The sequence below is a fragment of the Streptomyces turgidiscabies Car8 genome (genome assembly GCF_000331005.1).
GTDB lineage: Bacteria > Actinomycetota > Actinomycetes > Streptomycetales > Streptomycetaceae > Streptomyces > Streptomyces turgidiscabies.
Window position 1 is genome coordinate 573,070 of sequence record NZ_AEJB01000361.1, and the last position, 55,657, is coordinate 628,726.

General features: G+C 69.0%; 59 protein-coding genes (2 of these 59 running past the window's edge). 43 read left to right on the forward strand and 16 right to left on the reverse strand.

What is annotated here, in order from left to right; all coding sequences use genetic code 11:
• Together STRTUCAR8_RS26565 and STRTUCAR8_RS26570 are read left to right on the forward strand one after the other, a co-directional pair.
• Window positions 1-522 carry the final stretch of an NsdA family TPR-like regulatory protein gene (locus STRTUCAR8_RS26565; protein WP_006378694.1) on the forward strand. It extends 828 nt beyond the left edge of the window, so the window shows 522 of its 1,350 coding nt (coding positions 829-1,350); the start codon falls outside the window, past its left edge; its stop codon occupies window positions 520-522.
• Window positions 523-538: 16 nt separating this feature from the next.
• Window positions 539-1,276, forward strand: coding sequence for a 2'-5' RNA ligase family protein (locus STRTUCAR8_RS26570; protein ID WP_006379247.1), 738 nt, complete (start codon window positions 539-541; stop codon window positions 1,274-1,276).
• Window positions 1,277-1,322: 46 nt separating this feature from the next.
• On the opposite strand, the gene STRTUCAR8_RS26575 is transcribed toward STRTUCAR8_RS26570, so the two are convergent.
• Together STRTUCAR8_RS26575 and STRTUCAR8_RS26580 are read right to left on the reverse strand one after the other, a co-directional pair.
• Window positions 1,323-2,327 carry an aldo/keto reductase gene (locus STRTUCAR8_RS26575; RefSeq protein ID WP_006379101.1) on the reverse strand — a complete coding sequence of 335 codons (1,005 nt, stop codon included), beginning with the start codon at window positions 2,325-2,327 and terminating at the stop codon, window positions 1,323-1,325.
• Window positions 2,327-2,779, reverse strand: a complete 453-nt coding sequence (locus STRTUCAR8_RS26580; protein WP_006378691.1) for an ATP-binding protein — start codon at window positions 2,777-2,779, stop codon at window positions 2,327-2,329. Before STRTUCAR8_RS26580 ends, STRTUCAR8_RS26575 begins: the two co-directional genes overlap by 1 nt.
• 574 nt (window positions 2,780-3,353) lie before the next feature.
• Between STRTUCAR8_RS26580 and STRTUCAR8_RS26585 the strand changes: the two genes are divergently transcribed.
• The 24 genes from STRTUCAR8_RS26585 (at window position 3,354) to STRTUCAR8_RS26700 (ending at window position 22,486) form a co-directional block, all read left to right on the forward strand.
• Window positions 3,354-3,707 carry a hypothetical protein gene (locus STRTUCAR8_RS26585; protein WP_229878022.1) on the forward strand — a complete coding sequence of 118 codons (354 nt, stop codon included), beginning with the start codon at window positions 3,354-3,356 and terminating at the stop codon, window positions 3,705-3,707.
• Window positions 3,708-3,992: 285 nt separating this feature from the next.
• A complete protein-coding gene (locus STRTUCAR8_RS26590; protein WP_006378966.1) occupies window positions 3,993-4,292 on the forward strand; it encodes a helix-turn-helix domain-containing protein in 300 nt (99 codons plus the stop codon).
• Between the two features lie 206 nt (window positions 4,293-4,498).
• On the forward strand, window positions 4,499-4,825 hold the full coding sequence (locus STRTUCAR8_RS52810) for a hypothetical protein (protein WP_006378644.1): 327 nt from the start codon (window positions 4,499-4,501) through the stop codon (window positions 4,823-4,825).
• A gap of 108 nt (window positions 4,826-4,933) precedes the next feature.
• Window positions 4,934-5,125, forward strand: a complete 192-nt coding sequence (locus tag STRTUCAR8_RS26600; RefSeq protein ID WP_006378574.1) for a DUF5999 family protein — start codon at window positions 4,934-4,936, stop codon at window positions 5,123-5,125.
• Complete coding sequence (locus tag STRTUCAR8_RS26605; RefSeq protein WP_044472859.1) at window positions 5,122-5,760, forward strand: hypothetical protein; 639 nt, start codon at window positions 5,122-5,124, stop codon at window positions 5,758-5,760. Before STRTUCAR8_RS26600 ends, STRTUCAR8_RS26605 begins: the two co-directional genes overlap by 4 nt.
• Before the next feature lie 171 nt (window positions 5,761-5,931).
• Entirely contained in the window at window positions 5,932-7,755 is a 1,824-nt protein-coding gene (locus STRTUCAR8_RS26610) for a glycoside hydrolase family 15 protein (RefSeq protein ID WP_006378642.1), read from the forward strand.
• Window positions 7,752-8,246, forward strand: coding sequence for a hypothetical protein (locus tag STRTUCAR8_RS26615; protein WP_006378953.1), 495 nt, complete (start codon window positions 7,752-7,754; stop codon window positions 8,244-8,246). Before STRTUCAR8_RS26610 ends, STRTUCAR8_RS26615 begins: the two co-directional genes overlap by 4 nt.
• Window positions 8,228-9,562: a histidine kinase gene (locus tag STRTUCAR8_RS26620; RefSeq protein WP_006379028.1), complete on the forward strand. Its 1,335-nt coding sequence runs from the start codon at window positions 8,228-8,230 to the stop codon at window positions 9,560-9,562. The genes STRTUCAR8_RS26615 and STRTUCAR8_RS26620 overlap by 19 nt, the downstream gene beginning before the upstream one ends.
• The gene (locus tag STRTUCAR8_RS26625; protein ID WP_006379036.1) at window positions 9,555-9,992 is read left to right on the forward strand and encodes a roadblock/LC7 domain-containing protein; all 438 of its coding nucleotides are present in this window, start codon (window positions 9,555-9,557) and stop codon (window positions 9,990-9,992) included. The genes STRTUCAR8_RS26620 and STRTUCAR8_RS26625 overlap by 8 nt, the downstream gene beginning before the upstream one ends.
• A 26-nt stretch (window positions 9,993-10,018) precedes the next feature.
• Window positions 10,019-10,345, forward strand: a complete 327-nt coding sequence (locus tag STRTUCAR8_RS26630; protein ID WP_006378932.1) for a DUF742 domain-containing protein — start codon at window positions 10,019-10,021, stop codon at window positions 10,343-10,345.
• The gene (locus STRTUCAR8_RS26635) at window positions 10,326-10,925 is read left to right on the forward strand and encodes a GTP-binding protein (RefSeq protein WP_006378630.1); all 600 of its coding nucleotides are present in this window, start codon (window positions 10,326-10,328) and stop codon (window positions 10,923-10,925) included. Before STRTUCAR8_RS26630 ends, STRTUCAR8_RS26635 begins: the two co-directional genes overlap by 20 nt.
• On the forward strand, window positions 10,922-12,172 hold the full coding sequence (locus tag STRTUCAR8_RS26640) for a cytochrome P450 family protein (protein WP_006379265.1): 1,251 nt from the start codon (window positions 10,922-10,924) through the stop codon (window positions 12,170-12,172). Before STRTUCAR8_RS26635 ends, STRTUCAR8_RS26640 begins: the two co-directional genes overlap by 4 nt.
• Complete coding sequence (locus tag STRTUCAR8_RS26645) at window positions 12,169-13,404, forward strand: cytochrome P450 family protein (RefSeq protein ID WP_006378757.1); 1,236 nt, start codon at window positions 12,169-12,171, stop codon at window positions 13,402-13,404. The genes STRTUCAR8_RS26640 and STRTUCAR8_RS26645 overlap by 4 nt, the downstream gene beginning before the upstream one ends.
• 105 nt (window positions 13,405-13,509) lie before the next feature.
• Window positions 13,510-14,001, forward strand: a complete 492-nt coding sequence (locus tag STRTUCAR8_RS26650) for a LuxR C-terminal-related transcriptional regulator (protein WP_006378671.1) — start codon at window positions 13,510-13,512, stop codon at window positions 13,999-14,001.
• 77 nt (window positions 14,002-14,078) lie between these two features.
• Window positions 14,079-14,636 carry a hypothetical protein gene (locus tag STRTUCAR8_RS26655; RefSeq protein WP_234372661.1) on the forward strand — a complete coding sequence of 186 codons (558 nt, stop codon included), beginning with the start codon at window positions 14,079-14,081 and terminating at the stop codon, window positions 14,634-14,636.
• Window positions 14,637-14,731: 95 nt separating this feature from the next.
• Window positions 14,732-15,187, forward strand: a complete 456-nt coding sequence (locus STRTUCAR8_RS26660) for a hypothetical protein (protein WP_006379196.1) — start codon at window positions 14,732-14,734, stop codon at window positions 15,185-15,187.
• Window positions 15,188-15,261: 74 nt separating this feature from the next.
• On the forward strand, window positions 15,262-15,864 hold the full coding sequence (locus tag STRTUCAR8_RS26665) for a hypothetical protein (RefSeq protein WP_006378936.1): 603 nt from the start codon (window positions 15,262-15,264) through the stop codon (window positions 15,862-15,864).
• 295 nt (window positions 15,865-16,159) lie between these two features.
• Window positions 16,160-16,810: a DUF6624 domain-containing protein gene (locus STRTUCAR8_RS48795; RefSeq protein WP_006379180.1), complete on the forward strand. Its 651-nt coding sequence runs from the start codon at window positions 16,160-16,162 to the stop codon at window positions 16,808-16,810.
• On the forward strand, window positions 16,807-17,736 hold the full coding sequence (locus tag STRTUCAR8_RS26675; protein ID WP_006378717.1) for an endonuclease/exonuclease/phosphatase family protein: 930 nt from the start codon (window positions 16,807-16,809) through the stop codon (window positions 17,734-17,736). The genes STRTUCAR8_RS48795 and STRTUCAR8_RS26675 overlap by 4 nt, the downstream gene beginning before the upstream one ends.
• Entirely contained in the window at window positions 17,733-18,569 is an 837-nt protein-coding gene (locus tag STRTUCAR8_RS26680) for an endonuclease/exonuclease/phosphatase family protein (protein ID WP_006378895.1), read from the forward strand. The genes STRTUCAR8_RS26675 and STRTUCAR8_RS26680 overlap by 4 nt, the downstream gene beginning before the upstream one ends.
• A 54-nt stretch (window positions 18,570-18,623) precedes the next feature.
• Window positions 18,624-19,517, forward strand: a complete 894-nt coding sequence (locus STRTUCAR8_RS26685) for an endonuclease/exonuclease/phosphatase family protein (RefSeq protein ID WP_006378615.1) — start codon at window positions 18,624-18,626, stop codon at window positions 19,515-19,517.
• A gap of 26 nt (window positions 19,518-19,543) precedes the next feature.
• A complete protein-coding gene (locus STRTUCAR8_RS26690; RefSeq protein WP_006378720.1) occupies window positions 19,544-20,437 on the forward strand; it encodes an exonuclease/endonuclease/phosphatase family protein in 894 nt (297 codons plus the stop codon).
• A 32-nt stretch (window positions 20,438-20,469) separates the two neighbouring features.
• A complete protein-coding gene (locus tag STRTUCAR8_RS26695; RefSeq protein WP_006379235.1) occupies window positions 20,470-21,036 on the forward strand; it encodes a DUF6302 family protein in 567 nt (188 codons plus the stop codon).
• A 145-nt stretch (window positions 21,037-21,181) separates the two neighbouring features.
• Entirely contained in the window at window positions 21,182-22,486 is a 1,305-nt protein-coding gene (locus tag STRTUCAR8_RS26700; protein ID WP_024127148.1) for an NsdA family TPR-like regulatory protein, read from the forward strand.
• A gap of 82 nt (window positions 22,487-22,568) precedes the next feature.
• Here STRTUCAR8_RS26700 and STRTUCAR8_RS48450 read toward each other — a convergent pair whose 3' ends face one another.
• The 10 genes from STRTUCAR8_RS48450 to STRTUCAR8_RS26750 all read right to left on the reverse strand — a co-directional run bounded on the left by STRTUCAR8_RS48450 (window position 22,569) and on the right by STRTUCAR8_RS26750 (window position 32,035).
• Complete coding sequence (locus STRTUCAR8_RS48450; protein WP_006378582.1) at window positions 22,569-23,672, reverse strand: SAM-dependent methyltransferase; 1,104 nt, start codon at window positions 23,670-23,672, stop codon at window positions 22,569-22,571.
• A 94-nt stretch (window positions 23,673-23,766) separates the two neighbouring features.
• Entirely contained in the window at window positions 23,767-24,339 is a 573-nt protein-coding gene (locus STRTUCAR8_RS26710) for a nitroreductase family protein (protein ID WP_006378663.1), read from the reverse strand.
• The gene (locus STRTUCAR8_RS26715) at window positions 24,336-25,610 is read right to left on the reverse strand and encodes a cation:proton antiporter (protein ID WP_006378769.1); all 1,275 of its coding nucleotides are present in this window, start codon (window positions 25,608-25,610) and stop codon (window positions 24,336-24,338) included. Before STRTUCAR8_RS26715 ends, STRTUCAR8_RS26710 begins: the two co-directional genes overlap by 4 nt.
• Before the next feature lie 74 nt (window positions 25,611-25,684).
• Window positions 25,685-26,551, reverse strand: a complete 867-nt coding sequence (locus STRTUCAR8_RS26720; protein WP_006378929.1) for a dimethylarginine dimethylaminohydrolase family protein — start codon at window positions 26,549-26,551, stop codon at window positions 25,685-25,687.
• A 129-nt stretch (window positions 26,552-26,680) separates the two neighbouring features.
• A complete protein-coding gene (locus tag STRTUCAR8_RS26725) occupies window positions 26,681-27,115 on the reverse strand; it encodes a GFA family protein (protein ID WP_006378701.1) in 435 nt (144 codons plus the stop codon).
• Complete coding sequence (locus STRTUCAR8_RS26730) at window positions 27,115-27,945, reverse strand: DUF3865 domain-containing protein (protein WP_006378897.1); 831 nt, start codon at window positions 27,943-27,945, stop codon at window positions 27,115-27,117. Before STRTUCAR8_RS26730 ends, STRTUCAR8_RS26725 begins: the two co-directional genes overlap by 1 nt.
• Window positions 27,942-29,264 (reverse strand): JmjC domain-containing protein, encoded by a 1,323-nt coding sequence (locus STRTUCAR8_RS26735; RefSeq protein WP_006378816.1) that lies wholly within the window; start codon window positions 29,262-29,264, stop codon window positions 27,942-27,944. Before STRTUCAR8_RS26735 ends, STRTUCAR8_RS26730 begins: the two co-directional genes overlap by 4 nt.
• 61 nt (window positions 29,265-29,325) lie before the next feature.
• On the reverse strand, window positions 29,326-30,471 hold the full coding sequence (locus STRTUCAR8_RS26740) for a hypothetical protein (RefSeq protein ID WP_006379086.1): 1,146 nt from the start codon (window positions 30,469-30,471) through the stop codon (window positions 29,326-29,328).
• Window positions 30,472-30,584: 113 nt separating this feature from the next.
• The gene (locus STRTUCAR8_RS26745; protein WP_006378956.1) at window positions 30,585-31,625 is read right to left on the reverse strand and encodes a fatty acid desaturase family protein; all 1,041 of its coding nucleotides are present in this window, start codon (window positions 31,623-31,625) and stop codon (window positions 30,585-30,587) included.
• Between the two features lie 131 nt (window positions 31,626-31,756).
• Complete coding sequence (locus STRTUCAR8_RS26750; RefSeq protein ID WP_006378718.1) at window positions 31,757-32,035, reverse strand: hypothetical protein; 279 nt, start codon at window positions 32,033-32,035, stop codon at window positions 31,757-31,759.
• Window positions 32,036-32,539: 504 nt separating this feature from the next.
• Between STRTUCAR8_RS26750 and STRTUCAR8_RS26755 the strand changes: the two genes are divergently transcribed.
• The 14 genes from STRTUCAR8_RS26755 (at window position 32,540) to STRTUCAR8_RS26820 (ending at window position 50,792) form a co-directional block, all read left to right on the forward strand.
• Window positions 32,540-33,418, forward strand: coding sequence for an amino acid--tRNA ligase-related protein (locus STRTUCAR8_RS26755; protein WP_006379091.1), 879 nt, complete (start codon window positions 32,540-32,542; stop codon window positions 33,416-33,418).
• A gap of 26 nt (window positions 33,419-33,444) precedes the next feature.
• A complete protein-coding gene (locus tag STRTUCAR8_RS26760) occupies window positions 33,445-34,317 on the forward strand; it encodes a TauD/TfdA dioxygenase family protein (RefSeq protein ID WP_006378998.1) in 873 nt (290 codons plus the stop codon).
• A 52-nt stretch (window positions 34,318-34,369) separates the two neighbouring features.
• Entirely contained in the window at window positions 34,370-35,506 is a 1,137-nt protein-coding gene (locus STRTUCAR8_RS26765; protein ID WP_006378866.1) for a hypothetical protein, read from the forward strand.
• A 541-nt stretch (window positions 35,507-36,047) separates the two neighbouring features.
• Entirely contained in the window at window positions 36,048-37,913 is a 1,866-nt protein-coding gene (locus tag STRTUCAR8_RS26770) for an ABC transporter ATP-binding protein (protein ID WP_044472955.1), read from the forward strand.
• 107 nt (window positions 37,914-38,020) lie between these two features.
• Window positions 38,021-39,496, forward strand: coding sequence for an NUDIX domain-containing protein (locus tag STRTUCAR8_RS26775; protein ID WP_044472861.1), 1,476 nt, complete (start codon window positions 38,021-38,023; stop codon window positions 39,494-39,496).
• An 81-nt stretch (window positions 39,497-39,577) separates the two neighbouring features.
• Window positions 39,578-40,024: an HIT family protein gene (locus STRTUCAR8_RS48455; RefSeq protein ID WP_006378580.1), complete on the forward strand. Its 447-nt coding sequence runs from the start codon at window positions 39,578-39,580 to the stop codon at window positions 40,022-40,024.
• Window positions 40,021-41,055 (forward strand): phosphotransferase enzyme family protein, encoded by a 1,035-nt coding sequence (locus tag STRTUCAR8_RS26785; protein WP_006378669.1) that lies wholly within the window; start codon window positions 40,021-40,023, stop codon window positions 41,053-41,055. Before STRTUCAR8_RS48455 ends, STRTUCAR8_RS26785 begins: the two co-directional genes overlap by 4 nt.
• On the forward strand, window positions 41,039-41,821 hold the full coding sequence (locus STRTUCAR8_RS26790) for an MFS transporter (RefSeq protein WP_006378606.1): 783 nt from the start codon (window positions 41,039-41,041) through the stop codon (window positions 41,819-41,821). Before STRTUCAR8_RS26785 ends, STRTUCAR8_RS26790 begins: the two co-directional genes overlap by 17 nt.
• A gap of 162 nt (window positions 41,822-41,983) precedes the next feature.
• The gene (locus STRTUCAR8_RS26795) at window positions 41,984-43,363 is read left to right on the forward strand and encodes a site-specific integrase (RefSeq protein WP_006379137.1); all 1,380 of its coding nucleotides are present in this window, start codon (window positions 41,984-41,986) and stop codon (window positions 43,361-43,363) included.
• The gene (locus tag STRTUCAR8_RS26800) at window positions 43,363-45,141 is read left to right on the forward strand and encodes a hypothetical protein (protein ID WP_006379297.1); all 1,779 of its coding nucleotides are present in this window, start codon (window positions 43,363-43,365) and stop codon (window positions 45,139-45,141) included. Before STRTUCAR8_RS26795 ends, STRTUCAR8_RS26800 begins: the two co-directional genes overlap by 1 nt.
• A gap of 65 nt (window positions 45,142-45,206) precedes the next feature.
• A complete protein-coding gene (locus tag STRTUCAR8_RS26805) occupies window positions 45,207-46,856 on the forward strand; it encodes a site-specific integrase (RefSeq protein WP_234372664.1) in 1,650 nt (549 codons plus the stop codon).
• 107 nt (window positions 46,857-46,963) lie between these two features.
• Window positions 46,964-48,025: a tyrosine-type recombinase/integrase gene (locus tag STRTUCAR8_RS26810; RefSeq protein WP_044472862.1), complete on the forward strand. Its 1,062-nt coding sequence runs from the start codon at window positions 46,964-46,966 to the stop codon at window positions 48,023-48,025.
• A gap of 14 nt (window positions 48,026-48,039) precedes the next feature.
• The gene (locus STRTUCAR8_RS26815) at window positions 48,040-48,387 is read left to right on the forward strand and encodes a helix-turn-helix domain-containing protein (RefSeq protein ID WP_006378788.1); all 348 of its coding nucleotides are present in this window, start codon (window positions 48,040-48,042) and stop codon (window positions 48,385-48,387) included.
• Complete coding sequence (locus STRTUCAR8_RS26820) at window positions 48,384-50,792, forward strand: site-specific integrase (RefSeq protein ID WP_006378878.1); 2,409 nt, start codon at window positions 48,384-48,386, stop codon at window positions 50,790-50,792. Before STRTUCAR8_RS26815 ends, STRTUCAR8_RS26820 begins: the two co-directional genes overlap by 4 nt.
• A 125-nt stretch (window positions 50,793-50,917) precedes the next feature.
• Here the strand turns inward: STRTUCAR8_RS26820 and STRTUCAR8_RS52815 are convergent, their stop codons facing one another.
• Complete coding sequence (locus STRTUCAR8_RS52815) at window positions 50,918-51,076, reverse strand: hypothetical protein (protein WP_006378570.1); 159 nt, start codon at window positions 51,074-51,076, stop codon at window positions 50,918-50,920.
• A gap of 248 nt (window positions 51,077-51,324) precedes the next feature.
• On the opposite strand from STRTUCAR8_RS52815, the gene STRTUCAR8_RS50235 reads away from it, so the two are divergent.
• From STRTUCAR8_RS50235 to STRTUCAR8_RS26830, 3 genes are all read left to right on the forward strand, one after another.
• The gene (locus STRTUCAR8_RS50235; protein WP_158697473.1) at window positions 51,325-52,476 is read left to right on the forward strand and encodes a caspase family protein; all 1,152 of its coding nucleotides are present in this window, start codon (window positions 51,325-51,327) and stop codon (window positions 52,474-52,476) included.
• 186 nt (window positions 52,477-52,662) lie between these two features.
• Window positions 52,663-53,157 (forward strand): hypothetical protein, encoded by a 495-nt coding sequence (locus STRTUCAR8_RS26825; RefSeq protein ID WP_234372665.1) that lies wholly within the window; start codon window positions 52,663-52,665, stop codon window positions 53,155-53,157.
• A gap of 1 nt (window position 53,158) precedes the next feature.
• Window positions 53,159-53,656, forward strand: a complete 498-nt coding sequence (locus STRTUCAR8_RS26830) for a coiled-coil domain-containing protein (protein ID WP_006378622.1) — start codon at window positions 53,159-53,161, stop codon at window positions 53,654-53,656.
• Window positions 53,657-53,780: 124 nt separating this feature from the next.
• On the opposite strand, the gene STRTUCAR8_RS26835 is transcribed toward STRTUCAR8_RS26830, so the two are convergent.
• From STRTUCAR8_RS26835 to STRTUCAR8_RS26845, 3 genes are all read right to left on the reverse strand, one after another.
• A complete protein-coding gene (locus tag STRTUCAR8_RS26835) occupies window positions 53,781-54,581 on the reverse strand; it encodes a COG4705 family protein (RefSeq protein WP_044472863.1) in 801 nt (266 codons plus the stop codon).
• A gap of 221 nt (window positions 54,582-54,802) precedes the next feature.
• Window positions 54,803-55,471, reverse strand: coding sequence for a response regulator (locus STRTUCAR8_RS26840; protein WP_006378867.1), 669 nt, complete (start codon window positions 55,469-55,471; stop codon window positions 54,803-54,805).
• On the reverse strand, window positions 55,468-55,657 hold the final stretch of the coding sequence (locus STRTUCAR8_RS26845) for a sensor histidine kinase (protein WP_044472864.1). It continues 1,091 nt past the right edge of the window; the window shows 190 of its 1,281 coding nt (coding positions 1,092-1,281); its start codon lies beyond the right edge, outside the window — the gene reads right to left on this strand; the stop codon is at window positions 55,468-55,470. Before STRTUCAR8_RS26845 ends, STRTUCAR8_RS26840 begins: the two co-directional genes overlap by 4 nt.

The window sequence follows — 55,657 nt, forward strand, 5'->3', positions numbered from 1 at the left end:
GCGCTCGCGCGCATCGGCGATCGCGCAGGAGCTGAAGCAGCCATCGGGCACGCCCTCGAACTCTCAGACCGCCAGACGTCACTCCCCGACGGCCTCACCTCGTGCATCAGCTTCGAGCCCTACTCCATGGCGCGCTCCCTCGCCAACGCCATCACCACACGGCTGTCCCTCGGGGACACCGCGGAGGTCCTGGCCCACGCCGACCAGATCGAAGAGCTGATCGAGCATTCACAGTCAGAGTGGAGCCGTGCCCTGGTCGGACTGGATGTGGCATCCGCGCTGCTGAAGCAGGGCTCGCCCGAGATCGAGCACGCCATGGCGCGGGGCCGCCGCGCCTTGAGATCAGGCACCGGTCGGCCAATCAAATCCGTCTGGGAGAGGGCGGTCGAGCTCTACCAGAACGCCGAGCGGTGGCACGACGAAGCTGAGGTAGGGGACTATGCCGAGGAACTGCGGACTTGGCAGTCACAACCGCAGGTCGGTCTGATCGCCGTCGGCTGGGCGTCGCAGATCGCACCCTGACCCTCCGAGGAGCTACGTGTCGCCCGAGCTGGACACCGATCCCAGCGCCTTTCCCAGCGCGCCGCCTGCCAGCCTCGACGATCCCGAAGTGATCGTCGAGCACGACTGGCGGGCGTTCCAGCGGGTCGAGCGCATGGCCGATCACTGGGACCGGCCCGGGTGGTCGGATCGGCAGCGCAAGTACTACTGGATGCACACGTTCCCGGACCCCGGCCAGTTGCTGCAGCGGACGGAACACTGCCAACGGGCTCTGCAGCACCTGGGCATGGATCCTGTCCCCGCCGACGGTCTGCACGTGACCCTGCTGCGCGTGGGCGCAGTCGACCAGGTATCGACCGCGCAGGTGGAGCACCTGCTCGACTTGACGCAGGAGCTGCCCGTCAGCGCTTTCCACGGCCTCGCTCACCCTCTGGCCGGCTCACGGGGCGCCGTCCGTTTCAGCCTCACGCCCTGGAAACCGCTGGTCCGCCTCCACGCCGCCCTTCACGCTGTGGGAAAGCAGGCCGGCGTCCCCGGCGGCGCTCCGACGACGGCGTTCCGCCCGCATCTGGGTATCGCCTACAGCAACCAGGAGCGATCCGCGCCCGCGGTCATCGACGCCGTCGAACCTCTGCGGTCTCTCCCGCCGGTGCCGCTGCACTTCACGACCGTGGATCTCGTGGAACTGCGGCGCCAGGACAGAACCTACCGCTGGAGGACCATCCGCTCGGTTCCCCTGCCCTCCTCCGCAACCTCGCGGACTACGCTCGCCTAGAAGGTGATCGCACAATGGACGGCAACGGCCCGGCAGCGCTGGCCCATCACAGGCCGGTGCCGGCCGCCAGCCTCTCCTTCGGCTTCGGGTGCATCTGCGCGCGGACTCGGGCGTACGCGTCGTCGAGCAGCCGCAGCTCGACGGCCGTGAGGACGGGTCCGGAAAGAGACCCGAAGCTCTCTTCGAGCTGAGCCTCACTGGTGAAGCCGACGACCGTGGCACAGTGGCCGGCGCGCTGAACGCCAGACAGCAACGCGAGCCGGGTTAGCGTTCCCGGAGTGTCACCGAATCTGGCGTACAGCGACTCAAGCCCACAGGGTGCCTTCTCGGCGCCGGCCGGAGCGAGAGCGTTCCGGAGACCCAGGGCCTTCGGCGCCGCGAGGATCACGCCGACCCCGTGGCGTGCCGTGAAGGCGAAGAGGTCTTCGCCTTCCAGCGTGATGGTCGGCGTCAGGGCGTTGCATCGAGTCCAGATGACGTTCGGTCTGATGAGCCGGAAGAGGTGGAGGAATCGCTCGGCGCAGGCGGCGCGTTCGGCGGGAGTCGCTTCGGCAGGCGTGTATGGCCCCCGCATTCCGATGGCCTTGATGGCGCCGACTTCCCGCAGGGTGTGCATCTGATCGATTGCGGTGCCCAGGTAGCGGTCTTGAGGGCCGAAGTCCCACGAGTCCAGGGTGTAGAGGTCCAGCTCCTCGGCGTAGAGGTTCTCCAGTGTCTGCTGCAGCTGGTGGTGGATGTGCCGGTCGGCGTAGGCGTGCGGCGCGGAGCCTCGGATCTTCCCGACCTTGCTGCTGATCAGGAAAGTCTGATCCGGATACTCCCTCAGCAGGCGCCCCAGCATTCGTTCGGCCCGCCCGGCTCCGTAGGAGTCCGCTGCGTCGAAGAGGTTGGCGCCGAGCTCCACGGCGCGGCGCAGGCCGTCGAGGAAGGGACCATCGTCCTCGCCGCGGGTGGGGCTCCCCGCCAGTCCGACGGCGCCGAGGTTGACGCCCAGGGGATGAGCTAAGAGGCCCTGTCCCAGATGACGACTCATGGTGTCCAAGTCGGTCATCAGCGAGATCCTTCCCGCGTCAGCACAGCGATGACGATCTTTCCGTTCGCGGTTTCCTCGACCGACCAGGTGTTGGCGAGGTTCTGGACGATGAACAATCCGCGTCCGCATGTGGCCGCGGTGTCCGGCTCCACGGACGAGTTGCGCGGGTGTGAGGGGAGGACGCCGGTGTCATGACCCAGGTCGACGACGCCCAGCGCCGTGCCAAGTTCGTAGACCTCGATCCTTATGAGGACCGCGCCGCGGCCGTGCTTGACGGCGTTGGCAATGAGTTCACTTGCGACCAGCTTGGCGTCATCGAGCTGTCCCTCGTCGACATCGTCCAGGAAGCTGGTGAGCGCAACGCGTGCGGTGCGTTGCGGGGCCAGAAGTCCTGCAAGCTCGACATCGCAGTGGTCTAGCAGATTTCCGAGGCTCTGGTCATGGACCAGCTCGGCGGTAGTCGGAGGCAACCTCGTCTCCTCGTGATCGAGACGCCCTGCGGCGCGGCCGGAATCGACCCACCTCCACCGTGACGGAACACGGCAGGCATCGGTACGCCAAACCGCGGCCACTTCTGTGTCACTTCGCCCGCCGCCCGTCGCTGCGCCGCACCCATGACGATGGATAAAGCAGACCAAAACACCCTCAGTCTGTGCTCGTGCCGCGGGTGAAGTGGCCCACAAGTGGCCGCGGTTTGGCGTACCGCTGTCCCGCCGGTTCCGTCACCGTGGAGTGACGCCAGCGACCGCGGTCCCGGAGCCATCGGATCACGGGCCGCTGTCTGGGCGGTCAGCTCCTTCCCGGGCCGTCCAGATCGGTTCCGCGCACGCCTGACAGTCGTGGGACCTGTCCCTGTTCTGGTGCCGCGCCGGCCTCCCCCGCTACGGCACGGCACCAGAACCCCCTCTCACGATTCACCCGAGCGGTCTTCTCGTCTGGAGAGCAGTTCACATGAACTTACGGAGTCACCACCTGTGGCATGTCGCGATCGGTGAACCGCCGCCGGGTGCGCTCCCGCGAGCCCACGACACTGTGCGTGTGGGAATGGCTCTGGGGCTGCCCGCAATCGACGCCCTCGTGGCCGACGGCACGGGGGTTGGCCCGCTGAAGTACTGCCTCGGCCACCAAAGCCTTCTGGTGCCGGTGGAGGCCGGCACATTCCACCGGTGGGGGGCCGCCCACTCCGACTGCGTGCCCGGTACCAGGACCGGGCGGTGGGTCTGCGACGGGTACGGCGGCCGCGGCTGCACGGGCCTGTGGGTGACCCGGCCGGAGCCGGTAGCTGTGTCCACCACCCCGGCGGCTGCGCTGCACGAGGCGCTCAGCCGTACCAGGGACCGCATGCGGGCGCCGCGCGGAACGCCCGTCCCGCAGCGCCGGGAAGTCTGCCGTGCCTAGTCCTTGGCGGCCACGCCGACGGGCCTGGTGCCCCAACTGCCAATGCCTGCGCGCGCTCACCTTCGCCCTCGTGCTGGTCACGATCGCCTACGCCGGATCCACGCCGAGGCTGCGGTGACCAGCACCGGACTGATCATCATCAGTCTGATCGTCGGAGCCATGGCCGTCCTCGTCGTCCGAGGACAGAGAACGAGCCGGCAGCCCCGGCCGGGGCCTACCGACACCCGGTCATCTGTGCCACGCGACCAGTCCTGAACCGCTCGGCCACACCACGCAAGGACGATCATGTTTGACCTCCTCTCGCCGCCCACCGAAGTGCCCCAGGCACCTGCCGGGATCGTGTTGGGCGTGTACCTGCGCGGTCTGCGTGAGGCGAAGGGCACCACGCTGCAGGACGCGGCCCGCGTAGCGGGGGCGTCGGTCTCGGCGGTCAGCCGGTGGGAGCGCGCCGAGTACCCCATCCCACTCGGCGCATTGAGGACGCTGCTGCGCCACTTCGGCGTGACGGGGAAGCACGCCGACTACCTGGCGGTCCCCTCCCGCAACGGTCGCCTTGGTGCTTGGCCCACGGGGAGGTTGTCGTGATCACTCTCGTCCCGCCGATTCTCGGCGCCCTGTTCGGTGGCGACGTTCGCGCAGCCAGCTCGAACGGCCGACGGCCTGCGTCTCGGCTGTTTCGCCTCGGGCGGCCCCTACGTAGCGGCGGCGACATCGTTGTACCCCTGATCGACCAGGTGCTGGGAGATCCCTCCCAACCTCTTCCCCGTTGCCAGGGCGAGGTCGACCAGATAGTGGCCGTATTCCGTGAGCATCTGCCGGCGCTGGCGCTGGCAGCGGGCGGGCCGCGTCGGCTCGCGCTCCTCGCCAGCGCCGCCCCGACCGACTACATGGGCTCGCGGGTGCACCTGATCCTGCTGGCCGAAACCGCACAACACCTCATAGCGCAGTCCGCAGTCGACCACCCCACGAGCGGGGCGCGCGCCGCCGCACGGCAGTACACCCCCGTGAACGCCGTACGCCAGCGCCCGCCCTCGGGCTCCGAGTCCTATCCCGAAGGCACCCGGTGCCACCTCGTCACCGCAGCCTCCGGAAGACCGGAGCGAGGCGCAGGGCCGTAGTGCTGCTGCCTCCCGGCTGCCGTGGTGAGTGCTCCCCCACGGCAGCCGGTCCCTCTGCCGGATAGTCAATCGCTCCTCCCCCAATGCCGATTCTTCCGAGGACTCACCATGTGCCAGCACAAGCCCACCTGTCCCTCCGCCGAGGCCGCGGACCGCGAGGCCGCCGTCGTGGTCGCGGCCCACCCGGAACAGGGCTGGAGCCGGTTGTGCAACGGTGTCCTCCTCTTCGAAGACACCGGCGAGATCCTTCCCAACGGCAAGATCGTCGCTCCGCACCGGTTGACGAGCGCCGCAGCATGAACAGGACCCAGCACGAACAAGGGGGTCTTCCGGTGCCGTACATCGCCGCGTGGAGCGGGGAAAATCACCGGACTCCCGCCGTGGTACGTCACCCGAGCGGGCGAGGTATCGGCTTCGCGGACGAGATGCCTTACGACCGCGACGCGGACGGGGTGCTGTGGGTCAGGCAGTCCATCGCCCCCGGATCGGGCCGAGCGCTGTTCCCGAAGGTCCACGTGCTTCGCCAACGGCGTGCGGTGAGCCGGATGCTGTGCCAAGTCTGCGGCGCCGACACCCTGGAGCAGGATCCGGAGCGGCAACTCTTCGTTCTCAAGCAAGTCGGTCAGCCGGTGGCTGAGGGGGAGCTGACCACCGCTGCCCCAGTCTGCCCACCGTGTGCGCTCATCGCGGTCAAGCACTGCCCGCACCTGCGCGAACACGTGGCCGCCTGGGTCGAACGGCCGCTGGCCTGGGGTGTCGCCGGCATCCTCTACAACCCGCGGACACTGCTCATGGTCCCTGGCAAGGACCTCGTCAACGTCTCCTACGAAGACCCCGCACTCCCCTGGCTGCTGGCGAGCCGTCAAGTGCTGTCGCTCCAGGGCTGCACCGCCGTCGATCTGAACGACCTTCGAGCGAAGGCTGTGGCTCGATGAACTCAGTGCTGCCGGCCGCGGCCGCTCGAAGCCGGCCCCGCCCTCCGCGCCTTCAGGTTTGTCGTTCGCGCGGTTCGTGGCACTGAGCGAGCCGCTCCCGTACCCGCCCCTGTTCCCCACCTTGCCTCGCAAGACCTCGGGAGCACCCGCACCTATCGAGACGGATATTCCATGGCTGGGCGTATCGAGGACTACGCACTCATCGGAGACATGCAGACGGCCGCCCTGATCTGCCGGGACGGCAGCATCGACTGGCTCTGCTTGCCGCGCTTCGACTCCTCCTCTGTTTTCACCCGCCTCCTGGGAACCGGGGATCACGGCTACTGGCAGATCGGCCCCGCCCGCCCCGACGGCGCCCCGGCCCCGAATGCGGACCGACGCGGCTACCGCGGCGACTCACTCATCCTCGAATCCGAGTGGGACACCCCGACCGGCACCATCCGTGTCGTTGACCTCATGCCTCCCCGTGACGGCCACAGCCCGCAGCTCATCCGGATCGTCGAAGGGATCAGCGGCACGGTTGAAGTCGCATCCGCCTGGTGCCCCCGCTTCGGATACGGAAAGCACCGGCCCTGGATCTACGAACATCAGGGCCGCACCGTTGCCATCGACGGGCCGGACGCCCTCTGGCTGGACGCCACGGTGGACACTGTCCAAAAGGAAGACGCCTTGGTCAGCCACTTCACCGTCAGCGCCGGCGATACGGTGAATTTCGCCCTCAGCTGGCACTCCTCCCACCACCTCACGACACCGGAAATCCCGGACACCTGGGCTGCGTTGGAGGCCACCGAAGAGTTCTGGCGGGAGTGGGTGGCGCGGTGCACCTACGACGGCCCGTACCGTGATGCGGTCGTCCGCTCCTTGATCACGCTGAAGGCCATGACGTACGCGCCGACCGGCGCGATCGTCGCCGCCGTGACCACCTCTCTCCCCGAGACGATCGGCGGCGTACGCAACTGGGACTACCGCTACACCTGGCTCCGCGACGCTTCGATCACCCTGTCCGCCCTGCTGCGTACCGGCTACCGCGAGGAGGCCGAGGCGTGGCGGCAGTGGCTCCGGCGGGCCGTGGCCGGCAACCCTGACGACATTCAGATCATGTACTCGATTCTGGGCGAGCGGAATTTGCCCGAGCGGGAGCTGGCCTGGCTGCCCGGGTACGAGGGCTCCACGCCGGTTCGAGTAGGCAACGACGCTGCCGACCAACTCCAGCTCGATGTTCCCGGCGAAGTCATCGACACGCTGTATCTGGCCCATGTGCACGGCATCGCTCGGTGCGAGCGCACCGCGACCCTGCACCTCGGGCTCGTCGACTACCTCAAGCGGCGCTGGCAGGAGCCGGACGACGGCATCTGGGAAGTGCGCGGCGGACGACGCCACTTCGTGCACTCCAAGATCATGGCCTGGGTCGCGGTCGACCGCACGGTGCGCCTGGTGGAGGCTGGCGTCCTCGACGCTGACCTGGCCGAACTGGCCGAGCTCCGCGACGCCATCCACGCCGAGGTGTGCCAGAAGGGCTACGACTCCGAGCGGAACACGTTCACCCAGTCCTATGGATCCACCGAATTGGACGCGGCCCTGCTGCTGCTCCCGCGCACCGGGTTCCTCCCGCCGGACGACCCGCGGGTTATCGGCACGGTCGCCGCAGTACGCGGCGAGCTCTCGACGGACGATGGCCTGGTCCACCGCTATCCGACCGACGGCAACCAGGTGGGAGTCGACGGCCTTGCCGGTGACGAGGGGAGCTTCCTGCTCTGCTCCTTCTGGATGGTCGACGCCCTCGCGCTCACCGGCCAGCTGGAGGAAGCCCGGGCCCTGTTCGAGCAGCTGCTCGCACTGTGCAATGACGTCGGTCTGCTCGCCGAGGAGTACGACGTGGCGTCAGGCCGCCAGCTGGGGAATTTCCCCCAGGCCTTCTCGATGATCGGCCTGATCGAGAGTGCCGTCCTGATGAACGAGCTGGAGCGGACGGCTAGGCCGGTGATCGCCGCATGAACACGGTGCCCGCGATCGCGGACCTCTTCCCGGACACGATCACCGCCGACGCCCCGGTCGCTGTCGAGATCGGCCGCGACTGTGACACCGCGGCGATGCCCGAGCTGGCGGCACGCCGGATTCTCTCCCTGCTGGGTCACATCAACCCGCACCCGGTGGGCGCCGCGATGGCCCGCGGGAACGAGTGGGTACTGATCCTGCCGCCCCATTCCGGCCGCGGTATGTGCTGGCCCTGGCCGGTGCACCACCGCGACAGCGGAGTTCTGGCCGTGCCCCCGCTGAGCTCCGGCCCGGCCGAGGATCTCCACTGGGCCCGACTCGGCAACAACGAGGGCCGCGTCTACTCCGCGCCCCTGCCGCTGTATGCGTCCCTACCGCTGCTCACGGCTCTTCGCCCGCAGCCTGAAGCGGGCCGCTTCGGCCTTGCCCCCGCCCGTTCACAGTCGACCCCCACTTCGCGCGAGGACCTCTCATGCTCGATTCGCTGGTGACCGCGACCGCACTGCTCGGTGGCGGATTCGCCACCACATCGGTGGGCCTCATAGTGCAGGCCCGCAGAAAGCGGGCCCTGGCCGCCCGGGTCACACCCCTGGAAGCCCAGCGGGATTCCGCGCTCGCATACGCCGGCGCGATGGAGGCGGAGTCGAAGCATTTCGCTGAGGTGCGGATGCCCGCGTTGGTGGACGCCCTCGCCCGCGGACACCGTGGCGTGCCGGTGCCCGGACTCAGCCAGGAGCGTCTCGCCGGCAGTCCCATCGACCACGGCCATCAGACCGTGATGGGGCTGCTCCAGGAGGCCCTCACGGTCACCCGCGATCAGATCGGGCTCTCCGCGCGGTCCTCAGTGCGGGACATCATCGACGAGGCGCAGACGCACCTGCACCGCTGCCAGCTGAACGTCGTCGAAGAGATGGACCGCTACCCCCAAGGCACGACGTACCACCAGAGCCTGATGGGCTTCGACCACCTGGTCACCCAGGCCCTGCACACCCTCCAGCGCACGCGCATCCTGGCCGGCTCGTGGCCCGGTCTGCAGCGTGCGGACTGCACCTTCGGCGAGGTCGTCGAATCCGCGCGGGGACGGATCAACGCCTATCTGCGGGTGAGTTACACCTACGAGCCCGGCAGCGGCGAGACCTGGCTCGAAGGCCGTGTCGTCGAGCCGGTCACGGTGGCGCTCACCGAGCTGCTGTCCAACGCCACCGCGTACTCCGACGGCAAGGTCTTCGTCGAAGTGCAGGCGTTCCAGACGGGATTCTGCATCGTCGTCGACGACGGCGGCCTGAACATGAACGCCTATCAGCGTGAGGAGGCCGCCCGGAAGTTGTCGCGGCACACCGTGCTGGACGTGACGACTCTGCAGGACACACGCCAGCTCGGATTCGCCGTCATCGGCCGCCTCGCCGGCGAGTACGGCTTCGCCGCCGATGTCACCAGTACGTCCCCGTACGGCGGCGTGCGGGCCGTCCTTCGCATCCCGCGGGAACTCTTCGGACACGGTCCGACCGCAGAGGAAACCCAGGCGGAGCGCCGAGCAGCGGCCTCTCGGACCCCAGGGCACGCCTCGGCCTCACCGACCGAGGCTCCCCCGCAAGGGGACCAGGCCGACCGACGGGGCGAGCCGTCGGACGGCAGTGTCCTGCCGCAGCGGCGCAGGCGCTCGCCCCGTCCCACGGCCCCCGTAGCCACCGGCGCGCCAGCGCCTGCCGAGGACCCCGAGACGTTCACGCAGGGCTTTGCCCACCTGGCGGAAACCATCCGCGACCACGAGTCCAGCCCCACCGAAGGAGAGCAGTTCCGTGCCTGACCAGCAGCCCACCGCCGACACCCACGACATGTCCTGGGTCCTCAACCGACTCGCGGAGGAGAAGGGCGTTCTGCACGCCGTCCTCTTCAGCTCCGACGGCATGGTCCTGGCCCACTCGGACGGCGTCCACCGCGATGTGGCCGACCGCGCCGGGGCCAGCTCCTCGAGCATCTTCTCCCTCGGCCGCTCCATCGCCGAGCTCGCCGAAGCGAACGAGGACGAGGACACCCCCCGCAAGGTCATCATCGACCTGCCGAACCGCTGCATCCTCGTCTTCGGAGCCGGGCACAACACCGCGCTGGCCGTATCCGTCGCCGCGGAGATGACCGCGCCCGAAGTGGCCGTCGCCTCCGGGGCGACGATCAAGGCCATCAAGGGCCTGGCTCCCGCGCTGTCCGCCCGGGAGCGGACAGCGTACGGAACGTCGTGACCCCCCGCGGCCGGCGGCGCGCCGGGATGGTGCGGCCCTACACCCCGACCGGGGGAAGGGCCGCGCCCACCCGCCGCACCCTGGACCTGGCCACTCTGCTGATCGCCGACCCGGACAAGCCGCTGCACGGCCTGGACGCCCACTCCCGCCGGCTGATGCAGCACTGCCTGCCCGGAGTGCTGTCGCTGGCCGAGGTCAGCGCCGACCTGCAACTCCCGGCCGCTGTGACGAAGGTGCTGGTCTCCTCCCTCGTCGACAGCAGCCACCTCGTCAGCCGTGACCCCGTACCCGCCGCTCAGCAGCACGACAGACAGCTGCTGGAGAGGATCCGCGATGCGCTCATCAACCTCTGAGGGCAACTACCTGGCGCCCGGTGTCAGCCACTCGGTGAAGATCGTCGTGCTCGGCCCCTTCGCCGTCGGCAAGACCACGTTCGTCGGTGCGGTCTCCGAGATCAGGCCCACGTCAACCGAGGAACGGATGACGAAGGCCGGCGAGATCGTCGACACACTGCGGGGGTTGTCGGACAAGAACACCACCACGGTCGCGCTCGACTTCGGCCGCCTGACCCTGACCGACGACATCGTGCTCTACATGTTCGGCGGCCCCGGTCAGCCGCGGTTCGACTACATGATCGACGAGCTGATGCAGGGCGCCCTCGGCGGCGTCGTCCTGGTCGACACGGCGCGTATCACCGAGTCCTGGGACGCCATGGGGCGCATGGAAGAAGCCGATCTGCCCTACGTGGTCGCGGTCAACACCTTCGCGGCCTCCCCCCGCTACAGCGAATCCGAACTGCGCAAGGCCCTGGACCTCCACCCGTCCACGCCCCTCGTCGAGTGCGACGTACGGGAAAAGAGCTCGGCGAAGTCTCCGCTGATAGCACTCGTCTCCCACCTGCTGTCCCGTCGCAGCCTGGAGCCCGCCTCATGACCACGCCGCCCCCGCTCTCCGCGAGCGGCTGCCCCATGCTGCACGGGGCCGCTTTCGCCGCCCATCCCCAAGCCACCTACGACCAACTGCGCAGCCAGGGACCCGTCGGCTGGGCCGAAATCGCCCCCACCGTCCACGCCCTGGTCGTCACACAGCACCGTGCCGCCGTCACCCTCCTGAACGACACGCGCACGTACTCCAAGGACTCTCGCCGCTGGGCAGCCCTGGCCAACGGCGAAGTTCCGGGCGACAGCCCCGTGCTGGGCATGATGGCCTGGCGTCCCTCGGTCCTCTACACCGACGACCAGGAGCACGCCCGCCTGCGCTGGGCGATGGACGACTGCATCGCCCGCATCAGCCCCCACTGGCTCAGGGAGATCACTCAACGCAGCGCCCTGACGCTGATCGCCCGGATCATCGGGGACGGCCAGGCCGACATCATGAGCGACTTCGCCGACATCCTCCCCATGCTGGTGTTCGCCGAACTCCTCGGATGCCCGCCCGAGAAGTCCACCCGCATGGTGCGCGCGTGCCAGGACCTCATCAGCGCCGGCCCCGAAGCGGCCCAGGGCGCAGCCGACTTCGCAGGACTCCTGTACGAGCTCATCCAGATTCGCCGCGCCCAGCCCGGCCAGGACCTCACCTCCTGGATGATCAACCACGCCGCCGCCCTGACGGACGAGGAAGCACTCAACCAGCTGTTCTGCGCCGTCGGCGCCGGCATCATCCCCGCCGCCGCGTGCACCGCCTGGACCCTTCACCTGCTCCTGCGCGACGACGACTACGCCGGCAACCTCGCCGCCGGAACTCTCACCGTGCGCCGCGCCCTGGAGAAGGCACTGTGGCAGCGCCCGCCGATGGCGAACTTCTCCGTCCACTTCGCCCGCCACGACACCTACCTCCACGGGGCGTACGTGCCAGCGGGGTCTCCGGTTCTCATCTCCCACGCGGCAGCGAACACCGACCCGGCGCTCCCCGACGGCCTCGGGTACGACAACCGCAGCCACCTCGCCTGGTCGGCGGGCCCGCACCGCTGCCCCGCGATCTCCCAGGCGACCACGATTGTCCAGACCGGTGTCGAGACCGTTCTGGACCAGCTCTGGGACATGGAGCTGATCTCCACCGACCCGGAACCCCTTCTGCGGCACGGCCCTTTCCACCAGTGCCCGCAGACGATGCCCGTCAGGTTCCGGCCCAAGTCGCAAGACCGTCTTCCCACCGCCGCTCTCGCAGGAGGTTCCTCGTGACCAGCACCCCCGCCCGGACCGCGACCGTGACACTCGACAGCAGCGGCGGCCGCCGTCTGTTCGCCCAGGCCGACGAGCTTCGGGCGGCCGGCCCGGCCGTCCGGGTCCGTATGCCGGAAGATGTCCCCGCCTGGTCGGTCACCCGCGGAGACGTCGCCAAGCGGCTCCTGACCCATCCCGATGTCTCCAAGGACGCCCGCAAGTCCTGGCCCTCCCACACCCCGGGTTCCATACCGTGGCTCTACGCCTGGGTCGACGTGGTCAGCATGTTCACCGCCGACGGCGACGACCACAAACGCCTGCGCCAACTGGTCAGCCGCGCCTTCACCCCCGGGCGGGTCGAAGCGATGCGCCCGGTCCTCCAGGCCATCGTCACCGACCTCCTCGACACCCTGGCCCACCAGGACCAGACCGCGCCCGTCGATCTGCGCACCCACTTCTCCTACCGGGTGCCCACGCGCCTGATCTGCGACCTCTTCGGAGTTCCCGCCGATCAGCGCCCCGAGATGCTCCGCGTCATCGACTCCGTCCTCGCCACCGACGTCACTGCGGAGCAGGCCGAAGCGACCAAGCACGACCTCTACCAGGCCATGCAGACACTCATCGACGTCAAACGGGCCACCCCCGGCGAGGACATGACCAGCCTGCTGCTGGCCGCCCATGAGGAAGACGGTGACCGGCTCAGCCACATCGAGCTGATCTCGACCCTGATCCTGATGATCGGGGCGGGCAGCGAGACCGCCGTCGCCCTCATCAACGCCGCCGTACGCGAGCTCCTCAACCACCCGGACCAGCTGGCGACCGTTCTGGCCGACCCCCGGCGCTGGCGCGACGTCATCGAGGAAGCCCTCCGCCTCCACCCGCCGATCATGCACCTGCCCCTGCGCTACGCCACCAAGGACATCGACCTCGGCGAGGGCGTCATCATCAAGGAAGGCGACGCCATCCTGATCGGCTTCGGCGCCCACGGCCGCGACCCGGGCGTCCACGACGATCCCGAGGCCTTCCGCATCGACCGGGACGACAAGGACCACATGGCCTTCGGCCACGGCATCCACTACTGCCTGGGTGCCCCGCTGGCCAAGCTCGAAGCCGAAGTAGCGCTCCCGGCCCTGTTCGAGCGGTTCCCCCAGATCGCCCTGGCCTGCAAGGTCGAGGACCTCGAGCCGCAGCGCTCCTTCATCGGCACCGACGTCACCGCGCTGCCCGTCGTGCTGCACGCCTCGGCGTAGAAGCGGCGCCGCTACCGCGTCGGCGGAGACAGTGCTTGCCGTCCCCGCCGGCGCACCTCCACCACCCCGCGTTCGTCACACAACATCGCCGACCCAGGACTCCACATGACCACCGCCCTGCCCGCCACGACCCTCACTGCTGACCAGCGGCGCGTCGCCGCGCGACTCGTCTACGGCGTGTCCAACAAGGCGATCGCCAGCCAGGTCTGCCTGTCCGTGGATGGCGTGGCCAGCCACCTCGGTGCGGCCCGCAAGAAGATGGGCTGCCCGGGATCTTCGCGCGCCGTCCTCGTCCACACCCTTCTCGCCGCCCGGGAGGTTCCCCCACCGGCCAGCAGCGGGACGGTTCCGGCGTTCACCAAGCACGAAGTGACGGTCATACGGGCCATCGCCAAGCACACCCTCAACGCCGACATCGGGAATGCCATCGGTGTGCCGGCCGACGACGTGCGCGCCGAAATCGACGCCACCGTGGACAAAGGGAACGCCCGCAACGCAACCCACCTGGTCGGGCTGGCACACACGTGGGGCATTCTCGGCACCTCGGACACTCAGCCCGAGACCGAAGCAACGGCTACGGCGGAGCCCGCCCGATGAGCGCCCAGGGCAGCTTCCATGACGGCGACCGGCGACAATCTCCGACGGGCCGTAGGCCCACGGCGCCCGTATACGAGGTGCTGCCGATCAACACCGACGCCGCTCGCGCTGAAGCCGCGGCCCTGGCCACAGACCGCGCCCACCTGCTCGCTGGACAGGGCATAACCGTCTCCGCCGATCGCGCCAATGCCCTTCTCCGGGAAGCCGGCGCCCTTGGGTTCTACGAGGGCGGCATCCTCGTCGGCGCTCTTGTCCTGCACAGAGATCCGGAGATGCGGCACTGGGGCGCCGACGGCCGCGATCCGGGACTTCTGGTCTCCCTTGACCCGGTGACGGCCGGGTCGAGCCAGGTCGGACGGATGATGACCCTGTGGCTTGCCGATTACGCGGCCAACAGCCGGCTGATGTGGATCTGGTGCGATGTTCCGTGCCAGCCCGGAGCCGCCGATGAGGCAGCCCAGTGGTTACTGAAGTACCTGTGCGACCTCGGGTGGGAGACCCGATCGCCGACCAGTCGGAGTCCGACCGGTGAACGCGTCGTCCGTCTGCGGCTGCGCGCCCACGCCAGACCCGCGCTGACAGAGGCGATCTCCGATCCGCACGCAGTCGGGCCCCCGGCGGTGAAGGCGCTATGACGGCGCTTCACCTCGTCCGCCCAAACCCGCTCCGAGAACCTCCACGCGCTGTCGCTGCTGCGCTCCTGCAGCCCCGATCCCACAAGGACACATTGATGCGCTTGACGTCCTCCCCGTACGAATCCCCGTCCCTCACCTTGCCGCCGTGGGTACCGCCGCCTGGCGGCCTACGTACCTGGGGGTGCGGCGAGCACTTCGACGCCGTACGGCTCCCGGCAACCCTCGCACCTCCGCTGATCGCCTTACTACAGGCCGCCGGTGGGCACGGGCCGGTGCTCGCCGACCCCTACAGCGGCAGCTGGCACATCCTCCTCGACCCCGACTCCGTCCGCCCCGGGCCGTGGGCCCGTCACGGGATACGCCTTCTGCGGCCCGGCACCCGCCTCACGATCCCCGCCGCACAAGTCACCGCCGGCACCGACCTGCACTGGCACACCCCACCCGGCGCCGGCTACACCCACGCCGAGCTGCTCAACGGCGCGCTCACCGCTCCGTCCGGCCTCACCAGCACCCCGCGCCGCGCCGCCCCGCGCCCCAGGGCCAGCCGGTGACCAACAACGCCTCCATAGGCGCACCCGGCACCCTCCTCGGGCCTGCGCCAAGCCCTCATTCCGCCGGAAGCTCCGTGCACCCCACCACACCTCCGTACCTGATCCGTCACCTGGACGGACGTACCGAATACGAAGTGCTCAGCGCCCAGGTCATGACTTGGCGCCGAGAGCGCGAGCTGCCCGCGGAGAGCGCCCGGCCGATACTCGATTCCTTGCGCGACGAGCGCGAGATGGCCGTCCTTGTAGACACCGACGACAACGCCTTCGTCGCCTGCCTCCAACTCGATCGGACCGCTCTGGCCGCGCCGCCGTGGACGGACTCCGACACCGCTCAGCCGACACTGGCGTTGTCCTGCGCCGCTGCCGCCCCAGGCGTCGGCTACAGGATCGGCTGGCTCCTGACGATCTGGGCCCGCCATTACGCCGCCCTGTGTGACTACACCCGGGTGGCGTGCACCGTCCCCCTTCGCCACCACCGTGACTCCGCCGGCGAGCGCCTCATCGGTCATCTGGTGGACGAGTGCGGGTGGAACCGTCACCGGTCGGCGGGCCCGCCCGACGGACTGGTCGTCCTGCTGACCGCAGATGCGTGCCGCGCGGACAGTCTCGACGCCTTCATCACCACGGAGATCCCCGTACTGCCCGCAGTGTCCGCGGAGAAGGAGCCCGCTTCATGAGCAAGGTGACCCTGCCGGACAGGCCGAAAGACGGTCGGGCACTGCGGCGGCACGGCGCGGCCGTCCACTCCAGAGGGGGCGGTGCCGTGAAGACCCGGTTCTCCCTGAGCGGTGACCTCTGGCTACGGGTGTCGCTGCAGCTGACACGTCTTCTGCTCACGGTCCGCGTGCCGCCCCCGGGCTTCCGCGACATAGGGCCCTTCGCCAGCTTCAACACCCCCTCATCCCCCACCATGGCTCCGCTTGCGCGGGCTCAGTGCCGCCACGGGCAGACTGGCAACACAAAGCGCGGCCGTTGGGCGGCAGGACCCTCCAGGCCGGTGACACCGTGAGCGAGCCGTACGAGTCGAGCCCGAGTCACGCCGCGTTCGCTGCCGAACTGCTGAGCCGCGTGGAAATCACCAGAGAGCAGTGGCGCACGCCCGGGCCGGAACGCGTCCGCATGGCAGCAGATGCCCTCGCGGCCACCCAGAAGGCGCAGCAGGACAACGCCGTGGCGCTGCACCGCATCGTGGAGAGTCTCAGGCAGTGGCCGGGGCGCCGGACGGTGGGCCAGAACGCGTGCCAGGCGGCCGTGAGTATCGCGGTCCACTGCGACCACGATCCGGCTTTTCAGCAGAGGCTTCTGCGACTGCTCCAAGTGGCCGTAACAGCGGGTGAAGCCACTCGTGCCCAGCTGGCTCACCTGCACGACCGCTGCCTCGTCAACGCCAGGCAGCCCCAGCTGTACGGCACCCAGCACTGGTACCGCTCTGATGGGCAGCTCCAGCCGCACCCGATCGCCGACCTCGCGCAGCTCGACACCCGAAGGGCCGGCGCTGACCTGCCTCCCTACGCCGAGCAGGCCCGGCACCTCCGCGAGCGCCACGGGCCGCTCGGCTCCTTATCGACCTCCGCTACAGCGGACCCGATCCCCTTCTCCTTGCCCGAGAGGTGCGCGGCATGAACGAATCGATCACCGTTCTGAACTGGAATCTGGAGAAGGGCATCAACCTGGAGGCGGGCGCCCGCTGGGTCCAGGAGCAGCGCCCTGACATCTTCTTCCAGCAGGAAGTCCAACCGGACCAGCTCGCCCGGGTGTCGGAACTCCTGGACATGGACGGCCATATCGCTGTCCCGCGACCCGGCAGCTCCAACGACAACGCGATCTTCGTCCGCCGCGATGGACCGCTGGTGTGCACGGAGGAATACCCGCAGGCATGGGCACCCTGGCACGCGCCGGCGAACCTCGCCGTCCGCCTCCGCGACGCTGACGGCACCCTCAGCCCCCGGCAGATCAGCGCCGTCAGCATGCACACCTGCTACTGGTCGCCCGAGCACCGCCTGACCGAGTCCCGCTGGTGCACCACTCTCGCCAAACCCGGCTGGCTGGCCATGATCTTCGGCGACTGGAACAGCTATCGCGTCGGCACGGACATCCGCTGGGACGACTACACCGACCACGCCTTCGTCGCCAACCGCACCTACGACTGCGCCGGCCGGCGGCACACAGACGTGCGCCCCGACCGTGAACTGCTGGCGGCCGGCTACGTCGAGATGGCACGCCACGCCGCCGAGCACCTCGATCAGCCCGAAGCTCTGGCCCCCAGCTCCGGCTACCGCGACCACCCCGGCCGACCGAAAGGCCCCAGGTACTGCATCGACCGCGGATACCTCAGCGCGGAACTCGCCCCAGCCCTGACCAGCTTCACCGTCTGCGACAGCCCTGAATTGCGCCGGCTGTCCGACCACCTGCCTCTGCGTGCCGAGTTCGACTTCGCGCAGATGCGCACCATCCTGCACCGGTCTGCAGCGATGTATCAGCCGCACGACAACCGGCACGCCGCGTCGGTCCGCGGCCGCCACCCGGCGGCTGTCGGCGGTGTGGCATGACCATCACCGTGCGGCTGGGTACGTACAACCTGCTCAACGGCGGCGGTGAACGCTGGCGCGCCCAGGCGGAGTTCCTGCGGGCGCAGAACCTGGACGTCCTGTGCCTGCAGGAGGCGAAGAGGTGGGACGAGGGCGGCTACGCCCGCATGCTCGGCTTCGCCGAACTTCTTGGAATGCAGGCGCAGTTCGCCCCGTCGAATAGCCACAACTGCCACCTGGTCACGCTCTACCGGTGGCCCCGCGTGCGGTGCACGGCGTTCCACCTCGATGTCGCAGAAGGCACCTTCCACCACGTCGTCTCGCGGGCCCACCTCACCGTGGATGGCCGCGAACTCACCGTACTCAACACTCACCTGGCGCCCTTCAGCGGCAGCAGCCGCTCCCGCGAAGCCGACTGGCTGACCGAGTACGGCGCCGCCGGCCGGCGCGTCGTCCTGGCCGGAGACCTGAACGTCCAAGGTGTCGTCGACGAGGAGCTGGAGGACTGGGGAGTCATTCCGGCCGAACTGCACTCCCGCCACCGGTCGCAACTGGCCGACGGCAGCTACGGCGGCAGTGACCGCCTGGCGATGGCCAAGCTCGTGCACGCAGGCTTCATCGATCCTGTCGCGGCGCTCGGCATCCCGGTGCCACGCACGGCCGGCTACTGGAGCGACGCCGAGCGGTGGGACCACCGCTCGGATCACATCCTCCTCGCGCCGGACCTCGCTCCCGCCCTCACCGGGTGCGAGGTCCCCGATACCGAGGAAGCCCGGGGCCTGAGCGACCACCTGCCGTTCATCGTCACGCTCGAACTGCCCCAGGCGGATGCAGCTCTCACCCCCGACCGGTGAACCGCGCCGCCGTTCCCGTCCACCGTCGAGACCGTCAGCAAGGAGAACCCACACGTGACCGATGAACTGCGCGTCGTCTGTTGGAACATCGAGCACAACGGCCGCGGCCCGAGCGGAGGCGACGACCACCGCGACCTGGCCCGCGACATCCTCGCCGACATCGAACCGCACATCGTGCTGCGCCAGGAGCTGACCGGCGCGTGGGACCGGGGGAAGGCCGACCTGTACGCCGAGGCCAACCGGCTCGGCGGCCTCACGCCGTTTATGGCCGCGCCACGCGAGGGGCGCAGCCGCAACCCCGTCGGCGTGATGGTCGATCCCGCCCTGTTCCTCGTCGACGGCGAGTTCGAGCACGACCTGGCGTGGAAGCCGATCTGCAATCCCCGTGTCCGCCTCAAGGGGTGTCCGAAGTCACTGGATCTGGCGTCGGCCCACCTGTGCCACTTCGACCCGGACATGCGCGCGACCGAGGCGAGGAGGCTCACCACGCTCGCCGACCACGGCCGGAGCGCCCTCGTCGGGATGGACGCCAACAGCTACCCGCACCAGACGGCACTGGAGTCCGTGGCGCTCCCGGACTGGGACAAAGTCGCGGACCGCGTCCACTACCAGCACCGCACCATCGAGCGTGACGGCCGCCGCGTCTCGGACACCCGGCCGGATGAGATCCTCTCCGGCGGCGATCCGGTCTTCACCGATCTCGGCCTGCACGCCGCCACCACCCTCGGCCGGCCCGGCGCGCTCGCGGCGACGGCGAGTCTGAAGCGCACCGACCAGGGGGCGGCTCAGCGCATCGACCGCATGTATGGCACCCCCGATCTCGCCCCGGCCCTCATCGGCTTCGACGTCCTGGCGACCGACGAGGTGCGGGAGGTGTCCGACCACGCCCTGCTCGTCGCGCGGTTCGACCTCAACGTCCTCCGCCAGGTCCTCACGCCTGCCCGCTGACACTTCTATCTCTGGGGGAAATCTCCATGCTCATCAACGCGGCGATCTGCAACTTCGAGAACAACGGCGGCGGCGACCGCGCACTGTGGCAGCGGATGCACGACAAGTTGGCGTCGCTCGACCTGCATCTGCTCCTGCGGCAGGAGGTGTGGAACGCGCAGGACGACGGCAACGCGCTCGCAGACGCGGCCGAAGCCGTGCTCGGCATGGCCGGACTGATCGGCCCCGAGTGCTGCACCGCCCTCTACCACGACACCAACCTCTTCACCCCCGTCGGCGAGTTCCCGAAGACCGGCCCCATGTGGGTGCTCCCGCCGACCGTGCGCAGCCTGCAGCTCGCTGGCACAGCCCCTGGCGCGGTCCCGTTGATCGTGGGCTCATACCACCTCAACTACGGCTCCACCACCACGCGCCTGTCGGAGGCCGAGCGGCTGACCCAGTGGAACGACAGATGGGTCAAGGTCGACGGCCGGCGCGTCCACTACCCGGCGCTGCTCGGCGGCGACAACAGCTACCCCGTGCCCGGCACCCCAGGGGATCCGGCCCTGCCCGTCCTGGAGGAGATCCCCGACGAGCCCCACCGGGCGCACCGCTCCTACATCGGACTGGACAACGTGCGCCGGATGGACGACCGACCGGACGACACCCTGCGCACCGCCGGCCTCCAGGACGTCGCCCGCCACCTCGCCACCACCGCGGGCAACACCGCCGCAGTCGCGCCGACGGTCGACGCCTACGAAACGCACGGGCCGGACTCGCGCATCGACCGGATCTACGCCAGCAAGCAGCTCCTGCCTGCCGTGCGCGAGGTCGAGGTCATCAATATGAAGGGCTTATCCGACCACCACACGGTCGTGGTGCGCCTGGACCGGGACACCCTCACCAACATCCTCAACAACCCGATCAGCCGCACGGCATGACCGAAGGCCACGGCGGAAGGCACACGCTCCGCATGCCCCGCTCCCTGGTCGCGCGCATTGCCGCGCTGCTCTGCCGTCCCTCGCCCCAGGGGTGTGCCGAGGACTACACCTGGTTCCGGCAGCGCCTTGCCGAACCGGACCTCCTCGACTGCGCGGTCGGTGTGAAGGTGGACGGCGACGTGCTCCTCGCGGTGCCCGTCGGCGGCACCCGCAGGGGTGGCTACCTGTCCGTGGGCACCGTGACCGACGCCGTGCGTGTCTGGGCGGCCCTTCGGGGTCGACCTGGCTTTCCGCGTATCCGGCTCGGCCTGTCGGTCTACTTCGACACCTGTCACACCGTCGACTGGGGCCCTCGACAGCCCTGGGACGACGCAGAGCGCGGCAAGTACTTCGGGTACGCGCCGTCCGCCATCCACGCCTTTCTCCGTCACGTCTCGATATACGACCAGCATCCCGAGCCCGCAACGGGCGAGACGGACCCGATCGGTGGGCGGACCGGGCAGCAGGATCCGCTGCTGTCGGCGACCCGGGGCACCTGGCCGGCGATCGGCACTCCTTCACCTCTCGTCATCCGCCGTATCTCGAAGGACCAGCGATGACCGTCAGCCGGACAACGCTGGTCCTGGAGAGCTTCGGCCCACAGGCCCGCCGAAGCCGCAGCAAGCCGAGGCACCCGGGCGCACGGGGCCCAGCCGTCGACGCTCCGGTTCTCTTCCTGTCCCCACCGGGATGGGCGGCGCGACGATGAGTCCGAGATCGGAGCGCAACGAGGTCTTACTCAAGCACCTTGAGATGCTGGACTGGTCGATGAGCGGCTTCGCCCGCCGGATCGGCGCACGGTGCGAAGCGATCCGTCTGCCCTATTCGGTGGTCACGAGCACCGTCTCGCGGTGGTGCAAGGGCGCGACGCCCGGCGACGACCTGGCAGCCGCCGCATGTTACGTGCTGTCGGCAGCGCTGAACCGGGTCGTGACGCCGGAGAGCTTGGGCTGGCCGTCTGACACCGGCCTGGTCGCGGCACAGTCGTTGGAGTACTTGGACGTCCCCCACGCCGTGCGCATGCTCTCCAAGCTGTGGGCCTTGGATGCCATGCGCAGGCGCAACGTGGTCAAGAGCGCGTTCTCTCCGAGCGTGTTCGGTCCTGCGTCGCGGGAGGCACTCGTGATGCCGGCGGACGCCGTTATCGGTGGCCAGGGACGGCACAAGGTCACGGCGGCGGACATCGACCTGCTTGACGAGCAGACCAGGTTGTACGGAAGGCTGGACTCGCAGCACGGCGGGGGCAAGTTCCGCGGGGTGTTCGCGTCGATGATGGACACGCACGCCACGCCGATGTTGAACGGGAGCTTCTCCGCGCGGACCGGGCGCCGGCTGTACGGCAGCGTGGTGGACGCGGTACTCGCGATGGCGTCGATGGCCTACGACGACCAGCTCCCCGGCCTGGCCCAGCGATACGACCTTCAGGCGATGCGGCTCGCCCAGGCGATCGGCGACCGCGCCCGCATCACCCGGGTCCACATCCACCAAGCCCGACTGGCTGCGACCCAGGGCGGGCGGGCCGACGTCCTCGCGCACGCCCGCAGTGCTGTCCTGGCGGCCGAGGGGACGCCTCCCCTCGTCAGGGCCTACGCGTGCGTGACCGAAGCGCGAGCATGGGCGCTGAACGAGCAGACGGACCATGTCGTGGCTGCGGTGAAGCGTGCCCGCGAGTTCTTCGCCCGCGCTCAGAGCAGCACCGGCCCGACCTGGCTGGAGTGGTTCGACCTGCGCGAGTTGGAGGGGCAGGCGGCATGGGCATTCGCCGTGGCAGGGCTGGCCGAACAGGGGGTACAGGCCCTGAAGGAGGCGTCGGCCCTTCCGTCGGACCGGACACGGGACACGGTTGAACTCCTGATCACCGAGGCCGAGCTGGCCCGGCTGCGCGGCGACTCGGCTGAGCACGCGACTGCCTCGAAGCGCGCCTCCCAGGCGTCCCAACACCTGATGAGCCGGCGGCTCTCCGAACGTCTCGACCACTTGAAGGCAGGCGAGCCGCTACGCGGCTTCTGACCTGTGCTGTACGCATCCGAGGCCAGAGGCCGCCACGTCGTGCTCTGACCCGGCTGCGAAACCCGCCTGCCCTGGGCGTCTGTCAGCTTGTCGGGAACAGGCTCCGGTAAATCCAGTGGGCCCTGAAGGGACCGCCGTGGTGCGGGGATTCCAGGGAGCCGTGGTGGCCTTCTCCATTCGGGGTGTGCAGTGCGGCACTGAGTTGATAGTCCGGATGAACCCCGTCGTCGCTGAGAGCGGCCGCGAAAGTGAGTTCCAGGACGTCTCCAGGAGCGACGGGCCTGGGGATGTCGAAGAGCGGCAGGTAGATGGTGGCCCAGTTCGTCTTCATGTGCAGGGCATCCAGTGGCTCTTCGTCCGGCAGGCACCAGAGATTGAGCCATGTGAGCACGCCGTCCACGCGGCCGGGCCGCGTGATGACCAAGCGCGTTGTCCTGCGCTGCTCCGTCCGCAGATCGCCGTTGAAGTCGAGCACCTCGACGGGCACGCCTTCGGAGAGCAGCGCCCCGATAGAGGGGTTTTCGACCCTGAGCCGCACGTCGAAGGGCGTGCCGTGCCAGTCGAAGATGCTCCGTAGGTACGGAAGGGATGCCTCGGCGAACGCCACCGGCTGCTCGGGAAGCAGATCGGACAGGCAGGCTGCTGCGGCCAGGGTCTCCGCGCGGTGGGGCACCACGAGTCCCCCGGGCGCCAAGAGGCGGCTCCGGGCATCGGTCAGGACGGCCGCCGCGCCTTCGGCGCCCGCCAGGGAGCCGATGATCTCCGCGACGCAGACATCGGCTCTGGGCGCGAACTGGAGGTTGGTCGACTGGCCGTGCAGGAGCGTGATCCGGTCCTGTGGGTCGAAGGCCGACAGGTTTGCCGCCGCCTTGTGGAACGCGTCCTCAATGACCTCGATGGCCACAGCGTGCCGGGCGCCCGCCTGGACTCCTTCGCGCGCCCAGAGAAGGTCTTGTCCAGTCCCGATGTCCAATATGCGCCTGTTGGGGGCGAGGTGGGACAGTGCCGTGCGGAAGCGCTTGTTGCGTTCGTCGTCGGTGGTCATGGTCGTGTAGAGGAACGGGTCGTAGATGGGGTACTCCCCCACGCTCGGCCACAGGGCGGGACGTCCTTCCTGCTCGGGTTCGGGGTCCACGCTCACGCGTACGGGGCGCCCGTGTGTCTCGATTTGGTGGATGTTGTGCATGGTCGGCCTTTCACGGTGGTGCTCAGCAGGGTTCGGTCTGGCGCCCGCAGGAGCTGTCGGGCCTGGTCTGCGTGTCCGAGTGCTGGCGGGAGGCTCAGCCGCTCGCATCGTCGGGCCAGGTGATCTTGACCGTGGTGTCGAGCGGAGGCCGTTCAGCGGAAGTGCCGGGCGTACAGCGGGTGCCGACGTACAGCCAGCCCAGCAGCTGCTCCCCATCGGCGACGCCGAGGTACTTGCGGACCTGGGGGGCCTGGATTGCGGACCCGGTGCGCCAGATCGATGCCCAGCCGTGGCTGTGCAGGAGCAGCGACAGCATGGTGACCATGCCGGTGGTGGCGGCCAGCTGCTCCCAGTCGGGAACCTTCGGATGGTCGGGTACAGGGCAGTGCACGATCGACAGGAGCAGCGGGGCGCGTAGAGGCTTCGCGGCGGCGCGCCGGGCCTGCTCCGGCGCGGCGGCTTCGCCGAGCACCTCACCGAGTCGGGCCCGCTCGTCGCCGGTCACCGCGATCAGCCGCCATGGGTGGAGTCGCCCGTGGTCGGGCGCGGTGGCCGCGGCCTGGACGAGGCGCTCCAGGTCGTGGCGGCCGGGCGCGGGCTCGGTCAAGCGGGGGGTACTGCGCCGACTGAGGACGGCTTCCAGAACCGGGTTCGGAGGCGGGGTCATCCCGTGGCCTCTCGGGCGGGGTCACGCTCGGATTCGGCGTGCGGGGCCGACGGGGTCATCCTCGGGTCGTCGCCGGCAACGCGCCTGAGTATCGGGGCGGTGGCTGCGGTGGTGATGACGGTCATGACCACCAGGAGGGTGAACAGGGGCTCGCTGATGACGCCGATCTGGATGCCGATGCCGAGCACGACGAGTTCGGTCAGGCCGCGGCAGTTCATGAGCGTGCCGACGGCGGCCGACCAGCGCCAGTCGAAGCCAGTGAGCCGCGCTGCGCCGGCAGCGCCGCCCCATTTGCCGATGACGGCGATGCCCAGGATCGCCGCTCCCCAGCCCCACTGTCCGGCCGGCAGTGTGGAGAGGTCGGTGTGCAGGCCGGTGTCGACGAAGAACAGCGGCAGCAAGAGGGGAAGGACGACAGCGCGGATGCGGGCGGCGCTGCGCTCGACGGCCCGGAGGCCCCGGGGCGCGCATGCGCCGAACAGGAAGGCGCCGAAGGCGGGGTGCACGCCGATCTGGTCGGTGGTGTAGGCGCTGAGGCACAGTCCGGCGAAAAGCAGGACCAGGACGAGGTCGTCGGAAGTGCGGCCGGCGCGTTCGAGCAGGGCGCGCAGTGCCGGGCGCAGGGCGGTGAGGCCGGCGGCGAAGGCAGCGGTCAGGGCGAGGGTGGTCAGGGCCGACAGGGCGGTGCCGGAGGTGGACAGGGCGACGACCGCGGTGAGCAGGCACCAGGCGAGAGCGTCGTCGGTGGCGGCGCAGGCCAGGGCGAAGGCACCCAGGGGCGTGGTCTCCATGCCTCTGTCAGCGAGGATCCGTGCGAGGACCGGGAAGGCCGTGATGCTCACGGCGACGGCGACGAACAGGGTGAACGGCAGCCGGCCGACCCCGTCGGGGGCGAAGTGCGGGTAGAGCGCCGCGGCCAGGCCGGCGCCGAGGGCCATGGGGAGCAGGACGCCGCTGAGGCTGACGGCGGCGACCGCGCCTCGGCTGGTGCCCAGGGTACGGAGGTCGAGTTCCAGTCCGATCAGGAAGAGGAACGTTAAAAGGCCCAGGTTGCCCAGGGCGGAGGTGATGGGCAGGACCGAGGGCGGCAAGAGATGGTGCTGGACGCTGGGGGCGAGCAAGCCGAGCAGCGAGGGTCCGAGCAGGATCCCGGCCAGGACTTCGCCGATGACCGGCGGCTGGCCGAATAGCCGTACGGCGCTCCCGCCTACCTGGCAGGCGAGGACCACGACCGGGACGGCGAGGAGCACGGGCAGCAGCGAATCGGACACGGCAGCTCCGGGAGTCGGGGCGGATGGCCGCGCGGCGGGACGGCAGGCGGGCGCCGGGCGGGGGATGGAGTGGATCAGGCGCGGGTTAGCGGCAAAGTGGTGCAGCGAAGCGAGCCGGGGATGCGGGTGACCTCGGAGTAGTCGACGGCCAGGACCTCGAGTCCGCGGCCGGCGAGCTGCGCGGCGATGCGGTCGCTGCCGACGGCGATGATCACGGTTCCCGGCGCGAGCGCCAGGACGTTGGCCTGCACTGCACGGGCTTCGTCGTCGTGGACGTCGATGAGGTCGAAGTGCTGCTCGAACCAGCGCAGTTCGGCGGGCGGGAAGACGGCGCGGTGGATGAGGGCGGTGTCGGGGGCGACGATGGTGAAGTGGTCGTCCAGGTGGACGATGCCGTCGACGGCGAAGCGGACCGGGCGCACTTCGCGGGCGACGCCGTGGTGGGACAGAGCCTGTTGCAGCGCCGTGACGCCCTTGGGGGATGTCTCCTCACCGAGGCCGACCAGGACGGTGTCGGTGTGGAGGATGACGTCACCGCCCTCGATGGTGCCCTCGTCGAGATGAACGACGTGCGGGGCCTCGGTCATGAGCGCGGTGAGCGCGTCAGCCTCCGGGAGGCGGTGAACCGAGTTCAGGCGTGCCATGACCAGGACGTGGTCGATGACGAAGGCGATGTCGCGGGGGTAGTGCTGGACCGGGCAGCCCGGCGCCGCGTCGAGGAGGGTCACCTCCGTGCCGCGGCTGCGCAGCAGGTCGATCAGGGTGTCCTGCTGGGCGCGGACGGTGGCCGGGTCGTACGGCCTCCAGGAACTGGTGGTCTTCTGGCGGGCCAGGACGGGATGGACGTCGGGACCGTCGAGGTCGGGGGTGACATCGCCGGCGTAACGCAGAGCGACGTGGCGCAGGGCGCCGTACTCGCTGGTGGCGTGCGGGATGAGCACGATGAGCCCTCCTGGGTCTGGTGCTGGGCGGGTCGAACGGCGAGGCGGACGCGGCGCAGACGAGCCCAGGAGGGGCGGGGTCCGGGGGCCGGCAGGTCAGGCTGCCGGCCCCCGGAGGTCTCGCGGGTGTCAGCCGACGGGGCTCTTCTTCTGGGTGTCTGGGACCTGGGGCAGCCAGCGCACGTTGTTGTCGCGGAAGGACTGGTTGACGGGGACGAGGTCGGCTCCGCTGGTGTTGTCCAGGGCCGTGACGACGATGCCGAGCTCGGGGACGTCGCTGTCGATCGCCGCGAGGCGGCTGCCGCAGTCCGGGCAGAATCCGCGCTTGGCCTCGCCCGGGAACGTCTCGAACCAGGTCGGCTCGACCCCGTTGGTCCAGGTGACACCGTCCGGAGCGAAGCCGGCCCACCACATCATCGGCCCGCCTCCGAGCTTCTGGCAGTGCGGGCAGCTGCACGTGTGCGGGTAGACGGCCGGCCCCTTGACGGTGAAGCGGATCCGTCCGCACAGGCATCCGCCGGAGCGCTCCTGGGCTGCGGCGACGATGTCGGGGGTGGCGTTCATCAGTTCATCTCCGAGGCACGGTGGGCGAGTTGAGCCCACCAGTGTGTCATTCCCTCTGCGATCGTGAGGAAGCCGTCGAGGGCCTGGGGCAGGTCGATGTGGAAGAGTTCACTCTCTCTGATGAATCGCGCCAGACCTTCGATGTGGGCAGCCTCGACGCTCAGCCCGCCGACCTGGGCGGCCTCGTGTTCGTCGTCGAGGTGGAGCTCGTAGTAGTAGTGCAGGGCCTTGAGCTCGCTGCCGCTGCCCTGACCGGTCAGCACGCCGTAGCGGTTGGTGATGTCGCGCAGGATCTCGGTCTCGGCGATCGCCACGGCCTCGGTCGCGTAGTAGGCGCCCGCGATGTGGCTGGGCATGTGCGAGCCGACCATCCACTGGTGGAGGTTGACCAGCGTCTCGGTCTCGCGGGCGGGCACGTGGCCGTTGACGAGGAGTCCGAGATCGGACAGGAGCGCGTTGGTGTAGAGGACGTAGTGCGCGGGGACCTTGCCGCGCTCGCCGCCCTCTTCCAGGTGGTTGCGGCGCAGCTCGTGCGCGAGTTCGGGGCAGAACCCCTCCACGCTGGTGGCGGCCGCCTTGAGGTACTGCGCGTTGTAGCGGGCGAAGACGCTCAGCTCTTCGATGTACATCCGGGCCTGGCGCTCGTTGAGGTCGGCCGCGCCGACCTTCTCGGCGATCTTCCCGTACGTCCAGTCGACCATCGGCGTCAGGTGCGCGGTGACCAGGGCGTTGCCGGAGGTGAACTTGCCCAGCAGGGTGCCGTTGACGGCGCTCTGCGTCTCGGGGTTGGCCTTGATGTACGCCTGGATGAGGCTGTTGTCGGGGGTCATTTCTTGGTGTCCTCCGTGTCGGCGGGGCGGGGCGACAGATGCAGGCCGCCGGTGGCTCCCAGGGCCCGGACGGCCGTGAGGAGTTCGGGGTTGTCAGGCAGAGCGATCGTGTCGCCGTCGTTGAGCGCGGCGACGGTGTCCCGGTCCAGGGCCGCGTCATCGAGGGCGATGCCCGTCTGATGGCCGCGCAGCAGGACCTGCCGGGTGTCGTCGCCGCTGTCGAGGGTGGTCACCTGGTAGGGGGCGATCAGGGTGATCTCGGCGCCGGGCGTCACCTGCTCGGGGTCGAAGGCGTCCGCGGCTTCCTGGCGGGCGAGGTCACCTTCGACGAGTTCCCAGCCGCCGTTGCTGAGCAGCGTGGCCCACCGCTGCTCGGCGTGCTGGCGGGCCTCGCCGCCGACGCGGTCGACGGCGAGGAGCAGCAGTTCGCGGCCGACGCCGGACAGCCGGTCGGCGACGGCGTCGAGCCCAACCGCCGTGTCCGCCATCGCGGAGGGCTCGTTGAGCGGGTCGTCGGGTCCCTCGCCGGCCAGCGCGGCGAGCACGTCCGGGATGATGCGGCTCTGCAGGATCTGCGCGTACGGGTAGGTGTAGAGCGGCATGGCCACCGAGACGGAGAAGGTGTCCTGGGTGCCGACGTGGAAGACCCGGCGGGGCAGGAACAGGGCGTCGCCCGGCTCCAGGAGGAAGTGCTCGGCCTCTTCCAGCAGCGCCTGGTAGTCGCCGAGGGTGGCCTTTTTGCCGCCAGTGAGCTTCTCGTACTGCTCGGCGGGCCAGCAGTAGAAGTTCTTGGCGTTGGGGCCGAGGTGGACGAGGAAGGCGTCCTCGTAGCCCTCGTGGATGCCGAACGCGGTCCCGCTGTAGTTGCCGGCGAAGGCGACCTGTTCGGCGCCGCCCAGGGGCAGGCCCCACCCGTCGATGACGCTCTTGAGGAAGGTGCCGAGGCCGGCGGCGAGGGCGGGGCTGATGGTCTCCAGGTTGTTGATGACCAGGGAGAACCGCTCGGCGGCGGCGACATCTTGCATCCACGGCACGAAGGCGTCCACGCCCTCGTCCCAGGAGGGGGCGGTCAATGCTTGGGCCAGGAGGTCGTCGCGGCGGTCCTCGCCGACGTAGACGCGCGCGTGCGCCTTGATGTCGGCGCTGGCGGCGTGGGCCCGGCGGATGGCCTCGAATCCCGCCAGGACGTCGTCCGGTCCGGCTGCGGCCGCGGGGATGATGCCCTTGAACAGGTAGGGCGTGGTCCGTCCGGTGGTGTGCTCGGGGAAGGTGCCGGTCCAGAATGCCTGGTCGGGGGGCCAGGGGTAGGTGCTGTTCATCAAGGGTCTCCTGATGTTCGGGCGGCGCGGGGCAAGAGGCCCGGGTGGCCGGGCGGCGGGATCAGGTGAGGTAGTCCTCGGGGCCGCCGCGGCGGACGGTGTCGAGCGTGAAGCAGTGGAAACCGCCGCCGAACAGGCGCCGGTGGCGGTGGCGGACCGGGATCACGGTGAAGCCGCGGCGCTCCAGGACGGCGATCAGCTCCGGGTAGAGGGAGTTGACGACGACGGTGTTCTCGTCGACGGACAGCAGGTTGATGTCCATGTACCGGCTGCCGATGGGGATGACGAAGCCGAGGTCGCTGTAGTCCGGGAAGTTGCGGTCGTCGGTCTCGGGGGCGTAGATCACGTCCCAGGACTGCATGGCCTCGGGGAGAAACTTCAGGTACTCCGGTGAGCGCAGCAGCATCAGGCCGGGGCGCAGCGGGACCAGAACGCTGTCGATGTGGTTGTCCGCCATGGCGTCCAGGCGGTGGAATCGCAGGTCGCGCAGGTTGTCCCGGAGCCAGCGCAGGGCGAGTTCGTGGTTGAGGTTGGCGACGTTGACCAGGACGTCGCGGCCCAGGCGCATGCACTGCGCGCCGTCGAAGACCATCTCCAGGCCCAGGCCCTCGATCGTGCCGGCCATCTCGCCTTCGGTGGCGCGGGCGACGTCCAAGCCCTGGCGGGTGAAGTAGCCGGTGTCGAGGGAGTCACGGGTCAGGGCGGGCCGGGGCATGCTCAGCCAGTTCGCACCCCCGGCCTGGTAGTAGCGGTAGAAGGCCGGCTTGAGCAGGTCGTTCTCGAAGATGCGGGCGCGGACGTGGGGCGCAGTCTCCACGATGGTGTTGCCCAGGACGATGCTCTGGTCGCGGACGTTGAGCGGCGGGGTGGCCCTCGCGTCCCAGTGCGGGGAGCGGATGTCGACGTCCTTGCCCGGGGCCGCGGGCCGCAGAACGTTCACCCCGCATCCGGTCAGGGCGTCGGCCAGGCCGGCGATGTCCTCGTTGAGCTCGTCAAGGAGTTGCGGGGGGATCGGCAGGAGTTCCTCCCCCGACGTGCTGGCATGCCCGTCGAGGGCGGGGGCGACGTTGTCGTAGAAGAACAGCCGCCACGAGGTGTCGGTGTGGTGGGCGTTGTAGTGATCAGCGCGGCCGAGGACCACTTCTTCAAGTCGGGTGAACTCGTCGAAGCTGTTCAGGGCCGGCGGGGCAGGGGCGGTCTGGGGCATGGCGGGCCGCCTCCTCGGCGGCGGGCGACGGCGCGCCCCTGCCTCCGGCGCGCGGGTGCGCGCTGGGAGGGGCGGTGCCGTACGGGGGTTCGGCGGGCGGGTTCAGGGTGCGGTCAGGCGGCCGAGGGGTGCCGGTGCGGGGTGCAGGCGGCGCTGGCGGTGGCGAGCCGGGCGATGATGTCCTCGATCACGCACGGCTGGTCGGGAGTGGAGCGCCGGCGGAAGAAGTAGCCGGAGCACCAGGGCACTTCCTCCCACCGCTGTAGACGCTCCGAGGTGAGGGCGCGGGCCTCGGGCAGGCGCCGCCAGGGGATCTGCGGACACCAGTGGTGGACGGGGTGGTACATGTCGTCGAGATGGCCGCCGAGCAGGTGCCGGGTGAGCCAGTGCGAGCTCCAGCCGCGGGTCTGCAGGAGGATGTCGTCGTTCTCGATCAGCCCGGCGTGGTTGCCCAGATCAGTGATCCACGTGACGACCGGCCGCACCAAGACGAGCGGGAGCAGCCAGTAGAGCAGGAGGTACGGCACGCCGCCCACGGGCCACAGTGCGGCGACGACGGCCGCCCAGATCAGGGCACGGGCGGCCAGCGCTCGCCACGCCTCCCCCGGCGCGCGGGTGACCAGGGTCAGCACGGCGGTCTTCGGCAGGCGCCACATGGCGTTGCGCACGATGACCCGCAGGACGAACGCGCGCCGGCTGGGCGCCCGGCCGGCGGCACGGATGTTGCCCGCGAGGTAGGACTGGAACATCGGATCGTCGTCGGAGCCGAGCTTGGCGTGGTGCACATAGTGGCTGCTGCGGTACGGCGCGAAGCCCTCACCGAGTAGCCCGGTCAGCAGGTATCCGATGACCCGGTTGCCGCGGCGGGTGGCCATGAGCTTGGAGTGCACGCACTCGTGCCCGAGGTTGGACAGGTGGCGCTGGCGCACGCCGATGTAGCAGACGGCGATCAGCGGGCCGACGACGTGGCCGACGAGATGCCCGGCGATCGCTGCGGCGGCGATCGCGACAAGGTCCCAGGCGACATCCCACAGACCGATCGTCGGGCGTCCGCAGAGCTTCTCCAGGTCGGTGATGAGCTGCTGGCCGAGGGCCTTACGCACGGGGCCGGAGGCTCCGGTGCCGTTGCGGGTCCTGCTGGCGGGGCTGCCCATCAGGTCCTCCAGTCGATGTGGCGGGGTGGGAATGTGCCGTGCTCCGGCGCGCCCGCGGCTGGGCAGCGCACTGGCGGGCGCACTGTTGGCGGGCGCGCCGGAGGACGACGGAAGGGTGGTTCAGCCGCGGATCAGGCGGCGGTGAGGGCGCTGTCCGGGCGCATGCCGGCCTTGAGGTCGGTGGCGTCGGGACGCATCCCGAGCTTCAGCTCCGGGGCGTCGGGGCGCATGCCGGTCTTGAGGTCGGTGGCGTCGGGACGCATCCCGAGCTTGAGGGCGCCCGCGTCGGGACGCATGCCGAGCTTCAGGTCGGTGGCGTCGGGACGCATGCCGAACTTCAGGTCCGGGGCGTCCGGGCGCATGCCGGCCTTCAGGCCGGTGTCCGGGGTCATTGCGGCGGTAGCGGTCATGGAGGTTCTCCCTCTTCGGTCGCGGGTGACCCCGCGAGTCCGTGTGATCGGCTGATGGAGCTGCCGGGCCGCGGTCGGGTGAGGTGCTGAACCGTCGGCTCGGACGTCATGGGCGCGAGCGCCCGCCGGTGGAAAGTCGCGCCGGAGCACGTCCGCTCCATCCGTGGATGAGCGTTGCGGTACGTGGTCGCGCTGGGCGCTTGGCCAGTCACGCTAGGGCTGCGCCGGAGGCAGCCGCAACGGCTATGGGCGTTGCGGCGGTTGCACGGGACCGTTGCGTGACCGTTGCGCGTCCATGCCACCTGAGCTGCGGAAACGCCGAAGTCTCGTCCTGGAACAGTGGCGGATCCGGGCCGTCGGGCGCTGCGATGCCAGCAGAAGGGCTTCTGCTGCGCGCGTCGCCGCGGCTAGCTTGTGGGACCGCCGAGGAGCCGTGCACGAGGACGCCGTGGCGACCGGATTCCCTCCATTTGCCGTTGAAAACAGAGGCCTTGAGGAGCACACGTGCTCAACCCCGTTGTGATGAAGTCCGACCTGCTGTTCAGCCTGCGTGACACGCTGCGCTCAGAGACGTTCGTCGAGGTGGTCACCCCTACGGTGCGCAGAGCCGACCTCGGCCCGGGACGTCGCGTGCCGGTCGATCTCGACGGGGGCCGCTTCCTGCGGGCGATGATCGGCCCGGCGCTGCGCGTGAACATGGAGCACCACCGGCGGGTCTTCGAAATCGGTCAGTGCTTCCGGCCCGAGAAGCCGGACGAGCTGCACGCGCCCGAGTTCCAGATGCTCGACCTCTACGCCGCCGACGAGAATTTCGAGTTCCTGTTCGCGCTGGCCGAGCGCCTGGTCGTCCCGCACATCCGTTACACCCCCGAGCGGGTCTCTGTCGCCGGCCACATCCATGACGTCTTCGGCATCGACCTGCGCCGCGAGCCCCTCGGCGATCTGCCCGCACAGATGGCCGCCCACCTGGACATGGGTACCGAGGTGCCGTTCAAGACGGTGCTCGGCCGGTTCGTGGAGCGCGAACTGGAGACCCAGAGCACGGGTGCCGCACTGTTCCTGACCGAGTACCCGATCGGCGGGGACGAGCCGTGCGCCCGTCTCACACCGGGCACGACCGCCGTCCTCAACCGTTTCGAGGTCCTGATCGACGGCCTCGAAGTCGTGCACGGCTACGAGGACGAGCCCGACCGGGCCGCGTTCGTCGAGCGGGCCCGTGCGGTGGACCTGTACGACGACGAGCAGGCCCTGGCGTGGAAGGCGATCGACGCCGGGCAAGCGCCGGCCCACAGCGTCGGGCTCGGCATCGGCATCGAGCGGCTGTGTATGGCCGCCTCCGGCATCAAGGACATCAGCGTCTTCCAGCAGTCGGCCCAGTTCTGACCGCCACCCTTCCGAAAGGAGCCGCGATGTCCTTGTCGCTGCGCCCGCTCGACGACAGCGGCTTCGGCGCCGTCGTCGACTGCAACCTCGCGACCGAAGCCGAAGGGCTCGCGCCCCAGCTGGCGCGAGCCCTGCACCAGCACAGGCTGCTGGTCGTGCCCCGCCAGCACCTGACCCACGCCGATCTCCTGACCGTCGCCTCCTGCTTCGGAACGGTGGACACGAGCATCGACCGCCGCTATGCCGTCGGCGGCTTTCCCGGGCTGACCGTCATCAGCAACATCGTCGAGGACGGCGAGTACGTCGGCATCTACGACGGGGACGACGAGGAGGAATGGCACGCCGACAACAGCTTCAAGCCACAGCTGACCGCCGTGACGCTGCTGTACTCGGTCATCACCCCCGAGGAAGGCGGCGAGACCCGCTTCGCCGACGCGACCCGCGCCTACACCGGCCTCCCCCCGGCGGCACGGCAGCGGATCGAGAAGATGCGCGCGGTGCACTCCATCCAGCAGCTCGGCGCGTTGCAGAGCCAGGCCAGCGGCGGGCAGTCGTCGGCCGCGGCCGGGAGCCTCGCCGGCCAGCCAGAGGTCGAGCACCCGCTCGTCCTGACCCATCCGGTCACCGGAGCCCGCTCACTGCTGCTCGGCTCCATGGTGATCCGCTGCGTCACCGGACTCTCCGATCAGGACAGCCGCGCCCTGATCGACGACCTGCTGGAGCACACGACCAGAGCGCCGTACCTCTACAGCCATCGCTGGAGTCAGGGCGACCTCGTCGTGTGGGACAACCTCGCCACCCTCCACACCGCATCCCCGTGCGACAGCTCCCGCCACCCCCGCCTGCTGTATCGCGCTGCCGTTCGACAGCATGCCGCTTCCCGTGGCTCCGAGGGATGACCGGCGGCGAGAACACGCTGTCTGCGCTCGTCGCCAGCCCTAGTGTTTGCCCATGACCGCGAAGGCCGTGAAGGTGCCCCTGAAGGAAACCGCCCTCAACCTCGAGCGCATCACCCAGATCGGACACCAAGTGCACGGCGTGTGCCCAGACTTCGACGCCAGCGCCTTCGTACAGGATGTGATGTCCGACCTACCCGCACTGGAGCTGAAAGACCGGATTTCTCGGACCAGCCAGGCACTGCACACCCACCTTCCGGTCACCGGCACCGAAGCCCTCGACGTCCTGCTGCGCTCGCTGCCGCCGACTCCCGAAGCCGCCGGCATCACAAACGACTTCGGGTGGCACACCTACTCCCCGCACTCCGACTTCGTCGCGCGCTACCTGCGCACCGGCGAGTACCTGGACCAAGCCCTCGACGCCCTCGCGCGCTTCACCCGGTACTTCTCGGCAGAGGTCGCCGTGCGGGACTTCCTCAACGACTTCCCCGACGAGACGATGAAGGCCGTTGACGCGTGGTCCCGCGACGAGGACCACCGGACCCGCCGGCTCGCGAGTGAAGCCACCCGCCCCCTCCTGCCCTGCGCGCCCCGCATCTCCCTGCCCGACGATGCGGCGCTCCCTGTGCTCGACCGGCTCTACGCCGATTCCAGCACCTACGTCCGTACCTCCGTCGCCAACCACCTCCACGACCTCGCCGGCACGCAGCCCGAACTCGTCCTGGCCACCCTCGGGCGGTGGAAGGACACCGCCAGCGCCACCGACCAGCACTTCGCCTTCATCGCCAGGACGGCCCTGCGGAGCAGGCTCAAGAAGGGCTCGCCGGACGCCTACGCCTTCCTCGGCTACCCGCACGACGCACCTCTCGAGCTGACACCCCTCGTCCTGGAACGTACCGAGTTGGCCGACGGCGACGTGCTGACCTTCTCCGCCGCCCTCACCGCCACCGTGGCCGTCCCGGTGGATGTCATGTTCGTGATTTCCTCCACCACCCCCACCGGCAAGCCGCGCGAGAAGGTCTACTTCCTCAACCGCAACACCGTCCAGCCCGGCCGGCCGCTCCTTCTGGCCAAGCCGCACAAGCTGCGTTCGACGGCCACAACGAAGATCACTCCCGGCCCGTACACCGTCGCGATCCAGGTCAACGGCCGCCGCTTTCCCGCCGCGCCGTTCACGGTCGTCGCGGCATGATCCGCGACCGGCCTTCTACCTGATCTGAGCGCTCTCCACCAGGGCCGTGCCTCGTCCTCGCCACGGCCCGGTCAGCCATGCCCCACACCGGATCCCCGGCCAGCACGGCAATCCCCCGAAGGAGTGACCCGACTGCGTCGAACAGATTTCAAGGCCCGCCGCCGCACCCTGCCCGCCCCAACAGCCCGATCAGAACGTGTGTTCACGAAATGAGCCGTGACGGAGCCCGATCCGACGCGTTCTTAGAGCACCAGTGCCACTTCCCCGCCCAGATGGAGGACATCATGAATCCCGCCCCCACCCTCGTGCATCAGCCCTCCGGAATCGAACGACGGCCCACCCCCGTGACGGTGCGCCGTGTTGACGACACCCGCTGCTCAGCACGTCTGGATACGAGGTGGGTGGCATGAGTGAGTCGACCGATGAAACCGCCGAGACCGTCCCGGGGCCGCGCCCCACCCCCCTTCCGCCCGCCCCGCCGACCGCGTCACCGCAAGCCGCGCTGGGCGCCGGCGCGGAGCAGCCCTCCCCCGCCCCGGAGATGCGGTACGTGGACCTGACCGGCAGCCGTGAAGCGGCCGGCCGCTCCATCCGGATGCGCGACATGGCCCGGCGCCTGCCCCAGCTGGTGCGGCGTTCGCTGGCACTGGCCTGGCGCGTCGACCGGAAGGCCACCACCGGTCTCCTGCTGTGCCAGACGGTCGCCGGCGTCATGCAGGCCCTGGGCCTCATCGCGATCAGCGGAACCCTCACCGCACTGCTGACCAGTGGCGACGTCTACCACCGGCTCCTCCAGGCATGGCCGTCCGTAGCCCTGCTGGCGGCTGCGACCGGGGTGCGGGCGCTGCTGGGCATCACCGTCAGCTGGCTCTCCTCCCGACTGGGCCCGCTCATGTCGCGCGAAGCCGAGCAGATGCTGCTCACCGGCTGCGCCGAGGTGGAGCTCTCCGCCTACGACGACCCCGACTTCAACCGCGACCGCGAAGCCGCCGACCGCGGAGCACAGGTCACCGGGGACCTGGTCAACGAGGGCCAGGACCTGATCGCCTCGGCGGCCTCCTTCCTCGCCGGGGCCATCGTGCTGGCCGGCGTGAGCTGGGTGCTGCTTCCCCTTCTGGTCGTGGCCAGCCTGCCGCAGGCCCTTGCCCAGGTCAGCGCCGCCCGGGTCCGCTACCTGGCGAACCTCCGCAGCAACGGCGACAACCGCATGCTGTCGGTGCTGCGTTGGCACATCTTCACCCGCGAGGCAGCCGACCAGATCCGCGCCGGCACCATGGCCGAATTCCTGTCCGGCCGGTACCGGCAGACGGTCGCCCGGATCAACCGCGAAGACCGGACCGCGGCCGACAAGGGCGCCCGCATGTCGCTGTTCGGCGCGCTGTGCGGCGGCCTCGGATCGGCTGTCGTGTGGGCGGCGGTGGTGTGGCTGCTGGCCACCGGCCGCATCAGCGTCGGCCACGCCGGCACGGCCGTCTTCGCTCTGCAGACGGTGGGCCAGTCTGTACGCGGGCTGGTCGCCGTCGGGGCCCGTGCCGTGCGTACCGGCCTCTACATGGACGACTGGACCCGGTTCCTCGACTTGGCCGGCGGCTACACCATGCGCCGCGGCGAGCACCGGCCAGCGCCACCAAACGAGATCAAGATCAAGTCGGTCTCGCACCGCTACGCCGGGAAGGACCAGGACGCGTTGTCCGACGTCTCGCTCACGCTGCGCCGGGGCGAGGTCACAGCACTGGTCGGCTTCAACGGATCGGGGAAATCAACGCTGTCGAAGCTGGTCAGCGGCCTGTACCTGCCCACTGGAGGACAGGTGCTGTGGGACGGCGTCCCCACCGACGACGCCGACCCGCAGGCACTGTGGCAGCAGGTGGCCCTGGTGCCACAGGACTACGCGCACTGGCCGCTGACTGTCCGCGAGAATGTCACCCAGGGGCAGCCCACGGCCCGTGGTGACGCGGCGGTCCTCGAAGCCTGCGAGGCCTCCGACGCGGACGAGGTCGTCGACAAGCTCGGCGCCGGCCTGGACACGCTCCTGGCCCGCGAGTGGCTGAACGGCGAGGAACTGAGCGGCGGCCAGTGGCAGCGCATCGCGCTCGCCCGGGCATTCTTCCGCGAGGCAGGGCTCCTGGTCCTCGACGAACCGACCGCCAACCTCGACCCTCGCGCCGAATACAGAATCTTCCAGCGGCTGCGGGACCTGGCCCAGGACCGGGTGGTGTTGCTGGTCACGCATCGCATCACCAACGTCGCCGTGGCCGACCGGATCGTTGTCCTCGACGAGGGCAGAGTCGTGCAGGAGGGCACCTACAAGGACCTCGCCGCCCAAGAAGGCGGCCCGTTCCAGCAGTTGCTGTCCTACCAGGTCACCTCGGAGCCGGACGGCGAGAAGCACGGAACCCGCGCGTGAAGGGCCCCGACACCACTTCACCAGCTCCGCCCGGGCGCACTGCCCCCGCTGACCCGCCCACCCTCGACCCATCCACCAGCCCTTCCATGCTTCTCCGAGGTGTTGACGTGCCGATCACCCGCTCCCACATCCGCGCGACCCTCGACAGCTACCTGACTCGGCACCCGCACGAGCGAGAGTCCCTGGCTGGCCTGTTTGCCGTCCTGGACGGGCCGGACGACCCGTCCAGCCGGGCGACTCTTCCCGGCCACGTCACCTGCAGCGCGGTCGTCATCGACCGAGACCGGCGCGTACTGCACATCGTCCACAAGGCCACTGGGCTGCTGCTCACCCCGGGCGGGCACGCCGAGGCGGACCGGAGCCTGATGGCCGCTGCTCTTCGGGAGGTGTCCGAGGAGACGGGCATCCGGCCCGGTGACCTGTGTCTGACCCCGCAGTTCCTGGGCGGCCCGATCGACATCGACGTGCACGGGATCGACGCCAATCCCGCAAAGGGCGAGCCGAGCCATCAGCACTTCGACTTCCGCTTCGCCTTCTACGTCAGCGCCGAGCAGCTGCCGCCGCTCAGGCTCCAGGACGAAGAGGTCTCGGGTTCCCAGTGGCTTGCGTTCGCCGACGTCAGGTCCCCAACGCTGCGGGCCAAGCTGTCGGACGCCGAGGCCGATGGGCTCGACGGGCAGCCGGAGCCAGTCAACGCGTCGGCTCTGGTCCACGACGGCTTCGGACGCTACCTGCTTCATCTCAGGGATCTGCGGGAGGGCATCTGGGCGCCCGGGGTCTTCGACCTCCTGGGAGGCGGGCGCGAAAGGGATGACCGGTGCCTGGAGGACACCTTGCGGCGGGAGCTCGCCGAGGAGGCCCCCGGCCTTGCACCGGTGGGCTTGGCGCCCTACGCAGTCGAAGAGGCGACGAGCGTCGACGGCCTCGCGGTGCCGATCAAGGTCTTCACGGCCCGCTGGAGCGGACACCCCGACACGGCGGACCTACAAGAGGGCGTCCTTCTGCAATGGTTCACCCCCGACATGCTGGACCGACTACCCATGAGTCCCGGTCTCGGCGACCTGATCCGCCGCCACGCGGCCGAGCACCCCCCGGCCGGCAGCCCGCCGGACCGCATCCGCCCACTGCACGAAGAGGCACCGGAGGGGACCGAACTCCACATCATCGGCGTCCACCTTCACCTCCAGGACGAGCAGGGCCGGATCCTCCTCGGACTGCGCCATCCCGACTCGGCCTTCGCGCCGGACGAATGGCATTTTTTGGCAGGTCATTGCGAGAGGGAAGCCGCCATCAGCTGTTTGGTGCGCGAAGCTCAGGAGGAGGCCGGGCTGATCATCGATCCCGGTGACATCGAGCTCGTGCATGTGGTCCACCACGTCGACTCGCCGACGGCGCGGGCACGGATCGCGCTCGTCTTCCAGGCCCGGGCGTGGTCCGGTACCCCGCAACTCCTGGAGCCCGACCGGTGCGTGGCGTGGCGGTGGTTCAGCCCGCAGGATCTTCCGGCAAAGGTCGTGCCGTACACCCGCCTGGCGATCGAAGGTATCGTCGCGGGCCGCCCGTACACCCAGACGGGCTGGTGAGCACCTGTGACGCTCCCACCGACACCCAGCTCTTCCTGGCCTGAGCACTTCCTCGCGCACCGCGCCGGCCACCACTGCCCAATGTGCGGCAACGACTGGACGGCCGATGACATCGGATGGGGGCTGCTGCTGCACCGCGGCGAGGTGTCCCAGTCCTATCTCTGGCGCTCCGGGCAAGTCCGGGGCTACTCCATCACCATCGTGACCGCGCGCCACGTAGCCGAGCCCACCGAACTTTCGGACGACGAAGCCGCCGCCTTCTGGCGGGACACCCTCGCCCTGGGCCGCGCACTTGAGGCGCACTACCAGCCGTTGAAGATGAACTACCTGCTCCTCGGTAACGCCATTCCGCATGCCCACCATCACGTCGTGCCGCGACGGGAGGCGGGTGCGGACCCGGCGCCGGGCGGCCCCTTGCCCTTCGACGTGCTCGACCTCGGGCGCCAGGAAGAGGCCCAACTACAGGCGGACGCCCGGGCGCTGCGCCGGCTGATGAACGGCCCCGGCAGGCCGGAGGCCGGGCATTGAACGCGCAGTTCGACGTCACGGCCGTGGCGGGAATCCTGGCGCTGCACTACCGCGTCGTCCCCACCGACGTCCGCGAAGGGCCGTCAGGGACCGCCACGTGCAACTACGTGGCCAAGGACGGCGACGGCCGCCGATGGTTTGTGAAGGCCTACCCAGAGCACGCTGACCTGGGCGCCGAGGGGCGCGCCCTCGAGCTGGCCGAGTTCGCCGCACTCGGCGGGGTCCCGGTGCCGGCGATGCGCCGGACCCTGGACGGCGTCCTCATCGCCGTCGAAGGCGGCCTGGCGGTGGCCGTCACCGCGTTCGCCGAGGGCGCCGAGACAGCGGAAGGCGGCCTGCACGGCGAGCAGTGGGCCGCCGTCGGCGCGACCGTGGGCCGACTGCACCGCACGCTCGCGCGACATCCGGACGGGCCGCCGCGCCGCGCCCCGTCCCACGAGGTCTGTGACATCGAGCGGGGCCGCCAGCGCCTGGAACGGCTCCTCGACAGCTACGCGAAGCAACCCCCGAGTTCCGCGTTCGGAGCGTGGTCGAGAGACGCCGCCCAACAACGGCTGGACGAACTCCCCGCAACGGCATCCATGCTCGAAGCACTCCCCTTGACCCTGGCAGCGCAGATCGTCCATGGCGACCTGTCCTCCCTCAACCTGATGCTGAGAGGCGAGAAGGTCGCCGCGGTCGTCGACTTCCGGCCGCCGACGCACCGCAGCCCGATGTGGGAGCTGGGACGCATCGTGCTCGATCCGCGCACGGTCCTGACCGCCCCGGACTGGCCCACGGGCCTGGCCACGGCCGTCGCCGCCTACCGGGAGACCAACCCGGCCATGCCGGACGAGGACCTCATGACGGTGCCCCGGGTGGCGGCCGGCTACCTGGCCTGCTCGGTGTACCCGCTCTCGGAGCCGCTCGACGACCCAACCGCGGTCACCCCTCAGCTGGAGGCGTACGGGCGGGCCCGCCACGAGGCCCTGGGTGTGCTGTGCGCCCGCCTGGACGAGGCGGAGGAGGTGCTCCGTGACCAGCTCCGCTGACTCTCCCGCTCGGCTCCAGACGTCGCTGTGGCGGCACCGCAACTTCCGGACGTTCCTGATCGGGCAGAGCGCCAGCGTGACCGGCAGCTCGATCAGCTCGATGGTGATCCCGGTGATCGCCGTCCTGGAGCTGCACGCCACCACCTCTCAGGTGGCCTGGTTGGCGTTCCTTGGACTGCTGCCACCCGCGGTGCTCGCCCTGCACGCCGGGGCGCTCGCTGACCGCCATTCCAAGCAGCGCCAGATGATCATCGGGGATCTGGTCAGTGCGGCCGCACTGGCCACGGTGCCGGTGGCGGCAGCCCTCGACGCACTGACCCTGCCCCAGCTCATGGCGGTCGCCGTGGTGCAGGGCGCCGCGGGCGTGGTGCATGACGCGGCGGCCATCAGCATCCTGCCCAGCCTGGTCGACCGGTCCTTGATCCAGCGGAGCAACAGCCGGGTCGGCGCACTCTTCGCCCTCTCCGCGACCGGCGGCAGCAACCTCGGCGCCGCTCTGACCGCCTTGGTCGGACCGGCCCGAGCCCTGCTCGGAGACGTCCTCTCCTATCTCATCAGTGCCTGGTGCACCGCGCGCATCCGCATGCCCAAGACCGACCGGGCACGTACCGGGGAGCGTCGGCTGTGGGCGGAGATCGGCGAGGGCGTGCGGTATGTACGCAGTGACGACCGGCTGCGTACCTTGACGCTGGTCAACGCGTCGACTTCCTTCGCCCTCGCACTGCTCAACACACTGTGGGCGCTGTACTTGCTTGTTCCCGCTTAGCGACAGTGTTGCTTACTGCCTGATGTGCCACCTGACCTGCTCGTTTGTTTGTTGCACTCAGTCGGGTTGCATTGATACTCATCGGCCATGCACCAATCGACGTACTCATCAGCGGGCTGGGAGTCCTGGGGGCTCGCGTTCAGGCCGGCGATCCCGGAGGGGATGCCGCTGCTGTTCGACGAGGACCTCCTCTTCGAAGACAACAACGGCGTCCGTCCCACCACCGTGATCAACTGCTGGGCCTGCGAGCTGCCGGCGAATGGATGTCCATCGCCGAATTCGTGGCCTTACTACGTGCGTACGGTGCGGGAGTGGCTGGAGTTCATATCCGGGCACGGGGTCGCCCTGTTCGATTCGCGGCGTCGCCTGAAGGCGGCGTTGAGCGCGTACTCGGTCTATCGAGCCCAGGGCCCCATCAAGCATCGCTTCGAGGCGTCGACGTGGAACCAGAACATTGGGATTCTGGCGGGGTTCTACAAGTGGGCGAAGGACGAGGAGTACGCAGACTCCGAGCCGTTCACGTACCGGCAGGCGGTCTGGGCCTTCAAGGGGCAAGTGCGTCGCGGACAGACCAACCAGTCACGGCGGCGCCAGGCAAAGCCTCATGTGACGATCAAGTATCTCGACGACGACTTCACGGACATGCTCCTGAAGGGGCTGGCGGGCCTGAGCCCGGACGGGGAACGGGATCTGCGGTACCGAGGAAGGGAGTTGGCCCGGAACTCGGCGGTCGGCCGAATGATCGTCTCCAGCGGGCTGCGCAGCCAGGAGTACACATACCTGCTGGTCTGCGAGGTGCCCGTCCTTCCCTCGCGACGGACCGCAGTGCCGGTTTCGTTCCCGGTCCCTTCCGGAATCACCAAGGGAAGCAAGTACCGCGAGTCGTGGATCGACTACGACTCGCTGGCCGAGCTGCACTCGTACATCGCTCTCGACCGGGCAGCGGAGACGTTCGGATCGTTGTGGCGTCCGCCGGCCCGGTGGGGAGAGCCGCTGTTCGTGACGGATGCCGACCAGCGGGGTGGCCGCGTCAACGGGGTTCGTGTGCAGTGGAGTTCGCTCGGGCCTGACGAACGGCGGCGTCTGGTCGCCCCGGAGGGCGGTTCGATGCTGCTGTCGGTGTGGGGCCAGGGACGTCCGTTCACTGGATGGGCCACGGTATTCGCCAGGACCTCCGATCGCATCCGCGAGCGTTACGAGCCGCGTTTCCCGCACGTCAATCCACACCGGCTGCGTCACACCATGGCCATGGCGACCATGGCGCGGCTGATGCGTGGCTGGTACGAGCAGGCTGCTCGACAGGTCCGCGACACCGACGACGATGCCGCCCTGGCGCACTACCTGCGGACCCAGGAACCGCTGCTTATTCTGCGCGATCTGCTCGGCCATTCCAGTTCGTTGACCACGGAAGCGTACCTCCACCGTCTGGACGTGCTCCGCCTGTTCACGTCCCTGTACCGGCGGGTCGGCAAGGAGTACGGCCTGCTGGACGAGGAGGTCGAGCTGGAGCTCGAGACTGAGTTCGAACTGGCGGTGCTCTGATGCCGGCGGTCGTCACGCTTGACCCCCTGGGCGTGCACTGCATCTTCAGTGACGGGTCGGAGTACCTCCGCCCCCTGCGTGTGCGGCGAGCAGTGGAGGTCCCTGGGCTGGCACGCACTCTGCTGGAAGGCGTTACGGACCTTGTCCATCCGCACGGACAGGTCGACAGCCCGGGAGGTATCGATCTCTACCTCACGGCCGTCCGCGCCTTTACCGACTGGCTGGTCGAGTTCGGGTTCACCGGCGAGGCATCCGATCTGACGCGCGCGCTCCTCGCCCGGTACTGGCGCCAAGGGGTGCGATCCTCCCAGGAGAGCGCGCTGCGGGCGATGCTGCGCTGCGCCGACGACCAGGATCAGATTCTGGCGCCGGACGTGCGCGCGTTCATCGACGGCCGGCTGTTCAACACGGGCGAGCGGTACGGCTCGCACCAGCCGTACAGCGAGGCGGAATGGGCCCGGCTCATCCGTACCTGCCGGGACGAGGTCGATGCTGCCTTCCGCACGTTCTGCGCGGCCCGTGAGCAGGCTTCGTCACCTGACGGGCCAGGGGTTTCGCTCCGAGAGCGCACTGCCCATCACTGGCTGGTGCTTCACAACGGGCCCGACCCGCTCGTCAATGAGATGGCAGACCGTGGCTCGTTCCCCTTCCGGCAGAGATACGGGGTCGGTCTTCGCGCGGTGCTGGATCCGCTGATCCCGACCCTGGATGTGATCATCGCCTATCAACTGCTGTTCGGCGCCTACACCGGGGTCGTTCCGGACGGGATCGCGGACCTGGGACTCGACGACATCGAGTGGGCGGGTGACGAGAAGATCCTCCTCAGCTACGTCAAGGGCCGCACGGCGGCAGAGAGCCTTGCTCTGTCCCGTCAGGCTACCCGCCTCCTGGAACAGTGGCTCGATCACTCCGCGGTGGCCCGCGGCTTCGCGCCCGAGGAACTGCGCCCCGAGCTCTGGGTGCGTTTCACGCCGAGCGGCACATGGGCGGGAGAGCGGTGGCTGGCCAAGCCAGCCACGCGCCTGTCCATATGCGCCTGGGTTGAGCGGCGCCAAGCAGTCGACGAGGACGAGCGCCCCACGCAGATGACTGGTGACGACGGTCGCCCCCTGGCCCTTCACCGGCACCGCATCCGTACTACCCACGACGCGCTGAAAGACCGGTCACACTGGCGCGGCAGCCGCCGGTCCACGCTGGATCCGAACCGGTCCCCCGGCGTTGAGGGGGACCACTACCTGACGAACACTACGCCGGCTCAGCGCGAGGCGGCAGAGGACATCATCGCCCAGGCGCAGGAGGACCTCGTTCGCCGGGCGCTGCCGCCCTTGGTGCTGGCCACCGCTGAAATGGCCGACCTGGTGGAGAACTATCCCGAGCACATGAAGCGGCTCGGCCTGGATGACAACGCCCTGGCGCAGCTCCTGTCCGGGGAACGCGACGTATTCACCGCGGCGTGTGGAGATCAGCTGTCGGGGCTCCACGGGCCGAAGGGCAAGCCCTGTCCGGCGCGTCCGTGGGTGTGTTTGCTGTGCTCGCTGGCCTTGTTCGCCCCCCGCCATCTGCCGAACCTGCTGCGATTGCGGGCGTTCTTCTCCCGCCAGTGGCAGCAGATGACCACTGCCGAGTTCATCCCCGTCTTCGGCCCGTACGCCCACCGTCTCGACGAGATCCTGACCCCCGACCGGTACTTCTCCGAGCACGCGCTACGGGCGGCCGCTGCCGAGGTCACCGATTCCGATGTCGAGCTTCCCCTGCGGCCTGAGGAGCACACCGTATGACCACCCTGCACCACCCCACGACCCCTTCGGCTGCCTTTCCACACTCCGTCTTTGGAGGTGAAGACGTGTGCGCTGCGGCCGGTCTGCCGGTCCACGGTGCGGGCCCGCATCCGCACTTCGACGACGCAGTCTGGGACTTCACCGGTGTCATCGGGCTGCCGCGGTACCTTGCACGGTACGCGCGGATCTTGTTCTTCACCGAGATCCTCAATCCCCAGTGGAGGGAACTCGCGAAGGAGTTCATCTTCGCCCGGCTCGCACCGGACCACCGCGCTGTGCGGGAACTTGCCCACGCCTACCGAACGCCGGTGCTGATAGCCACGGTGCATGGGCGGCTGACCGTGCTGACCGGCTGGCTGAACTGGCTCACCGAACAGGGCGTGGACAACCTCGGGGAGGTCACCCAGCAGCACTGCGCCGCCTACCTGGAACTTCGCAAGAAGGTACGGGACAAGCACGGCGTCGTGATCCGCGACAGCAGCCCCGGCTACCGCATGGACGTCGTGGCGGTTGTCCAGGAGTTGGGCTACTACAAGGAATTGTTCTCAGTTGACGGCTACGTGCCGACCTTCCGTCCGTGGGGGCGACGCACGGCGTACTCCGTCGCCGGGATGGTCCGTCGAACGGGCAACACGACACCACCGCTGAGCAACGACGTCTTCCAACCACTCGTCGCAGCGGCCCTGTACGTGGTGGAAATGCTGGCGCCGCACGTCATGGAGCTGCAGCAACAGCTGCAGGAGATGGTGCCGAACCGGCCGGGCCGCAACAACCGTGCGCGTCCGGACTGGAGGGTCGAGGTCGCGCAGGCCATCGACCGCCACATGCAGGAGGGCGATCCGTTCGATGTCGCCCTCGATCACGTCGTAGCCGAGCGGCTGGCGGACGGCTGGGATCCGGACGATCCGCTGCTACGGGTGAACTTGATCTCCCTCGCCCACGAGACCGGACGGCGCGCCTTCCACTACACGTGGCTGCCCACCCTGCGTGGCCACCTGGAGAAGGCCGTCAGGGAAGTCGGCCTGTCCAAACGCTGGGGCCGGACGGCCGCCCTGGTCGAACGTGCGGACGGGCGGGGCGGTATCCCCTGGACCTTGCCGATGAACACCACCGAGGCCCGGCTGCAGCTCTCCCGGGCCCGCACAGCCTGCCTCATCGCGCTTGCCGCACTGACTGGAATGCGGAAGAGTGAGCTGGCTGAGCTGACCCACGACTGCCGCCTGCCTCCCGAACAGCTCGGCGAGGGCCGCGTCCGCTACCGCCTGAAGGGCAAGGTCATCAAGGGCCGGAAGTTGGGTGGTGAACACGATCAGTGGGTGACCATCAAGCAGGCGTACGACACCGCCGGCGTAGCCGCCTCGCTCGCTGACCTGGTGAAAAGCGACGGTCACCTGTTCAAGTCGCTCTCCTTCTTCACCCCGTACGAATGGTTCCTGACCTGGGTCAATGGCCCAGAGGGCCGTCGACTTGGGCTGGCACCGATCCCCGAGGTGCCGGTCAGTCTGCGGATGCTACGGAGAACCCTCGCGGTGGAAATGGCGCACCGGCCCGGTGGTCTGCTGGCCGCCAAGATCCATCTCAAGCACATTTCCGTGGTCACCACCGAGGGCTATGCGGACCCTCGGGAATTGCATCAGACGGGCGAGAAGTCGCAGGTCGCCTGCTCACGGAGAGAGCCTGACGGACTCCGACACTACTACGACCTGACGTCCTGACCAGGCATGTTGCCAACATTATCCCGTCTAATGCATGATCTGCCCTCCAGAAGGGATGGTCTGGAGTGGTGCATCAGCAGAAGGTGGCCCTCGCTGGGTCGGCTCGCATGGAGCTTGTCTCCGGTGTGGTCCAGCTGCGTCCGGAGGACGCGATGTTCGACGCGATGCTGCGGGGCTGGCGGGCTCAGCAGAAGTCGCGGGGGCTGAAGGACGAGACGATCGACCCGAGGGAACGGCTGATCCGCCGGTTCCTCGATTTCGCGAACGAGTACCCGTGGCAGTGGACGCCGGCCCACATGGACGAGTGGTCGGCCTCGCTGACGAGCGAGAAGCACCTGGCGCCCTCCACGATCCGCAGCTACCAGGGCACGGTTCGGCTGTTCACCGAGCTCCTCATCGACGCCCGCTACGGCTGGGGCCCGGCCTGCGAAGAAGCCTTCGGCGCTTATCCGGTGGCCATCGCTCACGAGTGGAACACCCTCCCTCACCTGCAGGATTACGAGGGCGATCCGGAAGCGAGGCCGTTCACCCGCGAAGAACTGCAGCGGTTCCTCGACTACGCCGACGACCAGGTCGCACGCGCCGTGAAGTCCAAACGCAAGGGAGCCCTCGCCGCCTACCGCGACGCCACTCTCTTCAAGGTCATCTACGGCTGGGGCCTCCGCCGGACCGAGACGTCGAAGCTGGACGTGGTCGACTTCGGGCGGAACCCGAAGGCTCGCCAGTTCGGCCGGTACGGCACGCTCAACGTCCGTTACGGCAAGGCGAAGAAGGGCCAGCCGCCACGGCGTCGGAACGTGCTGTCGGTGATGGACTGGGCCGTCGAGGCGGTCGCGGACTACGTCGAGAACGTCCGGCCGCGCTTCGGGTTCCCCGACCACCCGGCTCTCTGGATCACCGAACGCGGCGGACGCCTCCAGCCCGGCTCCATCAACGACCGGTTCGAGGCATACCGCGACGCCCTAAAACTCCCAAAAGATCTAGTTCCGCACTCAATCCGTCATTCATACGTCACGCATTTGACCGAAGACGGAGTAGATAGGCGATTTATCCAGCAGCAAGTCGGTCACGAGTGCGACAGCTCCACGGCCATCTACACGCACGTCAGCGACGACTTCATGAACACTGCCCTGAGCAAGGCCCTGGCGCCGGCGTTCGCCGGCGCCTGACGAGGAAGGACCCGATGATGGCCGCCAAGCTCGACTACCACTGGCACCTGCGCAAGGTCATGGCGGACCGCGGGATGTTCTCCACCACCGACCTCATCCCGCCGCTGAAGGAACGCGGCATCAGCCTGTCGTCGAGCCAGGTCTACCGGCTCGTCGTTGAGCGGCCCGAACGCCTCAGCCTGAAGATCCTCATGGCTCTGCTCGACATCCTCGACTGCACCATGGACGACCTCATCGAGCCCATCGCCGTGGCCGGCTCCGCGAAGAAGCCGAAGAAGGCCGCCGCAGGCGGGACTTCGGTCTCCGAAGGAGTCGGCGACCTGCGCCCCCGGCGGGCCCGCATCAGCGGAGTCGACCGGTGACAGGTCTCGCCGGGGAAGTCCTCGCGGATCCGGTCGGCCTGGTCGTGCGGCTGATCGGGAACGTCGAAAAGCACCTGCCCGCCGAGCGCGTCCGCGACATCGTCCTCACGGTCGTACGCGCCCGAGCCGGCCGCCGCAGCCTCGCCCAGGCCCTGCACGACGACCCGTCACTGTTGCGGACCGGACAGCCACCGGCGCCCTACTGCGTCGCGAAACTGCTGATGGCCCTGCACGAGGCCGGCGCCCAGAACGTCGCGCTGCCCCGCTGCGGCGAGTGCGGCCGCGCATGCGGCTACGTCGGCAGCAGCAAAGGTGGGCACTGGGGCTGTTCGCGCTGCTTCGACAAGCCCGCTGTCTGCGCGGGATGCCATGAAGAGCGACGCGTCGTCAGCAGGGACCGCCATGGCGAGCCCCGCTGCGCGAACTGCCCGGACACCGAGGGCGATCCGCTCCAGGAACTCACCGAACTCGTCGTGAGTCTCGATCCCGCCCTCAACGACGACGTGGTCCTGGCCGCGCTCGGGCGGGCCACCGTCCGGCCCGCCGGTCAGCGCCGCCTGGCCTGGGCCGTCGTCGCCCGTCCCGAGCTGCTGACCGGCGCCGGTTACGAAGCTCCCACCCCGGCCGCCCTGCGGTTCGTCGACGAGCTTGTCAAGGCCGGGGCGACCAAGGTCGTCCGACCGGCCTGCCCGCGCTGCCACGGAGTGAAGGCGCTGTCCAAGCTGCTGGACGGCAAGAGGATCTGCCGGGCCTGCTTCGCCCACCACGCGGCCGTCCCCTGCTTCGGCTGCGGCGCCGTGCGCGAACCCGCCACACGCGACGCCGAGGGCCGACCGCTATGTCCGAACTGCATGATCAGACAGCCCGAGAACCTGGAGGAGTGTGTCGGCTGCGGCCGACGCAAGCCCGTCGCGAACCGGCTGCCTGATGGCCCACGCTGCCAGAACTGCCGGCCGAGGATTACCGCGGAATGCGGCATCTGCGGGCGGACGGCGCTCTGCGACATGTCCCGGGCTACTGGCCAGCCCTGGTGCGACCGTTGCCAGCAGCGATGGGTGGCCTGCAGCGGCTGCGACTCCGTCGCCCAGGCCCGCGGCGGCACCTGGGAGATGCCGTTGTGCGCGAAGTGCACCAACCCCGACCCGGACTTCTGGAGCCGCTGCCCGGTCTGCACCATCACCTGGCAGCTCAGCACCCGCCCCTGCCAGCGATGCGTCCTCGACCAGCAAGTATGTGACCTCCTCGGCGGCCCGGACGGGGTCATCCGCCCCGAACTCGCCCCGTTCCACGATGCGTTGACGAGCGCTGAGCGCCCCGACGTCGCCTTCGCCTGGGTCTCCCGCTCCAAGGCCCGTGACCTCCTGGAACGCATAGGCCGCGACGAGCGGCCCGTTACCCACGATGTCCTCGACGAACTGCCCCCGGGCAAGGTGCTGGCCCACCTGCGCAGTGTCCTGGTCGCGACCGGCGCCCTGCCGCCCCGCGACGAACGGCTGGTCGTCCTGGAGAAATGGATCACCGCGACGGTCCAGGCCCGCACCGATCTCGCCGAACGGCGAATCCTGCACGGCTACGCGGTCTGGCACCACATGCGCCGGCTCCGGCGCCGCCTCGGTGAAGACCATACGACCCGGCTCCAGGACCTGAACGTGCGCTGCCACGTCACCGCAGCGAACAACTTCCTCGACTGGCTCGGCGGCGAAGGGCTCACACTGAGGACCTGCACTCAGACGGACCTGGAACGCTGGATGTCCGAGCCCACGGTCAGCTACCCCGACGAGACCGGCCACTTCGTCCGCTGGTCGGTACAGCACCGGCATGCCCGCGACCTGACCTACGGCACCGTCCGCTGGAAAGGCCCGCTCAGCACCATCGACAGCGAGAAACGATGGTCGGACGCCCGGCGCCTCCTCAACGACGACACGCTGCCGACCCCGGACCGCGTCGCGGGACTGCTGCTGATCCTCTACGCACAGAAAATCGCCACCATCAGCCAACTCACCGTCGACGACGTCCACTTCGACGGCGACACCGTCTCCATCACGTTCGGCACCTCACCGGTCGTCCTCCCCGCGCCGCTGGCCAGCCTGGTCCGCGAGCTCGTCGCGACCCGCCGCGGCAAGGCCAAGATCGGCACCCCGGAGGACGCTCCCTGGCTGTTCCCAGGAGGCCAGCCAGGACGCCCTCTCGGCGACGACCGGATCGGCCAGCGCCTCCACAAGATCGGGATCCGGCCCAAGCAGGACCGCTCCACCGCGCTGTTCACCCTCGCCACCGAAGTGCCCGCCGCGATCCTCGCCAGGATGCTCGGGGTCCACATCAAAGTGGCCGTCCAGTGGCAACAGGCATCAGGCGGGGACTGGGCCGCCTACGCCGCCGACGTGAGCCAGAGAGGAAGATCATGACCGGGGCATTCCGAGGGCCAGAGATTTCCTGGCTGGGCACATCAGGGGGCCCAGTCGAACGGCAGTCGACCGGGCCCCCTGATCGTGCTTTGCTGGGGTTGGGCAGAGAAGTCCATCGGGATGCTCTACCCGATCGTCACGGAGACACCACCACCGTTGACGATCAAGAGAACTGCACCTGCGATGGCGCCCACCACCAGCAGGATGCAGATCAGGCGGGCGGTCCGGCGACGCTTAGCAATGGCCATCCGGACCGTCTTGCCGATCTCTTCAGAAACGGGCATGCCTCTCACCTCCCTTCATGTCTCGGAGAGTTGAGAGACATCCTCTTGCCCTCGTCGCACCTATATGACGACCCATGACGCTGCGTTAAACTGGCTGACGCCGCATGACATGAGATGACACCAGGGGACACGGAGGAACGCGGGTGGGACATCTCCGGTTCCCTGACCTTCGCCCCAGTCCTGTCCGCGATCTTCTGATCTGGATGCACCAGCTGCACGGCCGAGCCGGAGCTCCTGGCGTCCGAACGATGGGCGAGGCCGTCGGATGCAGCCACCACAAGATCCACGAGATGCTGACCTCGGGCAAGTGCCCTCGTGACGGAAGCACCTTGTTCGATCTCGCCGAGTGGCTGGGCAGGCAGGGGTCACGACCGCGCCTGAGGGGCAGCGACGAAGACGAAGAGCGGTTTTTCGCGGAGCTTGATGCCTTGTGGGCGGCGGCCGTGACGTTCACTCTTCTGCAGCCGCCAGAGCTTCCACCACCTACCCCACCGCGGCAGAGTGCCCCTGACTCCTCAGCTGAGGTGCCTAGCCGCCCCGCCGAATCCCCGGAGCCGAAGCCCCAGTTGCCCTTCGCTGCGGTGGAGGGCAAGGTCATCGGTGACAGAACTGTCAGTTCGCAGCCATCGTCCGGAACGCGTCTTTTGCGGCACGCGGCAATGCCGGAATTGATGGAGTCGCGGGCCCTGCTGGTGGCAACTGGCTCCTACGGCGACGTCGGCCTTCCCGACCTGCCGGGGGTGCACAAGGGGGCGCGAGCGCTGGCAGACGTCCTGATTTCGTCGCAGCCAGAACCCGCCTTTGCCGCTGACAAACTGAGACTGATGATCGACCCGGAAGACCCCCGGGACATCCTGCGGGCTGTCCAAACTGCCGCGGATGAAGCTCGCGACGTGCTAATGCTCTACTTCGCAGGTCACGGACTTGTGTCGCAGCGAGGTGAGCTTCAATTCGCCACCCGCAGCACTGAACCCGGCGTTGACTACACCACAGTCCGGTACAACGACATCAGGGAACTGGTGGCCTCCAGTCGGGCAAAGCGTTCGCTGGTTGTGCTAGACGCCTGTTACTCAGGCCGTGCGTTGGATGTGATGGGGCCTTACACGGGCATGCAAGAAGCCCCCAGCACCTATCTGCTCGCCTCTGCTGGAGCGCGGAGTGCGTCCTTCGTCGACAGCGAAGGCGTGCCGATCTTCACTCAGCAACTTATCGACGTGCTCAACTTCGGCGATGCGGAAGCACCTGAAATTCTCACAATCAGGGAAATTCACCAGATACTGGCTTACCGGGCACGGCGTGACGGACATCCGCTCCCTGAGTTGCGAGCTAATGAGACGGGCCATGCGCTTGCACTTGCCCGCAACCATGCTCTTGACCCGCCACGAGTGGATCTCCCATAGGGGACGGCTGCACCTCACCGTGAGGTTGGGGTACTGGCTGCTTCACCACGCCTGACGGCCATACCAAGGGCTCATCATGCCCAGGCATTCGGAGAGTTCCAATACCCGACTCCACCATTAGACCGCCCCGGTGGGGCCCAGTCGGTGCTGATGGCCGAGTTCGGCCAAGAGGAGCGAGAGCACAAGATGCGCGTCGCTCTGGACGCATTCCACGACTACCAGAACGGTATCCGGCCTGCGGGGCCTGGCGCCAGCGACCTCCTGGACTTCTTCGCGTTCGTCGACGAACAGCTGGATTCCTCCGGGGCGCCGAACATCAAGCGCAGCGACCAGGAGGTGACGAACCTGCTCGCCAAGCGGGCCAAGTCCCTGCACCTGGGGTCGGCGAACTACTGCTGGTTCCTCGATCCGTCCAAGGCGCTGTGCCTCAAGCTCGCGGGGGCTCACGCCCGCGGGGCGACGGAGCCCTTGATCGGCATGTGCGATTCGGCGCGGTGTCCCCAGGCCACCCACCATGCCGGGCACCGCCCGGTTTGGGCGGCCAGCGCCGAAAGCAAGAAGGTCTTCATCGCCACCATCGGACGCGCACAGCGGACGGAGAAGGCCCGGCTGAGTACGGAACTGGCCCGCGATGAACGCGTGCTGGCCGAGATCGACGCCCTCTCCGGAACGGGGGCATGACGTGGCCCGAATCAACGACGAGACCCGGCGGAACAACGAGACGGCCATTCGGCATGTCATGGAACGGCTCCTTGCCGGTGACGTTCCCTCGGGCGGCAAGTGCGACATCAAGACCCTCGCCATCCAGGCCGGGGTTGCCCGCACCGGCTTCTATCCCAAGAAGAACCGCGACGGCTCGCCACGGCCTGGGCCGTACCAACACCTGGCGGAGGAGTTCGAACGCCGGCTGGCCGAGCTCCGGGAGAGGGGAGTCGTCCCGGACCCACGGGTCGCACAGATCGAACGCCTCAAAGAGCAGGTCTCCGGGCTCAAGGAGCGCCTCGTCGCCCGCGACGCGCAGATCGACGACCTCACTGCCTTCCGGCAGCGGGCGCTGTCACAGATCGCCGCCCAGCGGATGGAGATCGAGCGGCTGCGGGAAGCCTTGGCCGCGCCGTCGAATGTCCGGGCCTTGGTACCCGCCCGCAGCGGCACGGCGCCGTTCGGACCATGCAGTTGAGTCTGGTCTTGCCCGGAGAAACCATGGGAGGCGGATTCAACTGTCACGTCGTCTGCCAGTGCTCCATGTGGTGTGTTGGGCCCCGAGTTCGAAACCGAGGCGGCCACTGAGCATCACTGCGACATCAGGGCATGGGGGTGTTCTGGACGTCCTTCCGGGAGACGGCGAGGTAGCCGACGAAGCCCAGGATGGCCACGGTCCAGGACAGGGTGACCGGTCCGAGGCCCAGGTTGAGTCCGCCCCGGCTGTGGCTGACGGCCATCCAGTCGGCGATCGAGGCGCCGAGGGGACGGGTGACGATGTACGCGGACCAGAAGGCTGTCACCGCGTTCAGGCTGCCCCGGCGGTGGGCGACGGCCGGGACGGCGATCGCTGCGGCGTACAGGACGGCGGAGCCCAGGTAGCCGAGTCCGATCGTGGCGGTGAGGTCGCCCGCGGCGGTGCCCAGCGCGAAGGTGGCCAGCACGGCGGCCCAGTAGAAGCTCTCGCGGCGCCGGGTGTGGATGCTGTGGATGGACAGGGTGCGCTCGACGCGGTACCAAAGTGCGAAGACGGCGGCCAGCGCGGCCATGAAGAACGGAGTCGAGAGCGTGTACGGAACGCCAAGGCCGACGTGCAGGACGTCGGCGGCCATCGTGCCGAACACGCTGACCATGACGATCGCCGTCCAGTAGATCCAGGCCACGTACCGCCGGACGGCGAACTGCACCGCGAGGGCGGTCACCAGGGCGATACCACCGAGGCCGACCGCAGGGATGGGGCCGAGCAGGTGGGCCAGCCAGTCGGAGGCCGTCTCGCCCATACCGGTCGTCAGCACCTTGATGATCCAGAAGTAGACGGTCACCTCCGGCACCTTGCTCGCCGCGTGGCGCAGGTGGCGCGCGTGACGCTTGGGCCCGTTCTGGGTGAGGTGATCTGTCGTCATGGCAGGCACGATGACATGGCGCTCGGCGGTTGCCCCAGACCCCTTTGCCAGAGTTTTTGTGCTTCTGGTGCTCGGGTTGCCCAAGGTTCGTCCGGACCTGAACACAGCCTGAACGCCGAGGCCGACGGACTGGTCAGCGGCGTGCGCACGGTGGTACTGGGGATCTCTTGGCAGTTCCTCGCGACCGGGAACTGAGCCTGCCTGGCCGCCCGTTCCTCGACTCAGCCCGCGTTGGGCCGGGCGAGGCCGTGGTCGTAGGCGAAGATCACGGCCTGGATGCGGTCGCGGGCGCCGATCTTGGCCAGGACGCGGCCGACGTGGGTCTTGACGGTGGACTCGGACAGGACGAACCGGGTGGCGATCTCGCCGTTGGTCCAGCCGTTGCCGACGGCGACGAGGATTTCGCGTTCGCGTTCGGTGAGGGAGGCCAGCCTCGGGTCCTCGGGGGAGTCTGCGCGGTGGGCAGGGACGTAGCGGGCGTACTCGTCCAGGAGGCGGCGGGTGAGGGTGGGCGCGATGACGGCGTCGCCCCCGGCGACGGCGCGGATGCCGGCGAGGAGTTCCTCGGGGCGCGCGTCCTTGAGGAGGAAGCCGCTGGCGCCGGCGCGGAGGGCGGCGTGAACGTATTCGTCGAGGTCGAAAGTGGTGAGCACGAGGACGCGCGAGCGTTCGCCGGCGGCGACGATGCGGCGGGTGGCCTCGATGCCGTCCATGCCGGGCATGCGGACGTCCATCAAAACGACGTCTGGGCGCAGTTCGGCGGCCTTGCGGACGGCTTCGGCGCCGTGTGCGGCCTCGCCGACGACGTCGGTCTCGGGGACGGAGTCCAGGAGCAGGTGGAAGCCGTAGCGTTGCAGCGGCTGGTCGTCCACGATAAGCACGGTGGTCACTGGGCACCACCTTGGGGTGTGAGGTCGAGGACGGCCTCGACGCTCCATCCTCCGCCGTCCGCCGGCCCCGCGCTGATGCTCCCGCCGTAGAGGGCGACTCGTTCCCGCATGCCCACCAGGCCATGTCCTTCTTCGTTCGGGGCCGAGGCCGGTCTGGCCGGGCCGGTGTCCTGGACCCGGATGGTC

Bases quoted from the DNA above. Each gene is read 5' to 3' on its own strand.
- STRTUCAR8_RS50235 (WP_158697473.1), top strand. From the start codon at position 51,325: ATGGGCGAGGCCGTCGGATGCAGCCACCACAAGATCCACGAGATGCTG.
- STRTUCAR8_RS26615 (WP_006378953.1), top strand. From the start codon at position 7,752: ATGAACACGGTGCCCGCGATCGCGGACCTCTTCCCGGACACGATCACC.
- STRTUCAR8_RS26710 (WP_006378663.1), bottom strand. From the start codon at position 24,339: ATGACCCCGCCTCCGAACCCGGTTCTGGAAGCCGTCCTCAGTCGGCGC.
- STRTUCAR8_RS26690 (WP_006378720.1), top strand. From the start codon at position 19,544: ATGCTCATCAACGCGGCGATCTGCAACTTCGAGAACAACGGCGGCGGC.
- STRTUCAR8_RS26700 (WP_024127148.1), top strand. From the start codon at position 21,182: ATGAGTCCGAGATCGGAGCGCAACGAGGTCTTACTCAAGCACCTTGAG.
- STRTUCAR8_RS26735 (WP_006378816.1), bottom strand. From the start codon at position 29,264: ATGAACAGCACCTACCCCTGGCCCCCCGACCAGGCATTCTGGACCGGC.
- STRTUCAR8_RS26760 (WP_006378998.1), top strand. From the start codon at position 33,445: ATGTCCTTGTCGCTGCGCCCGCTCGACGACAGCGGCTTCGGCGCCGTC.
- STRTUCAR8_RS52815 (WP_006378570.1), bottom strand. From the start codon at position 51,076: ATGCCCGTTTCTGAAGAGATCGGCAAGACGGTCCGGATGGCCATTGCT.
- STRTUCAR8_RS26680 (WP_006378895.1), top strand. From the start codon at position 17,733: ATGACCATCACCGTGCGGCTGGGTACGTACAACCTGCTCAACGGCGGC.
- STRTUCAR8_RS26660 (WP_006379196.1), top strand. From the start codon at position 14,732: ATGCGCTTGACGTCCTCCCCGTACGAATCCCCGTCCCTCACCTTGCCG.
- STRTUCAR8_RS26835 (WP_044472863.1), bottom strand. From the start codon at position 54,581: ATGACGACAGATCACCTCACCCAGAACGGGCCCAAGCGTCACGCGCGC.
- STRTUCAR8_RS26750 (WP_006378718.1), bottom strand. From the start codon at position 32,035: ATGACCGCTACCGCCGCAATGACCCCGGACACCGGCCTGAAGGCCGGC.
- STRTUCAR8_RS26800 (WP_006379297.1), top strand. From the start codon at position 43,363: ATGCCGGCGGTCGTCACGCTTGACCCCCTGGGCGTGCACTGCATCTTC.
- STRTUCAR8_RS26585 (WP_229878022.1), top strand. From the start codon at position 3,354: ATGGCTCTGGGGCTGCCCGCAATCGACGCCCTCGTGGCCGACGGCACG.
- STRTUCAR8_RS26740 (WP_006379086.1), bottom strand. From the start codon at position 30,471: ATGCCCCAGACCGCCCCTGCCCCGCCGGCCCTGAACAGCTTCGACGAG.
- STRTUCAR8_RS26590 (WP_006378966.1), top strand. From the start codon at position 3,993: ATGTTTGACCTCCTCTCGCCGCCCACCGAAGTGCCCCAGGCACCTGCC.
- STRTUCAR8_RS48455 (WP_006378580.1), top strand. From the start codon at position 39,578: ATGTGCGGCAACGACTGGACGGCCGATGACATCGGATGGGGGCTGCTG.
- STRTUCAR8_RS26810 (WP_044472862.1), top strand. From the start codon at position 46,964: ATGGAGCTTGTCTCCGGTGTGGTCCAGCTGCGTCCGGAGGACGCGATG.
- STRTUCAR8_RS26610 (WP_006378642.1), top strand. From the start codon at position 5,932: ATGGCTGGGCGTATCGAGGACTACGCACTCATCGGAGACATGCAGACG.
- STRTUCAR8_RS26695 (WP_006379235.1), top strand. From the start codon at position 20,470: ATGCCCCGCTCCCTGGTCGCGCGCATTGCCGCGCTGCTCTGCCGTCCC.
- STRTUCAR8_RS26640 (WP_006379265.1), top strand. From the start codon at position 10,922: ATGACCACGCCGCCCCCGCTCTCCGCGAGCGGCTGCCCCATGCTGCAC.
- STRTUCAR8_RS26620 (WP_006379028.1), top strand. From the start codon at position 8,228: ATGCTCGATTCGCTGGTGACCGCGACCGCACTGCTCGGTGGCGGATTC.
- STRTUCAR8_RS26745 (WP_006378956.1), bottom strand. From the start codon at position 31,625: ATGGGCAGCCCCGCCAGCAGGACCCGCAACGGCACCGGAGCCTCCGGC.
- STRTUCAR8_RS26605 (WP_044472859.1), top strand. From the start codon at position 5,122: ATGAACAGGACCCAGCACGAACAAGGGGGTCTTCCGGTGCCGTACATC.
- STRTUCAR8_RS26600 (WP_006378574.1), top strand. From the start codon at position 4,934: ATGTGCCAGCACAAGCCCACCTGTCCCTCCGCCGAGGCCGCGGACCGC.
- STRTUCAR8_RS26635 (WP_006378630.1), top strand. From the start codon at position 10,326: ATGCGCTCATCAACCTCTGAGGGCAACTACCTGGCGCCCGGTGTCAGC.
- STRTUCAR8_RS26675 (WP_006378717.1), top strand. From the start codon at position 16,807: ATGAACGAATCGATCACCGTTCTGAACTGGAATCTGGAGAAGGGCATC.
- STRTUCAR8_RS48450 (WP_006378582.1), bottom strand. From the start codon at position 23,672: ATGCACAACATCCACCAAATCGAGACACACGGGCGCCCCGTACGCGTG.
- STRTUCAR8_RS26575 (WP_006379101.1), bottom strand. From the start codon at position 2,327: ATGACCGACTTGGACACCATGAGTCGTCATCTGGGACAGGGCCTCTTA.
- STRTUCAR8_RS26825 (WP_234372665.1), top strand. From the start codon at position 52,663: ATGCGCGTCGCTCTGGACGCATTCCACGACTACCAGAACGGTATCCGG.
- STRTUCAR8_RS26815 (WP_006378788.1), top strand. From the start codon at position 48,040: ATGATGGCCGCCAAGCTCGACTACCACTGGCACCTGCGCAAGGTCATG.
- STRTUCAR8_RS26725 (WP_006378701.1), bottom strand. From the start codon at position 27,115: ATGAACGCCACCCCCGACATCGTCGCCGCAGCCCAGGAGCGCTCCGGC.
- STRTUCAR8_RS26770 (WP_044472955.1), top strand. From the start codon at position 36,048: ATGCGGTACGTGGACCTGACCGGCAGCCGTGAAGCGGCCGGCCGCTCC.
- STRTUCAR8_RS26650 (WP_006378671.1), top strand. From the start codon at position 13,510: ATGACCACCGCCCTGCCCGCCACGACCCTCACTGCTGACCAGCGGCGC.
- STRTUCAR8_RS26765 (WP_006378866.1), top strand. From the start codon at position 34,370: ATGACCGCGAAGGCCGTGAAGGTGCCCCTGAAGGAAACCGCCCTCAAC.
- STRTUCAR8_RS26730 (WP_006378897.1), bottom strand. From the start codon at position 27,945: ATGACCCCCGACAACAGCCTCATCCAGGCGTACATCAAGGCCAACCCC.
- STRTUCAR8_RS26795 (WP_006379137.1), top strand. From the start codon at position 41,984: ATGCCGCTGCTGTTCGACGAGGACCTCCTCTTCGAAGACAACAACGGC.
- STRTUCAR8_RS26630 (WP_006378932.1), top strand. From the start codon at position 10,019: ATGGTGCGGCCCTACACCCCGACCGGGGGAAGGGCCGCGCCCACCCGC.